The organism is Kitasatospora sp. NPDC001527, assembly GCF_040298605.1.
Classification (GTDB): domain Bacteria; phylum Actinomycetota; class Actinomycetes; order Streptomycetales; family Streptomycetaceae; genus Kitasatospora.
The window spans coordinates 1-55,935 of sequence record NZ_JBEPAM010000008.1 but is presented as its reverse complement, the minus strand read 5'-3'; the positions used below and the strand labels follow the sequence as shown (position 1 = coordinate 55,935).

General features: G+C 75.0%; 52 protein-coding genes and 1 other RNA gene (1 of these 53 only partly in view). 16 read left to right on the top strand and 37 right to left on the bottom strand.

Features of this window, described 5'->3' with window-relative positions:
* Positions 1-579 carry the 3' portion of an alcohol dehydrogenase catalytic domain-containing protein gene (locus tag ABT238_RS10970; RefSeq protein ID WP_350562136.1) on the top strand. The gene continues 498 nt to the left of window position 1, outside the view, so only the last 579 of its 1,077 coding nucleotides appear in the window; the start codon falls outside the window, past its left edge; the stop codon is at positions 577-579.
* A 64-nt stretch (positions 580-643) separates the two neighbouring features.
* Here the strand turns inward: ABT238_RS10970 and ABT238_RS10965 are convergent, their stop codons facing one another.
* The 6 genes from ABT238_RS10965 to ABT238_RS10940 all read right to left on the bottom strand — a co-directional run bounded on the left by ABT238_RS10965 (position 644) and on the right by ABT238_RS10940 (position 10,698).
* A complete protein-coding gene (locus ABT238_RS10965; protein WP_350756614.1) occupies positions 644-814 on the bottom strand; it encodes a hypothetical protein in 171 nt (56 codons plus the stop codon).
* Between the two features lie 143 nt (positions 815-957).
* The gene (locus tag ABT238_RS10960) at positions 958-2,667 is read right to left on the bottom strand and encodes an ATP-binding cassette domain-containing protein (RefSeq protein WP_350756611.1); all 1,710 of its coding nucleotides are present in this window, start codon (positions 2,665-2,667) and stop codon (positions 958-960) included.
* Positions 2,668-3,037: 370 nt separating this feature from the next.
* Positions 3,038-4,729, bottom strand: coding sequence for an ATP-binding cassette domain-containing protein (locus ABT238_RS10955; protein ID WP_350756608.1), 1,692 nt, complete (start codon positions 4,727-4,729; stop codon positions 3,038-3,040).
* 129 nt (positions 4,730-4,858) lie between these two features.
* Positions 4,859-5,002, bottom strand: a complete 144-nt coding sequence (locus tag ABT238_RS10950; protein ID WP_153882823.1) for a VenA family class IV lanthipeptide — start codon at positions 5,000-5,002, stop codon at positions 4,859-4,861.
* Between the two features lie 177 nt (positions 5,003-5,179).
* Positions 5,180-7,189 (bottom strand): S9 family peptidase, encoded by a 2,010-nt coding sequence (locus ABT238_RS10945; RefSeq protein WP_350756606.1) that lies wholly within the window; start codon positions 7,187-7,189, stop codon positions 5,180-5,182.
* Positions 7,186-10,698 (bottom strand): class III lanthionine synthetase LanKC N-terminal domain-containing protein, encoded by a 3,513-nt coding sequence (locus tag ABT238_RS10940; RefSeq protein ID WP_350756603.1) that lies wholly within the window; start codon positions 10,696-10,698, stop codon positions 7,186-7,188. Before ABT238_RS10940 ends, ABT238_RS10945 begins: the two co-directional genes overlap by 4 nt.
* A 709-nt stretch (positions 10,699-11,407) precedes the next feature.
* Between ABT238_RS10940 and ABT238_RS10935 the strand changes: the two genes are divergently transcribed.
* Genes ABT238_RS10935 through ABT238_RS10925 form a run of 3 tightly spaced genes read left to right on the top strand, consistent with a single transcriptional unit; the run spans position 11,408 to position 14,170 of the window.
* Positions 11,408-12,244, top strand: coding sequence for a Nif3-like dinuclear metal center hexameric protein (locus tag ABT238_RS10935; RefSeq protein WP_350562148.1), 837 nt, complete (start codon positions 11,408-11,410; stop codon positions 12,242-12,244).
* Between the two features lie 23 nt (positions 12,245-12,267).
* Positions 12,268-13,011: a zinc ribbon domain-containing protein gene (locus ABT238_RS10930; RefSeq protein ID WP_350562150.1), complete on the top strand. Its 744-nt coding sequence runs from the start codon at positions 12,268-12,270 to the stop codon at positions 13,009-13,011.
* Between the two features lie 4 nt (positions 13,012-13,015).
* Positions 13,016-14,170, top strand: coding sequence for a bifunctional RNase H/acid phosphatase (locus ABT238_RS10925; protein WP_350562152.1), 1,155 nt, complete (start codon positions 13,016-13,018; stop codon positions 14,168-14,170).
* 78 nt (positions 14,171-14,248) lie between these two features.
* Here the strand turns inward: ABT238_RS10925 and yaaA are convergent, their stop codons facing one another.
* Entirely contained in the window at positions 14,249-15,034 is a 786-nt protein-coding gene (gene yaaA, locus ABT238_RS10920) for a peroxide stress protein YaaA (protein ID WP_350562460.1), read from the bottom strand.
* Positions 15,035-15,417: 383 nt separating this feature from the next.
* Between yaaA and ABT238_RS10915 the strand changes: the two genes are divergently transcribed.
* Positions 15,418-16,860, top strand: coding sequence for an MFS transporter (locus tag ABT238_RS10915; protein ID WP_350562462.1), 1,443 nt, complete (start codon positions 15,418-15,420; stop codon positions 16,858-16,860).
* A 13-nt stretch (positions 16,861-16,873) separates the two neighbouring features.
* Positions 16,874-17,273: RNase P RNA component class A (rnpB, locus tag ABT238_RS10910), an RNA gene on the top strand.
* A gap of 85 nt (positions 17,274-17,358) precedes the next feature.
* On the opposite strand, the gene ABT238_RS10905 is transcribed toward rnpB, so the two are convergent.
* Complete coding sequence (locus ABT238_RS10905) at positions 17,359-17,616, bottom strand: metallothionein (protein WP_350562354.1); 258 nt, start codon at positions 17,614-17,616, stop codon at positions 17,359-17,361.
* 102 nt (positions 17,617-17,718) lie between these two features.
* Positions 17,719-18,117, bottom strand: coding sequence for an ACT domain-containing protein (locus ABT238_RS10900; RefSeq protein ID WP_350562356.1), 399 nt, complete (start codon positions 18,115-18,117; stop codon positions 17,719-17,721).
* Positions 18,118-18,297: 180 nt separating this feature from the next.
* On the opposite strand from ABT238_RS10900, the gene ABT238_RS10895 reads away from it, so the two are divergent.
* Positions 18,298-18,957 carry a PadR family transcriptional regulator gene (locus ABT238_RS10895; RefSeq protein WP_502884184.1) on the top strand — a complete coding sequence of 220 codons (660 nt, stop codon included), beginning with the start codon at positions 18,298-18,300 and terminating at the stop codon, positions 18,955-18,957.
* A gap of 46 nt (positions 18,958-19,003) precedes the next feature.
* Here the strand turns inward: ABT238_RS10895 and ABT238_RS10890 are convergent, their stop codons facing one another.
* On the bottom strand, positions 19,004-19,201 hold the full coding sequence (locus ABT238_RS10890; protein ID WP_350562360.1) for a hypothetical protein: 198 nt from the start codon (positions 19,199-19,201) through the stop codon (positions 19,004-19,006).
* A 29-nt stretch (positions 19,202-19,230) separates the two neighbouring features.
* Positions 19,231-19,461 (bottom strand): DUF8847 domain-containing protein, encoded by a 231-nt coding sequence (locus ABT238_RS10885; protein ID WP_350562362.1) that lies wholly within the window; start codon positions 19,459-19,461, stop codon positions 19,231-19,233.
* A 422-nt stretch (positions 19,462-19,883) separates the two neighbouring features.
* Here ABT238_RS10885 and ABT238_RS10880 point away from each other — a divergent pair, with 422 nt between their 5' ends.
* On the top strand, positions 19,884-20,585 hold the full coding sequence (locus ABT238_RS10880) for a bifunctional DNA primase/polymerase (protein ID WP_350562364.1): 702 nt from the start codon (positions 19,884-19,886) through the stop codon (positions 20,583-20,585).
* 22 nt (positions 20,586-20,607) lie between these two features.
* On the opposite strand, the gene map is transcribed toward ABT238_RS10880, so the two are convergent.
* Complete coding sequence (gene map, locus ABT238_RS10875) at positions 20,608-21,453, bottom strand: type I methionyl aminopeptidase (RefSeq protein WP_350756598.1); 846 nt, start codon at positions 21,451-21,453, stop codon at positions 20,608-20,610.
* A gap of 168 nt (positions 21,454-21,621) precedes the next feature.
* On the opposite strand from map, the gene ABT238_RS10870 reads away from it, so the two are divergent.
* Entirely contained in the window at positions 21,622-21,855 is a 234-nt protein-coding gene (locus tag ABT238_RS10870) for a hypothetical protein (protein WP_350562368.1), read from the top strand.
* A 4-nt stretch (positions 21,856-21,859) separates the two neighbouring features.
* On the opposite strand, the gene ABT238_RS10865 is transcribed toward ABT238_RS10870, so the two are convergent.
* Positions 21,860-23,233 carry an MFS transporter gene (locus ABT238_RS10865; RefSeq protein WP_350756595.1) on the bottom strand — a complete coding sequence of 458 codons (1,374 nt, stop codon included), beginning with the start codon at positions 23,231-23,233 and terminating at the stop codon, positions 21,860-21,862.
* Positions 23,234-23,356: 123 nt separating this feature from the next.
* Positions 23,357-24,010: a hypothetical protein gene (locus tag ABT238_RS10860; protein WP_350562372.1), complete on the bottom strand. Its 654-nt coding sequence runs from the start codon at positions 24,008-24,010 to the stop codon at positions 23,357-23,359.
* Between the two features lie 47 nt (positions 24,011-24,057).
* On the opposite strand from ABT238_RS10860, the gene npdG reads away from it, so the two are divergent.
* The gene (gene npdG, locus ABT238_RS10855; protein ID WP_350562374.1) at positions 24,058-24,750 is read left to right on the top strand and encodes an NADPH-dependent F420 reductase; all 693 of its coding nucleotides are present in this window, start codon (positions 24,058-24,060) and stop codon (positions 24,748-24,750) included.
* 135 nt (positions 24,751-24,885) lie between these two features.
* Positions 24,886-25,080 carry a hypothetical protein gene (locus ABT238_RS10850; protein WP_350562376.1) on the top strand — a complete coding sequence of 65 codons (195 nt, stop codon included), beginning with the start codon at positions 24,886-24,888 and terminating at the stop codon, positions 25,078-25,080.
* Positions 25,081-25,149: 69 nt separating this feature from the next.
* Here the strand turns inward: ABT238_RS10850 and ABT238_RS10845 are convergent, their stop codons facing one another.
* The gene (locus ABT238_RS10845; protein ID WP_350562378.1) at positions 25,150-25,965 is read right to left on the bottom strand and encodes a site-2 protease family protein; all 816 of its coding nucleotides are present in this window, start codon (positions 25,963-25,965) and stop codon (positions 25,150-25,152) included.
* A 236-nt stretch (positions 25,966-26,201) separates the two neighbouring features.
* Here ABT238_RS10845 and ABT238_RS10840 point away from each other — a divergent pair, with 236 nt between their 5' ends.
* Positions 26,202-29,579, top strand: coding sequence for an AfsR/SARP family transcriptional regulator (locus ABT238_RS10840; protein ID WP_350562380.1), 3,378 nt, complete (start codon positions 26,202-26,204; stop codon positions 29,577-29,579).
* Between the two features lie 66 nt (positions 29,580-29,645).
* Here ABT238_RS10840 and ABT238_RS10835 read toward each other — a convergent pair whose 3' ends face one another.
* The 3 genes from ABT238_RS10835 to panB form a co-directional block, all read right to left on the bottom strand.
* A complete protein-coding gene (locus ABT238_RS10835; protein ID WP_350562382.1) occupies positions 29,646-30,455 on the bottom strand; it encodes an ABC transporter permease in 810 nt (269 codons plus the stop codon).
* Complete coding sequence (locus ABT238_RS10830) at positions 30,452-31,480, bottom strand: ATP-binding cassette domain-containing protein (RefSeq protein WP_350562384.1); 1,029 nt, start codon at positions 31,478-31,480, stop codon at positions 30,452-30,454. The genes ABT238_RS10835 and ABT238_RS10830 overlap by 4 nt, the downstream gene beginning before the upstream one ends.
* Positions 31,481-31,629: 149 nt before the next feature.
* Positions 31,630-32,499 carry a 3-methyl-2-oxobutanoate hydroxymethyltransferase gene (gene panB / locus ABT238_RS10825; protein ID WP_350562386.1) on the bottom strand — a complete coding sequence of 290 codons (870 nt, stop codon included), beginning with the start codon at positions 32,497-32,499 and terminating at the stop codon, positions 31,630-31,632.
* A 300-nt stretch (positions 32,500-32,799) separates the two neighbouring features.
* Here panB and ABT238_RS10820 point away from each other — a divergent pair, with 300 nt between their 5' ends.
* The 3 genes from ABT238_RS10820 to ABT238_RS10810 all read left to right on the top strand — a co-directional run bounded on the left by ABT238_RS10820 (position 32,800) and on the right by ABT238_RS10810 (position 36,502).
* The gene (locus ABT238_RS10820) at positions 32,800-34,446 is read left to right on the top strand and encodes an MFS transporter (RefSeq protein ID WP_350756592.1); all 1,647 of its coding nucleotides are present in this window, start codon (positions 32,800-32,802) and stop codon (positions 34,444-34,446) included.
* A 123-nt stretch (positions 34,447-34,569) separates the two neighbouring features.
* Positions 34,570-35,208, top strand: coding sequence for a TetR/AcrR family transcriptional regulator (locus ABT238_RS10815; protein ID WP_350756589.1), 639 nt, complete (start codon positions 34,570-34,572; stop codon positions 35,206-35,208).
* 244 nt (positions 35,209-35,452) lie between these two features.
* Entirely contained in the window at positions 35,453-36,502 is a 1,050-nt protein-coding gene (locus ABT238_RS10810; protein ID WP_350756586.1) for an endonuclease/exonuclease/phosphatase family protein, read from the top strand.
* A gap of 10 nt (positions 36,503-36,512) precedes the next feature.
* Here ABT238_RS10810 and ABT238_RS10805 read toward each other — a convergent pair whose 3' ends face one another.
* Positions 36,513-38,267 carry an NAD+ synthase gene (locus ABT238_RS10805; protein ID WP_350756584.1) on the bottom strand — a complete coding sequence of 585 codons (1,755 nt, stop codon included), beginning with the start codon at positions 38,265-38,267 and terminating at the stop codon, positions 36,513-36,515.
* A gap of 150 nt (positions 38,268-38,417) precedes the next feature.
* Between ABT238_RS10805 and glnA2 the strand changes: the two genes are divergently transcribed.
* A complete protein-coding gene (gene glnA2, locus ABT238_RS10800; RefSeq protein WP_350562396.1) occupies positions 38,418-39,779 on the top strand; it encodes a gamma-glutamylpolyamine synthetase GlnA2 in 1,362 nt (453 codons plus the stop codon).
* Between the two features lie 75 nt (positions 39,780-39,854).
* On the opposite strand, the gene ABT238_RS10795 is transcribed toward glnA2, so the two are convergent.
* The 18 genes from ABT238_RS10795 to ABT238_RS10710 form a co-directional block, all read right to left on the bottom strand.
* Positions 39,855-41,132, bottom strand: a complete 1,278-nt coding sequence (locus tag ABT238_RS10795) for a tyrosine-type recombinase/integrase (RefSeq protein WP_350756581.1) — start codon at positions 41,130-41,132, stop codon at positions 39,855-39,857.
* Between the two features lie 3 nt (positions 41,133-41,135).
* Entirely contained in the window at positions 41,136-41,366 is a 231-nt protein-coding gene (locus ABT238_RS10790; RefSeq protein ID WP_350756578.1) for a helix-turn-helix domain-containing protein, read from the bottom strand.
* Between the two features lie 257 nt (positions 41,367-41,623).
* Positions 41,624-43,621, bottom strand: coding sequence for a DUF3987 domain-containing protein (locus ABT238_RS10785; RefSeq protein WP_350756575.1), 1,998 nt, complete (start codon positions 43,619-43,621; stop codon positions 41,624-41,626).
* Between the two features lie 73 nt (positions 43,622-43,694).
* Positions 43,695-44,045, bottom strand: coding sequence for a hypothetical protein (locus ABT238_RS10780; protein WP_350756573.1), 351 nt, complete (start codon positions 44,043-44,045; stop codon positions 43,695-43,697).
* Positions 44,042-45,607, bottom strand: a complete 1,566-nt coding sequence (locus ABT238_RS10775; RefSeq protein ID WP_350756570.1) for a DNA cytosine methyltransferase — start codon at positions 45,605-45,607, stop codon at positions 44,042-44,044. The genes ABT238_RS10780 and ABT238_RS10775 overlap by 4 nt, the downstream gene beginning before the upstream one ends.
* Positions 45,604-46,200 (bottom strand): hypothetical protein, encoded by a 597-nt coding sequence (locus ABT238_RS10770; RefSeq protein WP_350756567.1) that lies wholly within the window; start codon positions 46,198-46,200, stop codon positions 45,604-45,606. Before ABT238_RS10770 ends, ABT238_RS10775 begins: the two co-directional genes overlap by 4 nt.
* Before the next feature lie 112 nt (positions 46,201-46,312).
* Entirely contained in the window at positions 46,313-47,089 is a 777-nt protein-coding gene (locus ABT238_RS10765; protein WP_350756564.1) for a PP2C family protein-serine/threonine phosphatase, read from the bottom strand.
* 121 nt (positions 47,090-47,210) lie between these two features.
* Positions 47,211-47,483, bottom strand: a complete 273-nt coding sequence (locus ABT238_RS10760; RefSeq protein WP_350756562.1) for a hypothetical protein — start codon at positions 47,481-47,483, stop codon at positions 47,211-47,213.
* A gap of 15 nt (positions 47,484-47,498) precedes the next feature.
* Positions 47,499-47,948, bottom strand: coding sequence for a hypothetical protein (locus ABT238_RS10755; protein WP_350756560.1), 450 nt, complete (start codon positions 47,946-47,948; stop codon positions 47,499-47,501).
* Positions 47,949-48,039: 91 nt separating this feature from the next.
* Complete coding sequence (locus ABT238_RS10750) at positions 48,040-48,228, bottom strand: hypothetical protein (RefSeq protein ID WP_350756558.1); 189 nt, start codon at positions 48,226-48,228, stop codon at positions 48,040-48,042.
* A gap of 234 nt (positions 48,229-48,462) precedes the next feature.
* Complete coding sequence (locus ABT238_RS10745) at positions 48,463-50,577, bottom strand: hypothetical protein (RefSeq protein ID WP_350756556.1); 2,115 nt, start codon at positions 50,575-50,577, stop codon at positions 48,463-48,465.
* 90 nt (positions 50,578-50,667) lie between these two features.
* Complete coding sequence (locus ABT238_RS10740; RefSeq protein ID WP_350756554.1) at positions 50,668-52,341, bottom strand: hypothetical protein; 1,674 nt, start codon at positions 52,339-52,341, stop codon at positions 50,668-50,670.
* Positions 52,342-52,490: 149 nt separating this feature from the next.
* On the bottom strand, positions 52,491-52,730 hold the full coding sequence (locus tag ABT238_RS10735; RefSeq protein ID WP_350756552.1) for a hypothetical protein: 240 nt from the start codon (positions 52,728-52,730) through the stop codon (positions 52,491-52,493).
* A gap of 5 nt (positions 52,731-52,735) precedes the next feature.
* Positions 52,736-53,167 (bottom strand): RapZ C-terminal domain-containing protein, encoded by a 432-nt coding sequence (locus ABT238_RS10730; protein WP_350756550.1) that lies wholly within the window; start codon positions 53,165-53,167, stop codon positions 52,736-52,738.
* Between the two features lie 18 nt (positions 53,168-53,185).
* The gene (locus ABT238_RS10725; RefSeq protein WP_350756548.1) at positions 53,186-53,503 is read right to left on the bottom strand and encodes a hypothetical protein; all 318 of its coding nucleotides are present in this window, start codon (positions 53,501-53,503) and stop codon (positions 53,186-53,188) included.
* Positions 53,500-53,856 (bottom strand): hypothetical protein, encoded by a 357-nt coding sequence (locus ABT238_RS10720; RefSeq protein ID WP_350756546.1) that lies wholly within the window; start codon positions 53,854-53,856, stop codon positions 53,500-53,502. Before ABT238_RS10720 ends, ABT238_RS10725 begins: the two co-directional genes overlap by 4 nt.
* Positions 53,857-53,873: 17 nt before the next feature.
* The gene (locus tag ABT238_RS10715; protein ID WP_350756544.1) at positions 53,874-55,370 is read right to left on the bottom strand and encodes a DUF2637 domain-containing protein; all 1,497 of its coding nucleotides are present in this window, start codon (positions 55,368-55,370) and stop codon (positions 53,874-53,876) included.
* 101 nt (positions 55,371-55,471) lie between these two features.
* Positions 55,472-55,759, bottom strand: coding sequence for a hypothetical protein (locus tag ABT238_RS10710; RefSeq protein ID WP_350756542.1), 288 nt, complete (start codon positions 55,757-55,759; stop codon positions 55,472-55,474).
* Positions 55,760-55,935 lie beyond the last annotated feature (176 nt).

The window sequence follows — 55,935 nt, the reverse complement described above, 5'->3', positions numbered from 1 at the left end:
GTCGGCGCGGCCGTCCACACCGCCCGGGTCGAGCCCGGCGCGTCGGTCGCGGTGATCGGCGCCGGCGGTGTGGGCGTCGCGGCCGTGCAGGGCGCGCGGGTCTGCGGCGCGGGCCGGATCGCGGTGGTCGACCCGGTGGTCTCCCGCCGCGAGCGGGCGCTGGCCTTCGGCGCGACCGAGGCGCTCGCCCCCGAGGAGCTCAAGGCGGTGGCGAAGGGGCTGGAGGGCGGCGGGTTCGACTACGTCTTCGAGGCGGTCGGCCGCTCCGCCACCGTCCGGGCCGGGTACGGCGCGACGCGGCGCGGCGGCGCGCTCGTGGTGATCGGTGCCGGGGCGCAGGACGACCTCGCGAGCTTCAGCATGGGCGAGCTGTTCTTCAACGAGAAGCGGCTGCTGCCCTCGCTCTACGGCGGGGCGCCGCTGGCGCGCACCGTCGCGCTGGTGGTGGAGCTGTGGCGGGCCGGGCGGATCGACCTTGCGGGGATGATCACGCACCGGGTCGGGCTGGCGGACGTCAACGACGCGCTCGCGCAGATGCGCAGCGGCGAGGCGCTGCGGACCGTGGTGACGCTGGGCTGAGTGTGCTGCGGGGCTGAGCGCCGGGCCCCGCCGGATGTTCCGGCGGGGCCCCACGGCGGGTCGCTCAGCCCTGGTCGGCCGCGGCGCGGTGGCGGCCGTGCGGGTCGACCTCGGGGCTGTCGTCGGCGGCGGACCGGCCGCGGTGGCGACCGTGCGACGCGGTGTCCTCGGCCGTGGTCCCGTCGGCGTCGGTCCCGTGGACGGGTCCGGTGGTGTCGGTGAGGGTGTCGGACATCAGAATCGTCTTTTCCTTGCGAGGGTGCAGGTGTTTCGGCGCCCGGCCGGCACATCGAGGGCGCGGTCGGGGCGTGGCCGGCGGTCGCGGCCCGCACCCCGGCCGCCACCTTAACCGCCGGAGCGGGCGAGATCCTATCGAGATCATGACGGCCGTCCGGGGACCGGCGCGGCCCCGGACGGTCCCGGGCGTGCCGGTGACGCCGCCCCCAGCCAGTGGCCGACCAGCTCGCGGTAGAGCGGTGCGAGCACCTGGAGGTCGCCGTGCCGGGCGAGCACCCCGCGACCGCCGTCCAGCAGCAGGACGCGGTCGGCCCGCAGCGCCGAACTGATCCGGTGCGCCACGACGACCAGTGTGCCGGGCCGCTCGGCGAACGCCCGCTCGACCCGTTCCTCCGCCGCCGCGTCCAGCCGGCAGGTGGCCTCGTCGAGGACGACGACCGGTGCGGGGGAGAGGTAGGTCCGTACCAGGGCGATCAGTTGACGCTCACCGGCGGACAGTGCGGCCGGGTCGCCGATCCGGGCATCCGGGCCGCCGAGCCGGGTGAGCAGCTCGCCGGCGCCCAAGAGGTCTGCGATGGAGGTGAGTTGGCGGTCCGTGGGCGGTGCCTCGGCGAGCCAGGCGAGGTTCTCGCGGACGGTCCCCGGGAAGACGTACGCCTCCTGCGGCAACAGGGCCACCAGGCGGGCGCGTTCGGGCCCGGGCAGGGTGTGCGGGTGGACGCCTCCCACCGTCACCGCGCCGGACGACGGGGTGAGCGCGCCCGCGAGCAGCGCGGCCAGTGTGGACTTCCCGGTGCCGCTCGGGCCGACCACGGCCAGGTGCTCGCCCGGCTCCGGCGCCAGCTCCAGTTCGGTGAACAGGGGTTCGGCGTGCGGGCCGTGGGTGTAGCCGAGGGCGGTGACGCGCAGCACGGGTGGCCGGCCTGCGGGTGCGGCCGTCGCCGTCGGGGATGGGGGCGCCGGTGCGGGCGGGGGCGCGGTCGCGGTGGTGAGCCGGTCCAGGACGACCGAGAGGTTCAGCAGCCAGCCGCCCACCGTTCCGGCCAGGGTCCGTACGGCCGGGTCGAGTTGTTGCAGCAGGTAGGTGGCGGCGCCCAGCAGTTCCCCGGCGGTGAGACCGCCCCCGTCCACCAGCCAGGGCGCTGCGGCGACCACCGCCAGGACGGGCAGCCGCCCGCCGAGCGTGACCACCAGCGACCGCAGCGCCGCCGCCCTCCCGAGCGCCCGCGAGGCTGCGGCGCTCTCGGCTGCCGCCTCGGCCAGTGCCTCGGCCGTCCGCCGCTGTGCCCCGGTCGCCTGTACGTCGCGCAGCCCGTTCAGCGTGCGGCCGGCCTCGGCCGCCAACCGCTCCTCGGCCAGCACGACCGCCCTCCGCCGCTGCACCAGCGGTCGTAGCAGCCGGGCGAACAGGGCCGCCGCCGCGAGCAACGGCAGCAGGACCAGCGGCAGTGCGGCCGGGGCGAGCACCGCCAGCCCGACCAGCGCGGCGACCAGGGTGACCCCCACCCCACGCAGTGTGCGGAGCAGCGTCGCGGTCAACTGCCGTACCGACTCGACCTGTTCGGTCAGTCGCGCGAGATCGGCCGGATCGGCGTACGGGCGGGCGAGCGCGGCCCGGACGACCCGGGCCACCAGCGCGTCCCGCAGCGGCTCGACCACCGCCGCGAGATGCGGGAACCCGGCCCGTGCCGCATACGCCCGCACCCCGGTCGCCACCCCGAACCCCGCGAGCCATCCCACCCCGACCGCCGTCCGCCCGGCCAGGAACCCCCGGTCCACGGCGGCCGACACCATCAGCCCCGACAGCACCACCGGGACCGCCTCCACGACCGACCATCCGGCCAGCCGCACCAGCGCTCCCCGGGAACCCGCGAGCTGCCGCCCGAGCAACACCCACCCCGGCGAGCGCCACGACCCGAGGGCCCGCCGCCCGTCCCCCGGTCCACCACCGTGCCGCCCCACTACCTGCCCACCTCGTCCCGGACGGCCCGCAGCCGGGGCGGCGCCATGTGGATGGGGAGGTGCGGAGCGGAATGTCGGCGGGCCCGACTTCCCGCGCTGCGGGCGCCGACTGCCCCCTCACGTGCGAGCTGCCACGTGGGCGGCATTGGTGGAGTGGGAAGTCGGCGAGGCCGACTTTCCGTGTGGCGGCGGTTGGCTGCGGGCTCGGGTGTGCGCTGCCAGGTGGGCAGTGTCCGTGGAGGGGGGAGATGGCGGGGCATCAGGCGGCTGCCATGGTGAGGGTGGTCCCGGCGAGGGTGGTGCGGTAGTCGGGGTCGGGGAGCAGGTGGTGGTGGGGGGCCAGGGCGCGCAGGTGGCCGTTGTCGAGCCAGGCGACCAGGTCGGCGCGGGCGGCGGCGGTTTCGCGGTGGGCGACCACCAGACGGGTGCGGCCCCGGGTGGCCCGGTCCAGGGCCTCGCCGACCTGGTACTCGGTGGCGAGGTCGAGCCCCGAGGTGGCGTCGTCCAGCACCACCACCCGGGTGGGGTGGGCCAACAGGCGGGCGAGGCCAAGGCGTTGGAGTTCACCGCCGGAGAGCCGGAGCTCGTCCAGCGGGGTGTCCCAGCCGAGCGGCAGCCGCCGCAGGAAGCCGTCCGCGCGTGCGGCCGCCGCCTCCGCGGGGCCCGCGCCGTTCAGTGCCTCGCGCACCGTCCGGCCGACCAGGGACGGGCGGGCGAACGCGTAGCCGACGGCGTCGCGCAGCGCCCCGGGGGCGAGCGCCGTCACCGGGACGCCGTCGAGGAGGACGGTGCCCTCGTCGGGGTCGCGCAGCCGGCCCGGCAGGGCGGACAGCAGCGACTTCCCGGAGCCCGACCGGCCCACGAGCGCGACCGTCGCCCCGCCGGGGAGGGTGAGGTCGAGGGGGCCGAGCAGCGTCCGACCGTCGTCGTCCCGCACCACGACGCCCTGGAAGACGAGGGTGCCGGGCCCGTCGGCGGGCGGTGCGGCGGTGCCGGCGGGGGCCGGTTCGAGGGCCAGCACCTCGTCCACCCGGGCCCGTCCGGCCCGGGCGTGCGCCACCCCGACCAGTGCCTCCACCTGCTCGAACAATCCGGCCCCGAGCGCCGCCCACCCGGCCGCCGCGGCCAGCCCGCCGGGAGCCAGCCGCCCGCCGGCCACCAGGGCGCCGGCGGTGGCCAGTACCGCCACCTCGACCACGGCGACCAGCACCATCGCCTGCCACGCCGTCCGCCGCTGCGCCGCCCAGAGCGCGTGCCCGGCCGCGGAGAGGTCCGCCAATGCGCCGCGCCCGAGCAGGCGGTCCGCCTCGCGGTGCCCGGCCCCGGCGGCGTGGATGCTGCGCAGACCGGCGAGGGCGGCGGTGAGGCGGGCGGCCAGGGCGGCCTGGGCCTCCTGGTAGCGGAGGAAGACGGGCCCGGCGTCCCGCAGGAAGAGCCGGATCAGTACGGCCCCGGGCAGCACCCCGCCGACGAAGGCGAGCGCCAGCCAGGGGGACAGCACCCCGAGCGCGACGATCGCCCCGAGCGAGCCGAGCAGCGCGGTGGCGGCCCCGAGGACGGCCGGCACCCGGCCACCGGCGTCCCCGGCGGAGCCGGTGAGGCGGGCGGCGAGGTCCCCGGGTGGCGGTCCGCCGCGGCCGAGCCGGCCGCCCGGGCCGAGCGCGAGCAGATGGCGGACGAGCCGGCCGCGCAGGTCGGCGGTGGCCTCGGCGGCGCACGCCGGACCGGCCGCGGCGGCGAGTGCGTCGGCGCCGGCGGCCGCGCCCAGGGCGAGGGCGAGCCGGAGCAGGGCGCCGGACCAGGCGCCGGCGGACGCCGAGCCGGAGCCGGGGTCGAGTGCGGTGTCGACGGCCCCGGCGAGGGCGGCCGGCAGAGCGAGCGCGGCGGCGGACCCGACGGGCAGCGCGACGGCCAGGACGGCGGTCCGGCCGGAGGGACGGCGGCGGGGCATGGGCGGTGGGCTTTCGTCGACGGGACGGAGGGGAAGAGGGGAGGGGCCCGGCGCAGCAAGGTGCCGTCTTCGCCTGTCCGGACAGGCGAAGACGGCACCTCGGCGTGCGCTACCGGCCGATCGCCACCACTAGCTGATGGTGAAGATCAGACAGGTCAGGATGAGACAGGTGTACTGGCAGCCGCCCCCGTGGCCGGTCAGCTCGACGGACTCGGTCTCCGGCAGCTCCTGCAGCGCCGCGAGGTCGGTCTCGAAGTCCACCATGTTCTCCATGATCGGGTTCCTCCCCTTGATGGTCGCGCCCACCGCGAACTGCGGTGCGGGCGCCGGTTGGTGCTGCCCGGGTGGCTCGTTGCGCCACCGCGGGGTGTTCCCCGGCCGCACAGGGCCGGGCGGCCCGGGCCGCGAAGGGCCCGGGAGTCCATGGGTTCGGCGAAGCGGTGGCCGGGGCTAACCCGGCCGCCCGGTGCGCAGGAAGGCGGCGAGCAGTTCGTGCAGCACCGCGCCGCCCTCCTCGGCCAGCACCTCGTGTCCGGCGCCCGCCGCCTCGACGTAGCGGAAGTCGGCCCCCTCGGTGCGTCCGATCCGCAGCAACTCGTGTCTCAGCGAACGCGATTGGCTCACCGGGACGACCTCGTCCCGGTCGCCGTGCACGATCAGCAGCGGTACGCCGATCCGGTGCGCGAGCTGGAGCACGTCGCGCGGCCCCCGGGCGTCCGCGATCGCCTCGCCGCCGCCCAGTCGGGTGGTCAACGCCCGGACGGGGGACGCGGCTTCGGCCAGCAGCCGGGCGCCCGACAGGAACGGCGCGACGACCGCGCAGCGCGTCATGTGCTCGGCCGGCGCGTGCGCCGCCGCCAGCAGGGCGAGGAACGCGCCGTAGCTGACCCCGAACAGGGCCGGCGGCTCCAGGCCGAGCGCGGCGCGCTGGCCGGCGACGTTCTCCAGCAGGTGGAGCACGTCGTCGAGGTCCGGCCCGCCCCAGGCGCTCCGGATGGCCATCGCGTGCGCCAACCCGTATCCGGTGGAGCCGCGCTGGTTCGGCGCGAGCACGGCCAGGCCCTCGGCCGCCATCCGTTGCAGGGCCGGGTCGAACTCCAGCCGCCAGGCGTCCGCCGGGCCGCCGTGCAGCGCCAGCACCAGGTGCGGGCTGCTCAGCCAGGCGTCCCCGCCGTACACCACCGCCTCCAGCGGCCCTGCCGGTCCGGCGAGTTCGAGGCTCTGCGCGGGATGCCAGCGGCCGCCGTCGCCGGGATCGGTCGACCCGTCGAGTTGCCAACCGCGCGGCGGAACAACGGAATTGACGGTACCGGGCCGCCAGGGCAGGACGGTGTCCCGCCACGGACCGGGCAGGCCGGAGCCGAGCGGCGCCAGTTGCAGGGGCAGCGGCACCGGCACCGGGCCGGACGCGGTGGCGGCGGCCGGGCCGTGCGCCAGCAGCGCGTCCACGTCCAGGGTGGCGAGCGCGGCCGGGTGGTCGGGCGCCGAGAACGGCATCCGCAGCCCGCCCGCCGACCAGTGCCCCACCGCGCCGAGCCGCCCCGACGGGACGGGCAGCGGGTCCAGCCGTCCGATCGCCGGCCGCCACAGGGCGAGCGAGCAGCCCGCGCCGTGGTCGGCCTGGATGGCGACACGGGCCCCGTCCGCGCCGGGCCGCAGCGCCACCGGCCGCAGGAACATGCCCGCCACGTGCAGGGCTTCGGGGAACCGCAGGGGTTCGCCGCCGCCCAGCACGCCCCAGCCGATCCGGTCGGTGCCGGGCGCGTCGCTGCGCACCATCGCGAACCGGCTGTCCGGGTCGAACAGCACCAGCCGGTCGTTGCTGCGCTCGCCGATCTCCAGCAGCGGGGTGACCGTGCCGCTGCGCAGGTCGAGCACCACGGTGCGCACCAGGCCGTCGCTCACCCGGTCGAGTGCCAGCAGCGCGCCGGCGTGGTCCAGCCAGACGCCGCCGCCGTGCAGGCCCGGGATCTCGGCGACCTGCTGCGGCACGGAGCCGTCGGCCCGCACCAGCCAGACGGTGGTGGCCGGCCGGGTGTCGCTGCCCAGGGCCAGCGCGACGGGCGCGCGGGGGCCGGACGGCGCGGCCGCCGGGAGCGGCAGCAGACGCAGGCCGGGCATCCGCAGCGTGGCCAACGGCCTTTCGGTGGTGGCTGGTTGGCCGTCGGGGCCGGTGGCGGTACGGAGGCTGACCAGATCGTGTCGCTCGCCGTCGTGCCGGCAGACCAGCACCGAGCCGTCCGGCAGGGCGACCAGCTGGGAGCGGAGGCTCTCGAAGCGGCTGCCCGGCAGGTGCAGCCCGGTCGGGACGGCGGGGCCGTCCACCGGGAGGTGCCAACTCTCCACGTACCAGCCGCCGTCGGCGGCGGAGGCGAGGCAGGCGGCGTGGCCGCCGTCGGCGGCGAAGGTGAAGCTGAGCCGGCGCAGCGCCTGGGTGGTGGCGCGGGTGGCCACGTTCATGACCTCACCGTCCCGGTCGGGCCGGGGGCGGCGGGTGCGGCCGTCGGACCCCCGCTGTACGGGGCGGGGTCCGCGTACGGGGCGGGATCCACGTACGGCGTGGGGTCCACCCAGAGTCGCGGGCCGCCGTGCCGCAGGCGCAGCAGGAAGGCCAGAGCGCCTGCCGTCCCGGTGCCGTACGCGGCGGCGGAGCCGGTCCCGGTCTCGTCCGGCAGGACCAGCAGGCCGTCCCGCAGGGCCGTCCGTGAGGCGACGAGGGCTCCCAACTCGGCGGCGGCATAGCAAAGTTCGGGATCGCCGGTGGCCTCGGCCAGGTCGAGCAGGAACTCGCCGTCGCCGGCCAGGCCGTGGCAGGCGGTGGTGCCGCTGTGCCAGCGTCCGGCGGTCACCGCCCGGCCGGCGGCCAGGGCCAGCCGGTGCGCGTCGGGGTCGCCGGTGGCGCGCCAGAGCCGGAGGAGGAAGGCGCCCGCGCCGGAGGATCCGCTGCACCAGTGCGCCAGGCGGACGTGCGCGGGGTCGTCTGCACTCTGCGGCCACCAGGCGGCCGGGCCCGCGGCGGCGCCCGGCGGGTCGAGGCGCGCGGTGGCGGCGAGCGTGCGGCCCGCCGCGAGGGCGCCGTCGAGCAGCGCGCGGTCGGCGGTGGCCTCGGCGGCGGCCAGCAGGAACGCGCCGACTCCCGCGACGCCGTGCGCGAAGCCGAGGTGGGTGATCCCGGCGAGCGCCGAGTCGAAGTCCCGCGGCACCGGCCACACCGTGCCGTACGGTGCCTGCTGCGCGGCCGCCAGCAGGCCTCGGCCGCAACGGAGCGCCCGGCCGAGGAACCAGGCCGGTTGCGCTGTCGACTCCTTCAATCCTTCCGCTGCGAATCGGAGTTGGAGGAATCCCGCACCGGCTGCGCCGTGGCAGACGTCCGGGTTGGGCCACTCGACGGCTATCCGCGACGCCAGCTCGGCCGCTCGCCCGGCCAGGGCGTGGTCGCCCAGCGCGCGGGCGGCGTCCAGCAGCGCCCAGGCGGCGCCCGCGCGACCGAAGTGCAGGCCGGGGAGCACCACGGGTTCGGCGGCGCACCGGCGCTCGATCCACTCGGCGGCAGTGCGGGCGGTGGTCCGGGCGGTCTCCCGGACGTCCTGCGGCAGCCCGGTGGTCGCGGCGGCCCGGGCGAGTACGGCGAGCACTCCGGCCGCGCCGTGCTGCACGTTGCACGGGTCGGAGCGCTCGCCCGCCGGCACCACGGGCCAGAGCCGGTCCCGGCGGGACGGCGTGGCGGTGGCGGCGAGATGCCGCAACCCGTCGTGCAGCACCCGGTCGAGGACGGCCGCCTCGGTGGCGGGGCCGGTGGCCGGAGCGGCGCTGACGTGCGGCGAGCGGGTGGTCGGCGCCGCACCGGTGGTGCCGGCCACGGTCTGCGTGTCCCAGAAAGCGGCGGCACCGCCCTCGGCCCCTGCCCCGGTGCTCCACGCGTCGCCGTCGTTGGGGACAGGGTGGTGTGAGGTGTCCGGGGCCGACGTGCTCCGGTAGGTGGGGTCGCCGTCGCCGAGCGCGCCCGCCACGGGCGGGTGCGGGTGCGCGGCCTCCGGGGCCGGCGTTTGCCGTACGGCGGGCGAGCCGTGGGCGGCCGCGAGCGTGCCGGGGTCCGCGGCGCAGTGGCGCCCGGCCTCCGGGACGGGTGCCTGCGGCGCGGTGAAGGAGCTGCTGGCGAGTGGTCCCGGGCTCGTGGCGTGCCGGTCAGCGGGGGAGCCGTCGGCGAGCGGGCCCGGGGCCGAGGCCTCCGGGACGGGCGCCCGCCGCACGGCGGGGCAGCCGTCTCCGATCCCACCCGCCGCCCCCGGGGCCTGCGGCCACGGGGCGGGCGCGGTCGTCAGGGACTCCCGTACCCGGGCCGGGATCCAGCGGTCCCGCGGCTCCTCGGCGCGCAGGCCGAGGACGGCCGGGGCGAGGCGTTGGGCGGTGGTGCCGCAGCGGGCGGCCAGGGCGAGCCAGCGGCCCAGCCGGTCGGCGACCGGGCGGGCGTGCGGGAGGTCCTCGGGCAGCAGCGGGTCGTGCCCGGTGGCGAGGAGGAAGTACAGCCCGCCGAGCGCGTACAGGTCGGCCTCCGGTTCGGCCGTGCGGACGCCGTCGCCGCTGCGGCCCGCCGCGAGTCCCGCGAAGGGCCCGCCGGCCCGGCGGTCCGGCGCGGCGGCGCCGTCCCCGCCGACCAGGGCGAGCCGCCCCGGCCCCTGCTCGGGGGCCCGGTAGCCGGGCGTGCCGGCCGAACCGGCACGGCTGCCGGCCTCGGCGGCCAGTTCCAGGTCGACCAGCCGCAGCGAGCCGTCCGGCTGGACGAGGACGTTGCCGGGGGAGAGGTCGCGCAGCACCAGGCCCTGCTCGTGGACCTGCTCGACGAGGTCGAGCAGGGCGTGGGCCATCGGACCGGCCTCGGCCCAGTCGACGTCCGGACTGCCGTCGCGGCGCAGCCGGGCCGCGACCCAGCTGCCCAGCGGTTGCCCGGCGATTCGTTCCTGCACGAGGAAGAGCGAGTCGTCCTGCTCGACGAGTTCGACCGGGCGCGGTGCCAGCCCCTGGCCCTCCAGGCGGGCGAGCAGGGCGGCCTCGTGCCGCAGCGCGGCGCGGGCGTCCGTGCCGGCGCGGTCCACCTCGATGTGCGCCCGGGCCTGCTTGACCACGACCTCGGCGCCGCCGTCGGTGTCCCGGCCGAGGAAGACGCCGCCCTTGGCGCCGTGCCGGATCGCCCCGGTGACCACGTAGCGCCCGGCGAGCAGCACCCCTCCGCTGCCGCGCCGCCGCTTCGGTGCCGGCCGGCCCGCGCCCGGCCGGTACCCGGACGCGGCGCCGTACCCGGCCACGGCCCCGGCGCGCGCACCCGCAGCGCCCGCACCGCCGCCGGACCCCTCATCCCCTCCGCCGGACCCCTCCGGCTCGTCAACGGCCAGCGGATCCCGCGCCCACGGCGGGCACCGGTACGCCGCCCCCCGCACGTCCTCCACCCGCTCGCCGCCCGGCCCGCGCAGCATCGACCGGTACCCGCCGTCGTTGCCCAGTTCGGCGCGGGCCGCGATGGCGCCGTACCGGTAGTGGACGAGGCTGCCCGGCCGGTACGGGCGGTCGGAGAGCACCACCGGGCCGGGCAGGCCGTCGGTGGCCCGGTGCAGCGCGGCCGCCAGCCGCCGGAACTGCGCCTCGCCGCCCGGGTAGACGGTGATGAACTTGCCCGCCGAACCCCGGTCGCTGTTGCGCGAGTTGAGCTGGTGCAGCTGCGCCGGCCCGGCCGCGAACTTGAACGCGCACGGGTCCTCGGCGAGCACTTCGGTGACGGCCGCGAGCACCGCGCCGCCGACCGTCGAGGCGGCGCTGACGTGGAGCTTCCAGCCCTCGTCGGGCAGCTCGCCCGCGGACGGCCTGGCCGTGCACCAGAAGCCCTCGACGGCGACCCGCCAACCGACCTGCCCGTCGGTCCGCGCGTCCCCGCCGCCTCCCCGGCCTCCGGCGGCGGCCAGCGCCGTCCGCGTCATCTCCGGCCACGGACCGGCCGCATCCGGCCCGTGACCGGCCGAGTCCGCGCCTCCGGCCGGACGCAGCGATGTGCCCGCTCCCATTCGCCACCACATCCCTTCGTCTGGTGCCGGCGCGCCCCTCCGGTGCCCACTGCTCCGGCACCGGGCGCGCGGCCACGGCCTGAATCGGTTCCTCGGAAATGCCCGGGTGCGCTGCCCCGGCGGCCGTCGACACCCGTCGACACCGCCCCGGCCGCGTCCGCCGGGGGCCCCGGTCCGTCCTGCCCGACCCGGGCCCGTACCTCCGGCGGAGCGCCTTCCCGACCCCCCTGGTCGGGCAACTCCCGCTGGCAGAAGCGAAGTTACTTTCGGTAGCGAGGGATGCTCAATCCGAAGCCGGTCACTTCACTCGTAAGGGTGATCCGGGCGCCGTTTCGAATTCGTGCGAACGGTTCGGTGTGCGCGGCGCCCGGCCCGCCGTCCCGCGTGAACCGTGCCCGCGCGCCGGTCGAACGGGGCCGCGCCGCGCGCCCGGGGCGGCCGGACCGCGGGATGCCGCAGGTTGACGCGCAGCCGTACGGCCAGGTCCGCCCGCCGCCCGCCCGTCCCCGTCCCTCGCCGTCCGCCGCCCACCCCGCCCCCGTCCGTCCCCGTCCGCCGCGCGGACCCGCCGCGACGGGGGAACCGGGCGGACCGCCGTCGCCCGCGCGCACGGTAGTCTCGACAGGTGCCGAAACTGTCCGACGTCATCACCGCCCTCGAAGAGCTGTACCCGCCGCAGTGGGCGGAGTCCTGGGACGCCGTCGGCCTGGTCTGCGGAGACCCTCAGGCCGAGGTCCGCCGCGTGCTGTTCGCCGTCGACCCCGTGCAGGCGGTCGTCGACGAGGCCGTCGAGTGGGGGGCCGACCTGGTGGTCACCCACCACCCGCTGTACCTGCGCGGCACCACCACCGTCGCCGCGACCACCTTCAAGGGCCGCGTCGTGCACACCCTGATCCGCAACGGGATCGCCCTGCACGTGGCGCACACCAACGCCGACCACGCCGACCCGGGCGTCTCGGACGCGCTCGCCGAGGCGGTCGGCGTGACCGTCACCGGCCCGCTCGTCCCGGACCCGACCGACCCGCTGGGCCGGCGCGGCACCGGGCGGGTCGGCCTGCTGGAGCCCCCGCTGACCCTCGCCGTGTTCGCCGCGAACGTCGCCAGGGGGCTGCCGGCCACCGCCGCCGGCGTGCGGGTCTCCGGTGATCCGAACCGCCTGATCAGCCGGGTCGCGGTGTGCGGCGGCTCCGGCGACAGCCTGTTCGCCGAGGTGCGCGCGGCGGGCGTGGACGCCTACCTGACCGCCGACCTGCGCCACCACCCGGCCTCCGAGGCCGCCGAGGCGGCGCCGGTCGCGCTGGTCGACGCCGCGCACTGGGCCACCGAGTGGCCCTGGCTGCCGCTGGCCGAGCGGGCGCTGCACGGCGCCGCCGAGCAGCACGGCTGGACCGTGGAGACCCGGGTCTCCCGCACGGTGACCGACCCGTGGACCGCGCACGCCCCCATGTCCTTCCCCGCCTGACCCGATTCACAGGAGCTCTCCGCTTGAACGCCGCGCCCGCCGACCAGATCCGCCTGCTCGACCTCCAGGCCATCGACTCCAAGCTCGACCAGCTGGCCCACCGGCGGCGCAGCCTGCCCGAGCACGCCGAGATCGACAAGGTCAACGCCGACCACACCGCGCTCAAGGACCTGGTGGTCGCCGCCCAGGCCCAGCACGGCGACACCACCCGCGAGCTCACCAAGGCCGAGCAGGACGTGGAGCAGGTCCGCACCCGGGCCGCCCGCAACCAGCAGCGCCTGGACTCCGGCGCCATCACCTCGCCCAGGGACCTGGAGAACCTCCAGCACGAGATCGGCTCGCTGGCCAAGCGCCAGGGCGACCTCGAGGACGTCGTCCTGGAGATCATGGAGCGGCTGGAGTCCGCCCAGACCCGGGTCACCGAGCTGACCGCGCGCCTGGAGCACTCCACCGTCGTGCTGACCGAGGCCGAGGGCCGCCGGGACGCCGCCTACGCCGAGATCGACGCCGAGGCGGAGAAGGTCAAGCGCGACCGCGAGGCCGTCGCCGCCGTCATCCCGGCCGACCTGATGAAGCTCTACGGCAAGCTGCGCGAGACGCAGGGCGGCGTCGGCGCGGCCCGGCTGTTCCAGCGCCGCTGCGAGGGCTGCCGCACCGAGTTCTCGATCACCGAGCTGAACTCCATCAAGGCCGAGCCGGCCGACAAGGTGGTCCGCTGCGAGAACTGCTCGCGGATCCTGGTCCGCACCGCCGACTCCGGCGTCTGATCCGGTGACGGCGCGCAGGTTCGTCGTCGAGGCGGACGGCGGCTCCCGGGGCAACCCGGGGCCGGCCGGCTACGGCGCGGTGGTCCGCGACGGCGACACCGGGCAGATCCTCGCCGAGGCGGCCGAGTTCATCGGCCACGCGACCAACAACGTGGCCGAGTACAAGGGGCTGATCGCCGGGCTGCGCGCGGCCCGGGAGATCGACCCGGGCGCCTCGGTGGACGTCCGGATGGACTCCAAGCTGGTCGTCGAGCAGATGTCCGGCCGGTGGAAGATCAAGCACCCGGACATGCAGCCGCTCGCCGCCGAGGCCCGCGAGGTCTTCCCGCGCGGACGGGTCCAGTACAGCTGGATCCCGCGCGAGAAGAACAAGGACGCCGACCGGCTCGCCAACGAGGCGATGGACGCGGGCAAGGCCGGCCGCCAGTGGGAGCCCCGGACCGCCGTCGCCGCCACCGCTTCCGAGCCGGGAAGCGCCGAGGAACCGCTGGAGACCGCCGTGCCCAGGGCGGGCTGGGCGGCCCCCGCGGACCTCGGCACCCCGACCACCCTCGTCCTGCTCCGGCACGGCGAGACCCACCTCACCCCGGAGAAGCGGTTCTCCGGCAGCGGCGGCACCGACCCGGAGCTCTCCGAGAAGGGCCGCTGGCAGGCCGAACGGGCCGCCGAGGCGCTCGCCGCGCGCGGCTCGATCCAGGCCGTGGTCGCCTCGCCGATGCGGCGCACCCGGCAGACCGCCGAGGCCGTCGCCACCCGGCTGGGCCTCGACGTCCGGTTCGAGGAGGGGCTGCGCGAGGTCGACTTCGGCGCCTGGGAGGGGCTGACCTTCGCCGAGGCGCGGGAGCGGTACCCGGAGGACCTCACCGCGTGGCTGGGCTCCACCAAGGTGCGGCCGACCGGCGGCGGCGAGAGCTTCGCCTCGCTCACCCACCGGGTCGGGGTGGCCCGGGACAAGGTCCTGGCCCGCTACCCGGGGAAGACCGTGCTGGTGGTCTCGCACGTCAGCCCGATCAAGACGCTGGTCCGGCTGGCGCTCGGCGCCCCGCCGGACTCGCTGTACCGGATGGAGCTGTCCGCCGCCTCGCTCTGCGCCGTCCAGTACTACGCGGACGGCAACGCCTCGCTGCGGCTGCTCAACGACACCGGGCACCTGCGCTGACGGCGCCGGGGCCGGTCGGACGATCCGACGGGCCCCGGCTGCCGGCGCTCTCCGGCGCCCTGCTGTGCTCTTCCGCGCTCAGTGCACCTCGGTGACCACCACGTCCAGCTGCCACGGCTTGCGCGCGGTGCCCTCGGCGGCCACCTCCACCCGGTGGCCCAGCCCGAGCAGCGCCTCCAGCAGCTCGCCCGGCGTCTTCGGCTCGGCGCCCGCCACCAGCAGGTCGCGGACCAGCCGCCCCTTGGTGGCCTTGTTGAAGTGGCTGACGACCGTGCGCCGGCCGTCCCGCTCCTGGAGCACCCGCACGGTCGCCGTCCGCGGGACCACCTCGCCGGCCGGCTTCCACGCCGCCGCGTAGGCGGAGGAGCGCAGGTCCAGCACCAGGCCGTCGGCGACCTCCGGCAGCACGTCCGCCATCGCGCGCCGCCAGTACGCGCCGAGCGCCCCCGGGCCGGGGAGTTTCACGCCCATCGAGCAGCGGTACGGCGGGATCCGGTCACCGATCCGCACGGCGCCCCAGAGCCCGGAGAACACCAGCAGGCTCCGCCCGGCCCGGTCGTACGCGGCCTCGTCCAGCGTCGCCAGCCCGAGGTTGTCGAACAGCACGCCGGTGTACACCTGCCCGGCCGGGAGCGCCCCCGCCGTCGGCAGCCCCGCGTTGCGCGCCACCTCGCCGCGCAGCCCCGGGCTCAGCCCCAGCACCCCGGCGGCCTCGTCCCCGTCCCCGCGGCACAGCGCGACCAGCGCCTCCAGCACCTCCGCCCGCGCCGCCGTCAGCCCGGGCAGCGACAGGCCGCCGAGCGCCACCGGCACCCCGTCCCCGGACGCGGCCTTCCCCTCCGAGGGCGGCAACAGCACCAGCACGACGGACTCCTCCACACTCCACGGCACCGACCACGCCACCCTACGCAACCCACCCCCACCCCGGAAAACCACTGGTGACCCCCGCCGCGGCGGGAACCACCGCCGACGAGGTGGGCCGACGGGGAGAGCCGGCGGAGTCCAGGCCGTTCCCCGCCGCCCCGCCGCCCCGCCGCCCCGCCGCCCCGCCGCCCCGCCGCCCCGCCGCCCTCGGCGCGCTCGGCGCGCTCGGCGCGCGGGCCGGTGGCGGGCGCGCGGGGGTGGGGTGCGCCACCCGGACGGGCCGCTTCGTGACCGTCCGGGCGGCGCCCGGGTGGGAGGATCGACGCGTGCCCGAAGCGACCCTCGTGAGCGCGCCGCCCGCCGATCCCGGGCGGCGGCGCCGGATGCTGATCCTGGCGATCTGCTGTCTGAGCCTGTTCATCGTCGGGCTCGACAACACCGTGGTGAACATCGCCCTGCCGCAGATCCAGCGGGACCTGGACGCCCCGGCCTCCGGCCTGCAGTGGATCATCGACGCGTACACCCTGGTGCTGGCCTCGCTGCTGATGCTGTTCGGCTCGCTGGCCGACCGCTTCGGCCGCCGCCGGGTGTTCCAGACCGGCCTATTGGTCTTCGTGCTCGGCTCGCTGCTCTGCAGCCTGGCGCCCGGCCTGGGGTGGCTGGTGGCCTTCCGGGCGGTGCAGGCGGTGGGCGGTTCGATGCTCAACCCGGTGGCGATGTCGATCATCACCAACACCTTCACCGAGCCGCGCGAACGGGCCCGGGCGATCGGCATCTGGGGCGGGGTGGTCGGTATCTCGATGGCCCTCGGACCGCTGCTCGGCGGCTTCCTGGTGCACGCCGCCGGCTGGCCGGCGATCTTCCTGATCAACGTTCCGGTCGGGCTGCTGGCCTGCCTGCTGACCGCCCGCTACGTCCCCGAGTCGCGCGCGCCCCGGGCCCGCCGGCTCGACCCGGTGGGACAGCTGCTGATGATGGTGCTGCTCGGCTGCGGCACCGGGGCGATCATCGAGGGCCCGGCGCACGGCTGGACGTCCCCGCTGATCCTCGGCCTGGCCGCGGCGGCGCTCGCCGCGCTGGTGGCCTTCCCGCTGTGGGAGCGCCGGGTCGCCGAGCCGCTGGTCGACCCGAGGTTCTTCCGCAGCGCGCCGTTCACCGGCGCCACCGTGACGGCGGTCTGCGCCTTCGCCTCGCTCGGCGGCTTCCTCTTCCTGAACACCATCTACCTCCAGGACGTCCGCGGCTACAGCCCGGTGGAGGCCGGCCTGTGGACGCTGCCGATGGCCGGGATGATGCTGGTCTGCGCGCCGGTCTCGGGCCGGATCGTCGGCGCCCGGGGCCCGCGGGTGCCGCTGGTGCTGGCGGGCCTCGGCCTGGTCGCCAGCGGCCTGCTGCTCACCCGGCTGGCGGCCGACTCCCCGCCGGGTCTGCTGCTGGCCGCCTACGGGCTGTTCGGCTTCGGCTTCGGCTTCGTGAACGCGCCGATCACCAACGCCGCCGTCTCCGGCATGCCGCGCGCCCAGGCCGGGGTGGCGGCGGCCGTCGCCTCCACCAGCCGGCAGGTCGGCCAGTCGCTCGGCGTCGCCGTGATCGGCACCGTGGTCACCTCGGCGGTGGTCGGCACGGTCGCCTCCGGCTTCGCCCCGGCGAGCCACGCGGGCTGGTACGTCGTCGCCGGCCTGGGGGCCACGATCGGGCTGCTGGGCCTGGTCACCACCTCCGAGTGGGGCACCGCCACCGCCGCCCGGGTGGCCGCCAGGCTCGGCGGCGACCCGCCCCTGACCCGCCCCGGAGTTCGGGAGGCCCCGCCCGAGCGGCTACCATGACCACTACGGCGGAAGAGCCGGCCGGGCGGTCGCGACGGGTCCTCAGGGGCCCGCCGAGGAACGTCCGGGCTCCACAGAGCAGGGTGGTGGGTAACGCCCACCCGGGGTGACCCGCGGGACAGTGCCACAGAAAACAGACCGCCCGCCGCTTCGGCGACGGGTAAGGGTGAAACGGTGGTGTAAGAGACCACCAGCGACCGGGGTGACCCGGCCGGCTCGGTAAACCCCACCTGGAGCAAGGTCAAGATCGGCGCCTCCGGGCGCCGTGCGCGGATGTCCGAGGGCTGCTCGCCCGAGTCCGCGGGTGGACCGCACGAGGCTGTCGGCAACGGCAGCCCTAGATGGATGGCCGTCTCCCCGGGCCGCGCAAGCAGCCCGGGTGACAGAACCCGGCGTACAGGCCGACTCTTCCGTCGCCTGGCTTGAGTGAGGCCCCCCGACCTGCAAAACAGCAGGTCAGGGGGCCTTCGTCGTACCGGCTCCGGCTCCGAGCTCGGATCAGCCCGGGTGGGTGCCGACGGCGTCGCGGACCTGGTCGCCGAGGCCGCCGCTGACGCGGGCGCAGTGGGCGCCGCAGAAGAACATGCCGGCCACCTCGACGCCGTGGCCGACGATCCGGACGTCGCACTGCTCGCAGCGCGGGGCGAGCTTCTCCATCGCGCACTCGAAGCTGTCGAAGGTGTAGACGTCGCCGGTGATCGTCTTGATCTCGAAGGCGAGCCAGTAGTCGTTGCCGCAGGTGACGCAGATGGCCATGGCGGCGCACTTCCTTCCGGGCGGAGGGGAGGAGGGGCCGGGCGTGTGCCCGCCCCTCCAGTCTCCGGGGCCCCGGGTGGGGCGGCCACCCGGCGGGCCCGGTCAGGTGGCGCGGGCGGAGAGCTCCTCCAGGGCGCGCAGGGCCCGGTCGGCGTCGTCGGCGCCGACGAAGAGGTGGTCGTGGTGGTACCCGGCCACCATGTTGCAGCTGATCCCCTCCTCGGCCAGCCGGGTGGCGACGGCGGCGGTCAGGCCGACGGCCTCCAGTGCCGACTCGACCCGCAGGGTGATCCAGGCGGCGACGTACGCGTAGGGCAGGCCGAGCGCGTCGGCCTCCTCCTGGGCGACCACCACCGTCACCCCCTCGGGTTCGGCGACCGTGGCCACCGGCCGCAGTCCGGCGGGCACCTTGGTGGGCAGCGTGCAGTAGACGTACCGCCCCGGGTTGAGCAGGGGGCGCAGGTCGCGCAGCAGTGTCGTGAGGTCTCGTTCTCCGGCCATGCCCCGCACCGTAGCGGCCGGGCGCCGGGCAGCGGTGGAGGGTGTATCGGAAAGCGTTGACGGTCGACAGTCACCGATATATCGTCGAGATATCGGGATAGTGACTCGACTGTTCCGAACGATCGTCTGTCCATCGTCTACGGGGCCGCCCCGGAGCGGCCCGAACGGGAGGTGGGTGCGATGCGCCCAGGACGATTCCGTGGAGAGGGAGGTCCCGGCGGCTGCCGCCCGGGGCCGGAGTTCGTGGGGATGCCCGGCGAGCGCTACGAGGGCCGGGGGGCGTTCGGCCCCTTCGGTCCGCCGCCGTTCGCCGGCGGGCCGGGCGGACGACCGGGCCCGCCGTGGGCCCGGGGCGGCTTCGGCGGGCCTCCGCCGTGGGTCCGCGGCCGGCGCGGCGGGCGGGCCCGGCGCGGGGACGTGCGTGCCTCGCTGCTGGCGCTGCTCAAGGAGCGGCCGATGCACGGCTACGAGATGATCGCCGAGATCGCCGAGCGGTCCGGCGGGGCGTGGCGGCCGAGCCCCGGTTCGGTCTACCCGACCCTCCAGCTGCTGGAGGAGGAGGGCCTGGTCGCGGCCGAGGAGACCGGCGGCAAGCGGCTGGTCTCGCTCACCGAGGCGGGCCGGGCCGAGGCCGAGGCCGGGCCGGACGAGCCGTGGGCGGAGGCCGGCCAGGAGATCGACTGGGCCGCGGTCCAGGAGGTCGGCCAGGCGCTCGGGGCCGTGGACAACGCCGTCCGGCAGGTCATGACGACGGGCACCGAGGCGCAGCGCGCCAAGGGCCTGGAGGTGCTCAACGAGGCCCGCAAGAAGCTGTACCTGATCCTCGCCGAGGACGCCTGACCCGCCCCGGCCGACAGGGGGCGACGGTGACGGGCGGTGCCGCCGCTCAGGGGCGCACGACGAACAGCGCCACGCACGCGAGCAGCAGCACCGCCCAGCCGAACCAGAGCCAGCCGTTGGAGCCGATCACCGCGCTGTAGGCGCTGACCACCACCAGCAGGCCGGCCGTGACCGCGGCCACCTGCCGGTTGTGGTGCGCCACCGCCTCGGCGCGGGTCCTGGGGTGCCGTGCGGATCTCGCCATCGCCGTCCTCCCGCGAGGGGAGGCGGCCGTCACCCGGAAGCGCGGGCGGTGGCCGCCTCGTCGTACTCGTAACGCCAGAACCAGCGGGCGCCCCGCTGCTGCTTGGCCCGGACGTACACCAGTGTGCGCGCCGGGGTGTCCCCGTGCGAGGGGACCGGCACGGTGTACTTCCTGGGCACGCCGTACATCGGCCCCAGCGGGATGGGGAGGATCCGGCCGTCCAGGGGGCCGCCGACGAATTCGGTGTCCGCGCTCTTCACCCCACCAGGGTCTCACCCCGCGCCGGTGCGCGGCGGAGACGGTGCGGGGCGGAGACGGTGTGGGGGCCGGGTGCGGGGAGTGTGACCGGAGAGGCACCGCCCCCGGTCATCCACAGGGCCCGCGCACCCTTATCCTTCCTGTTACGCCCTCGGGGTCCACCCGGGTCAGCGGGCCCGTACGGGCCGGGCGAGGCGCACCTCACCGTGCCCGCCGGGCCGCCGAGCCGCGGCCGTCGTGCCGCAGTGACTCCGTACCGTGACCCCGGCGTCGGCCGCCCGGCAACCCCGGCTCCGGCCGGCAGGGCGCGGGACTGCAGGGCCGAGCTCCACCCGGGGAAGCAGCGGGGGGCGCCGTGCGTTGCGTCGGAGTGGTAGGTCGAACGCTGTGTCGCACCGGGCACGGCATGCGCGGAAGGGGCCCGATGGAATCCGGCGGCAGGTGGACGGCCTGGTGGCAGAAGCGTGATCGTGAGCGGGGCCGGCCGGCGGACGCCGACAGTCCCGCCGCCAGACTGGACCAGCTGCTCGGCGCGGTCCGCGCCGGGTTCCCGCTCGCGCCCGCGGCCCATCCGGCCGGCTACCGCTGTTCCTGCGACCGGGTCGCCTGTCCGGCCCCCGCCCAGCACCCGGTCTCCTTCGCCTGGCAGACCCAGGCCACCACCGATCCCGAGCAGCTCGCCCGCTGGCTCTCCCGCGACCCGCAGGCCAACTTCATCACCGCCACCGGCCGCGTCCACGACGTGCTGGACGTGCCGGTGGAGGCCGGGCGCCTCGCCCTGGAGCGGCTGACCGCGCTCGGTGTCGAGGGGCCGGTGGCCGCCGTCGGCGAGGACCGCTACCTGTTCTTCACCGCCACCAGGGGCACCCCGGTGGACGAGGACGAGTGGTGGCCGAGCGCCCTGGACTCCACGCCGGACACCATGTCCGAGCACCCCGGTCTGCGCTGGCACTGCCGCGGCTCGTACACCCTGCTGCCGCCGGCCGCGCTGCCGGACGGCTCGGAGGTGCGGTGGCTGCGCGGGCCCGAGCAGCCGCTGCCGGACCCGCTGCGCGTCCTGGACGTGCTGACCGACGCCTGCACCGAGGTGGGCGCCGTCGCCGAGGAGCAGTGGCTGATCGGCTGAACGGGCCGACCAGCCACCGGGACTACGGCAGGGTGAGGATCTCCGCGCCGTCCGCCGTGACGACCAGGGTGTGCTCGAACTGGGCGGTGCGCTTGCGGTCCTTGGTGACGACGGTCCAGCCGTCCGGCCAGATCTCGTAGTCGTAGGTGCCCAGGGTCAGCATCGGTTCGATGGTGAACGTCATCCCCGGCTTGATCACCTCGGTGGCCCGCTCACTGTCGTAGTGCGGGATGATCAGGCCGGAGTGGAACGACGTGTTGATGCCGTGTCCGGTGAAGTCCCGCACCACGCCGTAGCCGAAGCGCTTGGCGTAGGACTCGATGACCCGTCCGATGATGTTGATCCGGCGGCCGGGCTTGACCGCCTTGATCGCCCGGTCGAGCGACTCCCGGGTCCGCTCGACCAGCAGCCGGGACTCCTCGTCCACGTCACCGACCAGGTAGGTGGCGTTGAGGTCGCCGTGCACCCCGTGGATGTAGGCGGTGGCGTCGATGTTGACGATGTCACCGTCCTGGAGGACGGTCGAGTCCGGGATGCCGTGGCAGATGACCTCGTTGATCGAGGTGCAGACCGACTTGGGGAAGCCCCGGTAGCCGAGGTCGGACGGGTAGGCGCCGTGGTCGCACATGTACGCGTGGGCGACGGCGTCCAGCTCGTCCGTGGTGACGCCGGGAGCGATCAGCGCGGCCGCCTCGGCCATCGCCCGGGCGGCGATCCCGCCGGCGATCCGCATCTTCTCGATCGTCTCGGCGCTCTGCACCTCGGGCCCGGTGTACGCGGCCGGAGCGGGCTTGCCGACGTACTCGGGGCGTGCGATGTGCGCCGGGACCTTGCGGGTGGGGGACTGGATGCCGGGTACGAGTGCCATGGCCGCGAGTCTAGTTGGCGGGCCCCGCGCGCCATCGCCGGGCGTGGACGCCGGCCCCCGCCGGGCCTCCCGGCGGGGGCCGGGTGTGCGGACGGCGCCGGGGCGGGGAATGATCGGGACGACGCGGGGAACGCGAGCCGCGACCGCCGACACGGAGGAGACCGCACCATGCCCCTGGGATTCCGCCGCAACAAGCCGACCGGCCGGCCCGGCGAGTGGTTCTACTGCATCAAGCACGGCAAGGTCGAGGAGGGGCCGGAGTGCCCGGCGAAGGACCGCCTCGGCCCGTACGCCACCCGGGAGGAGGCGGCGCACGCCCTGGAGACCGCCGAGCTGCGCAACCGGGAGTGGACCAACGACCCGCGCTGGAGCGACCGGCCCGAGGACGCGCCCGGCGAGTAGCGGGTCAGGACGCGTCCGCCGCCTCGCGCTCGGCCGCCTCCCGCCCCGCGGCGGCCTCGCGCTCCGCCGCCGCCCGCTCGTGCTCGGCGCGGACGGCGGCCGCGTTCGGGTCGGTGCGGTCGTCGTAGGAGAGCAGCCGCGGCAGTGCGGTGGCCAGCGCCAGCACGCCCACCACGCAGGCGACGCCGCCGACCCACACCGAGGCCCGGACGCCGACCATCCCCGCCATGCCGCCCGCCCGGACCTGGCCGAGCTGGGGGCCCACCGAGTAGCTGAGCAGTTCGACGCCGGCCATCCGGCCGCGCAGCTCGTCCGGGATCGACTGGTTCCACAGCGTGGAGCGGGCGACGCCGCTGATCTGGTCGGCGCCGCCGGCCAGCGCCAGGCAGAGCAGCACCAGCCAGACCGAGCCGGACAGGCCGGCCAGCGCGATCGCGACGCCCCAGCCGAGCGCGGCGGCCAGCAGCAGCCGGCCGTGCCGGTGGATCCGGGACGTCCAGCCGCTGGTGACCGAGACGAGCAGGGCGCCGACCGCCGAGGCGGAGTACATCGGGCCGAGTGCCCAGTCGGCGTGCAGCTCGGCGGCCAGGAACGGGAAGACCGCCACCGGGAAGGCGAACAGCATCGCGCACAGGTCGATCGCGTAGGTGCCCAGCAGGTCCTTGCGGCTCCACGCGTACCGGATCCCGGTCAGCACCGCCTTCACCGAGGGCTGCTCGGCGCCGGTCGGCGGCGGGACGGCGCGGATCCGGGCGAGCAGCAGCAGCGAGGCGCCGAAGGTGACGACGTCCAGCGCGTACGCGGTCTGCACCCCGGCGAAGGTCACCACGACGCCGGCCAGCGCCGGTCCCGCCACCGAACCGACGTTGCGGTAGAGGGAGTTGAGGGCGAAGGCGGCGGCCAGCTGGTCGTGCCGGACGATCCGCGGGGTGAGCGCGTCCAGGGCCGGGCGCTGCAGGCCGTCGGCGGCGGCGACCAGCGCGGCCACCAGGTAGACCGGCCACAGCACGGGCGTCGGCAGCAGCGCGTTGACCAGCAGCAGCACGCTGAGCAGACCGAGCCCGGCCTCGGCGAACAGCACCAGGCGGCGGCGGTCCAGGGCGTCGGCGAGGGCGCCGCCCCAGAGGCCGAAGACGATCAGCGGGACCAGCTCGAAGGCGCCGACCAGGCCGACCGCGAAGGACGAGTCGGTCAGCTCCTTGATCTGCAGCGGCACGGCGACGTAGGTGAGGAAGCTGCCGAAGCTGGTGACGCAGCCGGAGACCCAGAGCAGGCGGAAGTCCCGGGAGGAGCGCCACGGGGAGAGGTCGGGGACGACCGAGCGCAGCAGGGATCTCGCCCGACCGTTCGTGGGCGGGGCGGCGTCGGCGTCGTTCACGAGTGACCATCCTGCGGGGGCGCCGGGCCCGGCCGCAACGGATTTTCGCGCCCGCCGCGCCCCGCCCGCCCGTCGCGCCCCGCCCGCCCCGTCAGGCCCGTCGTTCCCTCGGTGCGCCCCGTCCTACCAGCGGCTGACCGTGGGCCCCGCCGTCAGCCGCGCGGCCAGCGCCGCCAGCCGTTCCAGCGCCGCCGCCGAGCGCCGCGCGGGCCGCTGCCCGGCGGCGGCGCTGACCAGGTGCTGGGCCAGGTCGAACGGCTCCTCCTCGCCCGTGCCGACGGCGAGCCTGCGGTGCGCCAGCCCGGTGAGGTCGGCGAGCCCGGTGAGGTCGGCGGGCCCGGCGGCGGACGGCCCGTCGGGCGCGTCCGGCCCGGCGCCGTCCAGCGCCAGCACCGTCGCGCCGTGCCGCCGGGCGTCGTGCACCCGCTCCAGCAGCGTCTCCCCGGCCGCCGCCGGGGCGACCACCAGGACGGTCGCCCCGCGCCCGGCCTCGGTCAGCCGTCCCAGGCCGTGCGCCAGATGGCCGGGCGCCTGCGCCGGGACCCGGTGCCGCAGCAGGGTCGGGGCCAGCCGGGGCACGTCCGACCAGGCGGCCTCGTCCTTCAGATGGGCGGCCAGGTGCCAGGGCTCGTACGCCTCGGTGCCGACCAGCAGCAACTCACCCGCGCCGCGCCGGGAGACCGCCCGCCGCAGCTCACCGGCGAAGCCGCCGACGGCCTCCAGCCAGCCGGTCCCGGTCAGCCGCTCCCGTAGTGCCGAAACTCTCACCGCGTCCATGGCCGACAGGATGACGCGAGGGGCCGGCGGTTTGGCAGGATCGGCCCATGACTTCCCTCGATTCAGCGACAAACCCGGCCCACGACCTGCCGGACGTCTCGCAGCTCGTGGTCGGCGTCCTCGGCGGCACCGGCGACCAGGGGCGGGGGCTGGCCCTGCGGCTGGCCAAGGCCGGCCAGCAGGTGATCATCGGCTCGCGCGACGCGGCCCGCGCGCAGGCCTCGGCGGAGGCGATCGGCCACGGCGTGCGCGGCGCCGACAACGCCGCCACCGCCCGGGAGAGCGACATCGTGATCGTCGCGGTGCCCTGGGACGGCCACGCCGCCACCCTCACCGCGCTCCGCGAGGAGCTGGCCGGCAAGATCGTGGTGGACTGCGTCAACCCGCTCGGCTTCGACAAGCAGGGCGCCTACGCGCTCGTCCCGGAGGAGGGCAGCGCCGCCCAGCAGGCCGCCGCCCTGCTGCCGGACTCCCGGGTGACCGCCGCCTTCCACCACCTGTCGGCGGTACTGCTCCAGGACGAGTCGGTCGAGCGGATCGACACCGACGTGATGGTGCTCGGCGAGGAGCGGGCCGCCACCGACATCGTGCAGGCGCTGGCCGGGCGGATCCCCGGCATGCGCGGCATCTTCGCGGGCCGGCTGCGCAACGCGCACCAGGTGGAGTCGCTGGTGGCGAACCTCATCTCGGTCAACCGCCGCTACAAGGCCCACGCGGGCCTGCGGATCACCGACGTCTGAACCACCGGCTGAACCACCGGCGTCCGATCACCGACGTGATCACCGGCTCGCCGGCCTCACCCCTGGACCCGGTCCGGAGGTGAGGTCGGCGACAATGGGAGCCGTCCGTCCTACCGGCCCCAGGAGTCTGCCGCCATGCCCCGCACGTCCGTCCTCGCCTCGATCGTCGCCGTTCTCGCGCTGGCCGCCGCCGTGGTCTCGCTGGTCCAGGGCTGGTGGCTCGGCCTCGTCTGGCTCCCGATGGCGGGCATCGCCAGCAACGTGCTCTGGATGAACGTGCGCCGCGAGAAGCTGGCGAGGGCGGCCGCGGAGCAGACCGCCCAGGCCTGAGACGCCCGGGCGGCGAGCCGGCCCCGAGCCGCGCCCAGTCCGGCTCAGTCCTGCCCGAACCAGTCCGGCTCAGTCCTTCCAGAACGTGAACAGCTCGTGGCCCACCTGCGGGTAGGCCCGGTCGACGCCCAGCAGGTCCATCACGCCGTACACGGCCTCGAAGAACCAGTGGTTCACCTCCGGCTGCCAGAGCAGCGCGAAGACGGCCAGCATGCCGTACGGCGCGAACGGCTCGATCGCCCGCCGGGTCTTGAGCGACAGCCACGGCTCGACGATCCCGTAGCCGTCCAGGCCGGGCACCGGCAGCAGGTTGAGCAGGGTCGCGCTCAGCTGCAGCATGCCCAGGAAGCCCAGCGCCAGGGCGAACGGCGAGACGTTCAGCTCGAAGCCGTTCCAGACCGCGTGCACCGCGGGGTCGTCGAGCCAGCCCGCGCCGACCGGGATCAGCAGCAGCACGGCGGCGAGCAGGTTCACCAGCGGTCCGGCGGCCGAGATCAGGCTGTGCTTGAGCCGCCCCTGCACCCGGTGCCGCTCGATCCAGACCGCGCCGCCGGGCAGGCCGATGCCGCCGAGCAGCACGAACACGATCGGCAGCACGAAGCTGAGCAGGACGTTGGCGTACTTGAACGGGTTGAGGGTCAGGTAGCCCTTGGCGCCGACCGAGATGTCGCCGCCGTGCAGCGCGGTCCGGGCGTGCGCGTACTCGTGCAGGCAGAGCGAGACCATCCAGCCGGCCACCACGAACAGGAAGACCCCGAACCGGGCGTTGCCGTAGCCCTGGAAGACGGCCACGCCGGAGGTGACGAGGATCGCGAGCAGCGCCCAGAACACCGGACTGATCCGGCGGTCCTCGCTGCGGGAACGCTGCGTTGCGGCGAAGGTCATGGTGTGGGTGCTCCGGAGACTGTCGGGATCGGCGGGGGCGAACGGCCAGTGGTCGATCATGCCGGGCGGTCGCGGCCCCGGACAAGCCGTCCCGGATGAACGTACGGCGCCCGGCACCGGGTTCCGCACCCCGGCGACCCGCCCCGGCGGCGAGCGGGCGAAGAGCAGGGGACGGTCAGGGTCGTGGACCGGACAAATGTGCGTGGCGGGCGGCGCCGATCCACCAGAATGGTTCGGTGCACTACGGCATCCTCGGCACCACCACGGCCCACCACGACGACGGAACCCCGGTCCCGCTCGGCGGCGCCCGGCTGCGCGCCCTGCTCGCCGCGCTGGCCCTGCGGCAGGGACGGCCGGTGCCGCCCGACCTGCTGGCCGACGAGGTGTGGGACGCCGAGCCGCCGCAGGACTCCTCGGCCGCGCTGCAGACCCTGGTCGGCCGGCTGCGCCGCACCATCGGCCGCGACCGGGTGGGCTCCGGCCCGGCCGGGTACTGGCTGACCGACCCGCTGACCGACCTCGCCGAGTTCCAGCGGCTGGCCGCGGAGGGCCGCCGGGAGCTGGATCGGGGCGACCACGCGGCGGCCGCCGAACGGCTGCGGGCCGCGCTCGCGCTGTGGCGCGGCCCGGCGCTCGCCGACCTGCCGGACCGCACCGGCCCGGCCACCCGGCTGGAGGCCCAGCGCGAGGAGGTCCGCCGGCACCGGATCACCGCCGACCTGGGCCTGGGCCGGGCCGCCGACCTGGTGGCCGAGCTCGCCGAACTGTGCGAGGGACAGCCGCTGGACGAGCCGCTGCAGTACCTGATGGTGCGGGCGCTGCACGAGAGCGGCCGGACGGCGGAGGCGCTGCGCCACTACGAGCGCACCCGGCGCGCGCTGGCCGACGAGCTCGGCGTGGACCCGGGGCGCAGGCTCCAGGCCCTCCACGCCGAACTGCTGGCCCCCGTGGAGGCTCCCGCCCCGGTGGCCCCCGCGCCGCAGGCGACCGCAGCCCCCGCCCCCGCCCCCGCCGCACCCGTGCCCGCCGCCCCGGCGCCGTCCCGGACCGCGGGCAACCTGCGCGGCCGGCTCACCAGCTTCGTCGGCCGCGAGAGCGACCTCGCCGCCCTGCGCTCGGTGCTGGCCACCAGCCGGCTGGTCACCCTGACCGGCCCCGGCGGCTCCGGCAAGACCCGGCTGTCGGTGGAGGCCGGCCGTCTGGAGCAGGGCGCCGGGCACTGGCCGGACGGCGTCTGGCTGGCCGAGCTGGCCCCGGTGGAGCGCCCGGACGCGGTGCCCGGCGCGGTGGTCTCGGCGCTCGGCCTGCGCGAGACCGTCCTGCACACCGGCACCAGCATGGTCGCCGAGGTGATCGAGGCCCGCTCCGGCGACCCGGTGCGCCGGCTGATCGAGCACTGCGGGCGCCGCCGGATGCTGCTCGTCCTGGACAACTGCGAGCACCTGATCCAGTCCGCCGCCGACCTCGCCGACAGCCTGCTCACCGAGTGCCCCGGCCTGACCGTGCTGGCCACCAGCCGCGAGCCGCTGGGCGTGCCGGGGGAGACCGTGCTGCCGGTGGAGCCGCTGCCCGACCCGGTGGCGCTGCGGCTGCTGGCCGAGCGGGCCGCCGCCGCCCGCCCGGGCTTCGACCCGCGGAGCGACCCGGAGGCCTGCGCCGAGATCTGCCGCCGGCTGGACGGCCTGCCGCTGGCCATCGAGCTGGCCGCCGCCCGGCTGCGGGTGATGACGGCCCGGCAGATCGCCGACCGGCTGGACGGCCGGTTCGCCCTGCTCACCGCGGGCAGCCGCACCCTGCTGCCGCGCCAGCAGACGCTGCGCGCGGTGGTCGACTGGAGCTGGGACCTGCTCGGCAAGCAGGAGCGCGCGGTGCTGCGCCGGCTGGCGGTGTTCGCCGGCGGCTGGACGCTGGAGACGGCCGAGGCGGTCTGCGCGGACGGCGCCGAGGTGCCCCGGGAGGAGGTCGCCGACCTGCTGCTCTCGCTGGTCGACAAGTCCCTGCTGGTCGCCGACCTGGACGGGGACGGTCCGCCGCGCTACCGGATGCTGGAGACCATCCACGAGTACGCGGTCGAGCGGCTGGCCGAGGCGGGGGAGAGCGCCGGGACCGAGGGCCGGCACGTCGAGCACTTCCGCGAGCTGGTCCGCACCGCCCACCTGAACGTCCACGGCCCCGCGCAGCTGCACTGGCTGGCGGTGCTGGAGCGGGAGCACGACAACATCCGGACCGCGCTGCGCCGCGCCGTCGACCGCCGGGACGAGGACGAGGCGCTGGTGCTGGCGCTGGGCATGAGCTGGTACTGGTCGCTGCGCGGCTTCAGCCAGGAGGCCCGCCGCTGGTACGAGCAGGTCCTGGCGCTCGGCCCGGACCCGTTCGGCCCGGACGCCCGGCCGGTGCCGCTGGAGCGGCACGTGCTGGAGTACCCGCTGCCGATGCCGCCGGAGGCCACCGCGGAGGCCCGCCGGGCGGTCGTCATCTACCGGCTGATCAGCTTGTTCGAGGGCAACCTGGACGTGCTGGCCGACCCGGACGCGGTCGCGATGGCCCGCAAGATCACCGAGGCCTACACCCCGGACCTGCCGCAGGCCTACCGCTTCCCCGGGCTGATGCGGGTCTTCGGCGCCTTCCTGGTCGGGCAGTTGGACGCCATGAAGGACCTGCTGGACGACGCGGTGGAGGGCTGCCGGCGCTACGGCGACTCCAGCGACCTGGCCTTCATCCTGCAGATCCGGGCCAAGATGATGAACGACTGGCCGAACGGGGCGGAGCAGAGCACCCGGGACGGCGAGGAGTCGCTGGAGCTGTACCGCCGGTCCGGCGACCTCTGGGGGATGTCCCAGGCGCTGTCCGCGCGCGGCGAGTCGCTGGCCAACCAGGGGCGCTCGGCGGAGGCCGTCGAGGCCTATCAGCGGGCGATCGAGCTGGCCGAGGAGCTGGGCGCCCCGCAGGAGGTGCCGATGCTGGGGGTCCACCTGGGCGCGGCGATGCTGGACGAGGACCTGGACGAGGGGGAGCGCCGGATCCGCGAGGCGATGGAGGGGATCCGGCCGGGCGACAACCAGGCGACCAACGGGGCGCTGCTCTTCGGGCACCTGATGCTCTGCGGCATCCACGGCGTGCGCGGCGACCACGGGGCGGCGCTGGCCGAGCTGGACGCGCTGAGCTGGACGCGGGTCGGCGCGTTCGCCCCGGACGTGGTCGGCGGGATGCTGACCGTCACCCGGGGCTGGATCACCGCCCGCGGCGGCGATCCGGACCGCGGGCTCGAACTGGTCCACGAGGGGCGCGCGATGCTGCACGCGGTGCCGTCGAGCGCGGGCGGGTTCGTCGAGCAGATGTCGGTGATGCTGCTGCCGCCGGTGGTCGGGGTGATGGAGGTCTTCGCCCGGCGCGACGGGGACCTCGACACGGCCCGGCGGGCCGCCGTGCTGTTCGGCGCGCACACCGCGATGAACGGGCCCCACAACAACTTCCTCGACCGGGCGGAGCGCGAGCGCGCCGAGCAGAGCCTGCGCGACCTGCTCGGTGACGCGGTGTTCGAGGCCGCCGTCACCGAGGGCCGGGGGCTGTCCGTGATGGAGGCCGGCGCGCTGCTCGACCGGCTGGTCGGCTGACCGGCACGCGGCGGGCCCCGGGGCGCTCCCCTCGCGCACCCCGGGGCGCCGCCGTGCGGTCACCGCTCAGGTCCGCTTGCGGAACCGGGCGACGGCGAGCGGCGCGAAGACCGCGGTGATGCCGACCGACCAGGCCAGCACGATCAGCGTCGGGTGCGCGACCGCGCCCTGGCCGTTCATCAGGGCCCGGCAGGCGTCGGCCAGCGCGGACAGCGGGTTCACCTTGGTGAAGGACTGGAGCCAGCCCGGCATGGTGTCGGTCGGGGCGAAGATCGAGCTGCCGAACTGCATCGGCATCAGCACCAGCATGGAGACTCCCTGGACGGCCTGGGCGCTGCGCAGGGCCATGCCCAGCAGCATCGAGATCCACACGATCGACATGCCGAACACCAGCGACAGGCCGACCGCCGCCAGCGTCTGCAGCACGCCGCCCTTCAGCTCGAAGCCGATGACCAGCGAGAAAACGATCATGATGCTGAAGGAGAGCAGGGCCCGGCAGGTCTCGGCCGCGATCTTGGACAGCAGCACCGAGGAGCGGCCGATCGGCAGGGTGCGGAAGCGGTCCATCACGCCGGTCTGGAAGTCGCTGTTGAGGCCGGTGCCGACGGCCATCGCCAGGGTGAGTCCGGTCTGCCCGAGCAGGCCGGGGATCATGTACTGCTTGTAGGCGTCCTGGCCGCCGGAGATGGCGCCGCCGAAGACGTAGACGAACAGCACGGTGAAGATGATCGGCATCAGGATGGCGTCGAACATCGACTCCGGGTCGGCCTTGATCCGCATCAGGTTGCGGCGGGTCAGCGCGCCGACGTGACGCAGGTGGCCGGCCAGGCCGATCCGGGTGTCCGCCCGGACGGGGGAGAGCGTGGCGGTGGTCATGCGACGGGCTCCTTGGCGAGGCTGGGGGCGGCGTCCGCGGGCGCCGGACGGTCCGCGGGCTTGCCGGTGATGGCGAGGAAGACCTCGTCGAGGCTGGGCAGCTTGGTGTCGATGCCGGCGACCGCGAAGCCGCGGGTGCCGAGCACGCCGATCACGGTGGTCAGCTGCTCGTCGGCGGTGATCGGCACCGAGAGCAGGCCGGTGTCGGTGGAGAAGGTGGCGGTGACGCCGGAGTCGTGCAGGCAGCGGGCCATCTCGGGCAGCTCGGCGGGGTGGGCCGCGCGGATCTGCAGGGTCCGGCCGCCGACCTGGGCCTTGAGCTCGGCTATGCCGCCGGCCGCGATCACCCGGCCGCGGTCGATGACGGTCAGCTCGCCCGCGAGCTGCTCGGCCTCCTCCATGTACTGGGTGGTGAGTAGCACGGTGGAGCCCTCGGCGACCATCCGCTGCACCTCGTCCCAGACCTCGTTGCGGGTGCGCGGGTCGAGGCCGGTGGTGGGCTCGTCCAGGTAGAGCACCCGGGGGCGGCCGATCATCGAGGCGGCCAGGTCCAGGCGGCGGCGCATGCCGCCGGAGTAGGTCTTGGCGGGGCGCTTGGCGGCCTCGGTGAGCGAGAAGCGCTCCAGCAGTTCGGTGGCGCGGGCCTTGGCGTCGCGGCGGGAGAGGTCGAGCAGCCGGCCGATGAGGTAGAGGTTCTCGTAGCCGGAGAGCAGTTCGTCGACGGAGGCGTACTGGCCGGTGAGGCCGATGGTGCGGCGCAGCTGCTTGGGCTGGCGCAGCACGTCGTAGCCGCCGACGAAGGCGGTGCCGGCGTCGGGCCTGATCAGCGTGGACAGGACGCGGACCAGGGTGGTCTTGCCCGCGCCGTTGGGGCCGAGCACACCGAGGACGGTGCCCTCGCGCACGGTGAGGTCGACGCCGTCGAGCGCCTTGGTGGTGCCGAAGTGCTTGACGATGCCGTGGACCTCGACGGCATTCCCCGCGGCGGGCCCCTGGTCGTTCGGGGCGGTGGAGATTCGTGTCATGCCCCACAGACTGTCCGACCCGGCTGTCAGCCCGCTGTCAGCGGGCGGTCCGGGGCGGGCGGGCCGGCGGCGCGCTGTCGGCCCGCTGTCACACGGCTGTCATCCGGGGCCCGGCCCGGCCGTGGCCGGGCCCCGGACGACGGTGCGCGTCAGTGGAAGGTGTGCTCCGGCGCCGGGAAGGCGCCGCCGCGCACGTCCTCGGCGAACGCGCGGGCGGCGTCGCCGAGCACGGCCCGCAGGTTGGCGTACTGCTTGACGAACTTGGGCACCCGGCCCGCCGTCATCCCGGCGAAGTCGGTCCAGACCAGCACCTGGGCGTCGCAGTCCGCCCCGGCGCCGATGCCGACGGTGGGGACGGCGAGCTGCTCGGTGACCTGCCGGGCCAGCTCGGCGGGCACCGCCTCCAGGACGACCGCGAAGGCGCCGGCCTGCTGCACCGCCTTGGCGTCGCGCAGCAGCTGGTGCGCGGCCTCGTCGCCGCGGCCCTGGACGGGGTAGCCGCCGAGCGCGTGCACGGACTGCGGGGTCAGCCCGATGTGGGCCATCACCGGGACGCCGGCCTCGACCAGCAGCTCGATCGAGCGGGCGCTGCGCTCGCCGCCCTCCAGCTTGACCGCGCCGACCCCGGCCTCCTTCATCAGCCGGGCCGCGTTGTGCATCGCCTGGGCCGGGGACTCCTGGTAGGAGCCGAACGGCAGGTCGGCGACGATCATGGACCGCTTGGTGCCGCGGACGACGGCGGCGGCGAGCATCACCATCTGATCCATGGTCACCGGGACGGTGGTCTCGTAGCCGAGGTGGCAGTTGCCGGCGGAGTCGCCGACCAGCAGGACGGGGGTGCCGGCCTCGTCGAAGACGCCGGCGGTGAGGGCGTCGTAGGCGGTCAGCATCGACCACTTCTCGCCGCGCTGCTTGGCGGCGGCGAGGTCGCGGACGGTGACGCGGCGGTTGGTGACCCCACCGTAGAGGGTGGCGGTCGTCGCCTGGTTCTGGGCAGGCGAAGGCGAAGAAGCGTTCATCGAACAGGCTCCTGAAGGGTTGTCGTCTCGTGGCGCCGTGCGGCGTCCCCGGATCACCTCCATGCTTGCACGGCCCGGCGCGGGCGCAAAAGGGGCGGGGGTCACTCCGCTTGTGACCGGCGGCCGGACGGCCCGGCGGCCCGGCGGCCGGGTGGGTGCGCGCGGGTCTTTGCCGCAGCTTTACGATACGGATTCGTCTCGTATCGAAATTGTCGCTACCCTGACCGAGGGGGGTTTACGAGACGATCGCGGCTCGAAATGCCCGCCAGTGCCACGCCGTACCACGGACGGGAAGAACCCATGACCACCGCAGCCGCGCCACCCCGCGTGCCGGAAGCCATCCACCGCCGCCGCTGGGCGATCCTGTGCACCCTCGTGCTCGCCCTGCTCGTCGTCGTGCTCGACAACTCGATCCTCAACGTCGCGATGAAGACCATCGCGTCCCCGGCGCCCACCGGCATCGGCGCCAGCCAGAGCGACCTGGAATGGTCGATCAACTCCTACACGCTGGTCTTCGCCGGGCTGCTGTTCACCTCCGGCCTGCTCGGCGACCGGTTCGGCCGCAAGCGGGCCCTGCTGGCCGGCATGGCCGTCTTCGGCGTCGCCTCGCTGCTCTCCGCGCTCGCCAGTACGCCGGGCGAGCTGATCGGCTACCGCGCGCTGATGGGCGTCGGCGGGGCGCTGGCCATGCCGGCCACGCTCGCCATCATCATGAACGTCTTCGAGCGCTCCGAGCAGCCCAAGGCGATCGGCATCTGGGCCGGTGCCGTCGGCCTCGCCATCGCGATCGGCCCGATCACCGGCGGCCTGCTGATCGAGCACTTCTGGTGGGGCTCGGTCTTCCTGGTCAACGTGCCGATCGTGGTCGTCGCGCTGATCGCGATGGTGCTGCTGGTCCCCGAGTCCAAGGACCCGAACCCGGGACGGATGGACCCGGTCGGCGTGCTGCTGTCCATCATCGGCCTGGTGGCGCTGATCTACGGCATCATCAAGGGCGGCGAGCTGGCCGACTTCACCGCCGTCGCGGCCTGGGGTCCGGTACTGCTCGGCCTGGTGGCGCTGACCGCCTTCGTGCTCTTCGAGCGCCGCACCGCGCACCCCGCGCTGGACGTCAACTGGTTCCGCAACAAGGTGTTCAGCGCCTCGGTGGTGGTGGTCGGCGTGGTCTTCTTCGCGTTGATGGGCGTCTCGTTCTTCGGCGTCTTCTACACCCAGAGCGTGCGCGGCTACAGCGCGCTGGAGGCCGGCGTGCTGATGCTGCCGCTGGCCGCCGCCCAGCTGGTGTTCGCCCCGCGCGCCCGGCTGGTGGTCGACCGCTTCGGCATCCGCGCCACCTGCGCCGTCGGCATGCTGTTCATCGCGGTCGGCTTCCTCGGCTACCTGCTGCTGGGCGCGACCACCCCGATCTGGGTGCTGGTCGTGCTCGGCCTGCTGATGGGCACCGGCATGGCGCACGTCATGCCGCCGATCACGGTCGCGATCATGGGCTCGCTGCCCCGGGAGAAGGCCGGCGCCGGCTCGGCGGTCAACAACACCTTCCGCCAGGTCGGCGGCTCGCTCGGGGTCGCGGTGCTCGGCGCGGTGCTCTCCACCGTCTACCGCGACGGGATGTCCGACGGGCTCGCCCGGCTGCCGAGCCCGGAGCTGCGGGAGAAGGCCGGCGAGTCGCTGGAGGCCACCCTCGCCGTCGCCGCCCGGCTCGGCGACCGGGGCAAGGAGCTGATCGGCCCGGCCAACGACTCCTTCATCCACGCCATGCACGTGGTGGCCGCGCTCTCCGCCGGGATCACCCTGGTCGGCGCGGCGCTCGCCTGGTTCCTGCTGCCGGGCAGGGTCCCGGCCGGCGGGCCCAACGGGCCCGGTGGGCCCGCCGCCGGGCCGTCCGCCGCGGCGGGGGCCGACCGCGCGGACGAGGAGCCCCGCGCGGCGGCGGTCGCGGACGCCTGACCCGCGACCGCGCTGAGCGAGAATGGGGCCCTGTCACCGGGAACCCGCCGGTGACGGGGCCCACGAGCGCGTGCGACCCCCGTCCGTCCCGCGGGCGGGGGCCCCACAACCGGGAGATGTGAGATGAACACCGAGCCGACGGCCGCGCCGACCTGCACCGGCCCGCGCCGGGGCAGGCCCCGCAGCGAGGCCGCCGAGCAGGCGATCTTCGCCGCCGTCGAGGAGCAGATGGCGGCCGGCACCAGCCTGTCCGAGCTGACCATCGAGGGCATCGCCACCGCCGCCGGCGTGGGCAAGGCCACCATCTACCGGCGCTGGCCCAACAAGGAGGCGCTGCTGGTCGACATGGTCAGCCGGCTGGAGGAGCCGCTGCCCGCGGCCACCGGCTCGATCCGCGGCGACCTGGTCGCGATGATCGAGTACATGCGGCTGCGCGGGCTCGCCAAGCGCTCCCGCTGGGTCCTCAAGGCCGCGCTCGGCCAGATGCAGGGCTGGCCCGAGCTGCACGCGGCCTACCGCGAACGGGTGATCGTGCCGCGCCGGGAGGCCGCCCGGAACGTCATCCGCCGGGGCGTCGCCGAGGGCGAGCTGCGGGCCGACCTCGACGAGGAACTGCTCGGCGACCTGCTGATCGGCCCGATCCTCGCCCGCAGCATCCTGTGGGACGACTCCGACCTGGACGACCCGGAGCTGGCCGAGCGGATGGTCGACGCGCTGCTCGGCGGCCTGGCCGGCCCGGCCCTGCGGCCGGTACCCGCCTGACCGGCCCCCGCCCTCACCCCGTCCTCGCCCCGGCGGGCCGCCCCGGTGTCCGGCGTAGTGGCCTGGCTCACCAACCGGGCCACGCCGGAACCCCGGTCCGCCGGCCGGACGTCTGTCCCGGCATAGGCTGAGCCGGGAATCCGACCAAACCCGCACCAGTCCGGCACGCCCTCCGCCACCCGGCGGCGGCCCGCACCGGACCGGCGGCGGACGGGCGGGCGGCGCGAACGACGGGAGCCACGGCATGGCGCAGGCGGACAGGGCGGACCGGGTGTCCACGGCGGAGGCCGGCGACCCGGGAACCGGCCGGCGCCCCGCGGCCGGATTCCTCGGCGTCCGGGGCTGGGGCCGCGACGCCCGCGGCGCCACCACCTGGCGGCGCGGCCTGCTGATCGCCCTGCTGGCCCTGCTCGCCGGCGCCCTGCTGGCCTTCCACGCCGAGGTGCCCAACAGCACCGGCAACCTGGGCAGCCTGCTGGAGACCTTCCTGCCCTGGGTGGGCCTGGCCGTGCCGGTGCTGCTGCTCCCCGCGCTGCTGCGCCGCTCCGCCACCGCGCTGCTCGCCCTGCTGGTGCCCACGGTGCTCTGGGCCAACATGTTCGGCGGCCTGCTCACCGACAAGAGCGGCGGCACCGGCGACTTCACGGTGGTCAGCCACAACGTGGCCGCCGCCAACACCGACCCGCAGGGCACCGTGCGGATGCTGGAGAAGTCCGGCGCGCAGATCGTCGCGCTCCAGGAGCTGGCCGGCAGGCCGCTGCGCGCCTACGAGTCCGGGCTGGCCGACGCCTACCCGTACCACGCCGTCGAGGGCACCGTCGGGCTCTGGTCCAAGTACCCGATCGGCGACGTCCGGGTGGTGGACATCAAGATGGGCTGGACCAGGGCGTTCCGCGCCGAGGTCACCACCCCGCAGGGCCCGGTCGCGGTGTACGTCGCCCACCTGCCGTCCGTGCGGCTGCGGGCCGAGGGCGGCTTCACCGTCAACCAGCGGGACGTCAGCGCCCAGGCGCTCGGCGACGCGATCGAGGCCGAGCCGCTGAAGAAGGTGCTGCTGCTCGGCGACCTCAACGGCACCATGAACGACCGCAGCCTGGCGCCGGTCACCTCGCAGATGCGCTCGGCCCAGGGCGCGGCCGGCGACGGCTTCGGCTTCAGCTGGCCGGCGTCCTTGCCGATGGCCCGGATCGACCAGATCATGAGCAAGGGCGGGCTGGAGCCCACCGACTCGCGGACCCTGGAGCGGGACGGCAGCGACCACCTCGCGGTGGCCGCCACCTACCGCTACCGGTGAGCCCTCCCCCTCAGCCGCGGCGCCACCGGTTGGTGATCGGCAGCCGGCGGTCCCGGCCGAAGCCCTTGACCGAGATCTTCGGGCCCGGCGGGTACTGCCGCCGCTTGTACTCGGCGGTGTCCACCAGCCGCACCACCCGGTCCACCACGGCTGCGTCGAAGCCCGCCGCCACGATCGCGTCCCGGCCCTGGTCACCCTCGACGTACAGGTCGAGGACGGTGTCCAGCAGGTCGTAGTCGGGCAGCGAGTCGGTGTCCTTCTGGTCCGGCCGCAGCTCGGCGGACGGCGGCTTGGAGATGGTGTTCTCCGGGATCGGCGGCACCTCGCCGAGCCGCTCGGCCTCCTCGTTGCGCCAGCGGGCCAGCCGGAAGATCAGCGACTTGTAGACGTCCTTGATCGGGCCGAACGCGCCGACCGAGTCGCCGTACAGGGTCGAGTAGCCGACCGCCAGCTCGCTCTTGTTGCCGGGCGCGAGCACGATGTGCCCCTCCTGGTTGGAGATCGCCATCAGCAGGGTGCCGCGCAGCCGGGACTGCAGGTTCTCCTCGGCCAGGCCGGTCAGCTCGGTGGCCGCCATGTAGGCGTCGAACATCGGGGCGATCGGCACGGTGCGGAAGTTCAGCCCGGTCCGGCGGGCCAGCTCGGCCGCGTCGTCCATGGAGTGCTGCGAGGAGTAGCGGCTCGGCATCGAGACGCAGTACACGTTCCCGGCGCCGAGCGCGTCCACCGCCAGGGCGGCCACCACGGCGGAGTCGATGCCGCCGGACAGGCCGATCAGCACCGAGCGGAAGCCGTTCTTGCGGACGTAGGCGCGGGTGCCGGAGACCAGCGCGGACCAGATCTCCGCCTCGTCGCTGAGCCGCGGGGCCACCTCGGCGGACAGCGGCGCGGCGGGCGCCGGGGCCGGCTCGCCGCCCAGCCCGGCGCGGACCAGGTGCAGGCCGTCGGCGAGCAGCAGGCCGTCGGTGTGGTCGCTGCTGGCGGCCGGCAGGTCGAGGTCCAGCACCATCAGGTGCTCCTCGAACTGCGGCGAACGGGCCAGCACCTCGCCGTCCGGGGCGACCACGATCGAGTCGCCGTCGAAGACCAGCTCGTCCTGGCCGCCGACCATGTTCACGTAGGCGAGCGCGCAGCCCGCCTCGGCGGCCCGGCGGCGGACCAGCTCCAGCCGGGCGTCGTCCTTGTTCCGCTCGTACGGCGAGCCGTTGATCACCAGCAGCAGGCCGGCCTCGGCCTCGCGGGCGGCGGTCACCCGTCCGCCGTCCTGCCAGATGTCCTCGCAGATCGCCAGCGCGACGTCCACCCCGTTCAGCCGCAGCACCGGCAGCTGGTTGCCGGGGACGAACCAGCGGTACTCGTCGAACACGCCGTAGTTCGGCAGGTGGTGCTTGGCGAACCGGGTGGCCACCTCGCCCCGGAACAGCACGGCGGCGCAGTTCTGCGGGGAACCGGCCGGCCGCCCGAACCGCGGCGAGGCCTGCTCGGAGCGCCCGAGGTAGCCCACCACGACGGGCACCTCCCCGAGCCCCTCCGCCGCGAGCCGCGCGGCCAGCTCGACCAGTCCGCCCCGCGACGCCTCGACGAAGGAGCGGCGCAGCGCGAGGTCCTCGACCGGGTAGCCGGTCAGGGCCATCTCGGGGAACGCGACCAGCTGGGCACCGGCCTCGACGGCCTGCTTGGTCCAGTGCACCACCTCATCGCTGTTGCGTGCGATGTCACCGACCCACGGGTCGGTCTGGCAGAGGGCGAGACGGAGATTGGGCATGCCACCGAGTCTAATCGTCGATCTGACGCAATGTCTCGGCCGGGGTCGCCACTGCGTGCGGCGGCGGTGATCCGCCATGATGGGGACAGTCGCCCGCGGGCGGCTCTCGGGCGTAACACGGGCGTAAAGAGCAGAGGTGAGACTGTCCCCATGGGCAAGCAGCAGGAGTTCGTGCTTCGGACGCTCGAAGAGCGTGACATCCGGTTCGTCCGGCTGTGGTTCACCGATGTCCTGGGGTTCCTGAAGTCGGTGGCGGTGGCGCCGGCCGAGCTGGAGCAGGCGTTCGAGGAGGGCATCGGCTTCGACGGTTCGGCGATCGAGGGCTTCGCCCGGGTCTACGAGTCCGACATGATCGCCAAGCCGGACCCGACCACCTTCCAGATCCTGCCGTGGCGCTCGGAGACCCCGGGCACCGCCCGGATGTTCTGCGACATCCTGATGCCGGACGGCTCGCCCTCGTACGCCGACCCGCGGTTCGTGCTGAAGCGCACCCTGGAGAAGGCCTCCGCCCAGGGCTTCACCTTCTACACCCACCCCGAGATCGAGTTCTTCCTGCTGAAGAACCTCCCCGGCGACGGCACCCCGCCGATCCCCGCCGACCACTCCGGCTACTTCGACCACACCCCGCGCGGGGTGGGCCACGACTTCCGCCGCCAGGCGATCACCATGCTGGAGTCGATGGGCATCTCGGTGGAGTTCTCCCACCACGAGGGCGCCCCCGGCCAGCAGGAGATCGACCTGCGGTACGCCGACGCGCTGTCCACCGCCGACAACATCATGACCTTCCGGCTGGTGATGAAGGAGGTCGCCCTGGAGCAGGGCGTCCACGCCAGCTTCATGCCCAAGCCGTTCTCCGACCACCCCGGCTCCGGCATGCACACCCACCTCTCGCTGTTCGAGGGCGACCGCAACGCCTTCCACGAGTCCGGCGCCGAGTACCAGCTCTCCAAGGTCGGCCGCTCCTTCATCGCCGGCCTGCTGCGCCACGCCGCCGAGACCGCCGCCGTCACCAACCAGTGGGTGAACTCCTACAAGCGGATCTGGGGCGGCTCCCAGCGCACCGCCGGCGCCGGCGGCGAGGCCCCGTCGTACATCTGCTGGGGCCACAACAACCGCTCCGCGCTGATCCGCGTGCCGATGTACAAGCCCGGCAAGCAGGGCTCCACCCGCGTCGAGGTCCGCTCCCTCGACACCGGCTGCAACCCCTACCTCGCCTACGCCGTCACCCTGGCCGCCGGCCTCAAGGGCATCGAGGAGGGCTACGAGCTCCCGCCCGGCGCCGACGACGACGTCTGGGCCCTCACCGACGCCGAGCGCCGCGCCCTCGGCATCCAGCCGATGCCGCAGAACCTCGGCGAGGCCATCGACCTCATGCAGCGCAGCGAACTCGTCGCCGAGACCCTCGGCGAGCACGTGTACGACTTCTTCCTGCGCAACAAGAAGCAGGAGTGGGAGGAGTACCGCTCCGAGGTCACCCCCTTCGAGCTGCGCAAGAACCTGCAGGTGCTGTAACCGCAGGTCAGGACGGGTGCCAGCCTGAGCGAGGGCCCCGGGCCGGCGGCGTGCAGCCGCCGACCCGGGGCCGATTCACTCCTCCTGGGCCGTCTGTGGGCCGTCAGGCATCGGACCGGTGGCCCATCCGAGCGTTTCGTAGAGCCTGTCGACGGCCCGGCGGGTGCGGCCGTCGCTGCTCGGCATCAGGTGCGTGTAGACCCGGAGCGTGAACCCGGGGTCGCTGTGACCCAGGTACTGGCTCAGCGCCTTCACGTTCTCGCCGGCGTCCAGCAGGACGGTGGCGTAGAAGTGCCGGAGAGCGTGCATGCCGTCCTCCCGGGACGCCTGGTGCCGCTTGCCCTTCTCGGGCTCCGGGATGACCCCGGCCGCGGCGAGAGCGGGCTTCCACGCGTACGTGTTGAAGTCGGGCCGCCGCACCGGCCCACCGTCCTCCCGGGAGAACAGCAGCCGTTTCGTCACCGGGGGACCGTCCGGGGTGAGCCACGGCAGCGTCACCTCGTCCGGCGGGAACGCCTTCATGTGGGCCTTGAAGAGGCGACCCACCTGCGCGGGGAGCGGTACGTCCCGGACCTTCCCGCGCTTCGGTGGGGCGAACACCAGACGCCCGCCGATGACCTTGACCTGGTAGCCGACGTGCAGCCAGCCGGTGTCGAACCCGATCTCGTCGATCGGCAGGCCGAAGATCTCCCCCTGGCGGAGCCCGCATCCGCCGCCGGCGTCCGCCATCGCCCGGTACCGTTCCGGCAGCCCCGCACGCACGGCGTCCACTCGGTCCGCCGACCACGGGCGGAGCCGCCCCGGCGCCCGGCCGGGAGCGGTGACCGACCGGGAGCGGCACGGGTTCGTCGTTCGCAGCTGGTCCTCGACGGCCGCGGTGAAGATGCCGGAGACGCTGCCGAAGATGACCCGGCGGTACGACGACGCCGGCACGGCCTTCTCCAACTCGGCCAGCCACTCCCGGATGTGGGACGGCAGGAACGAGTCCATCGGGCGCGGGCCCAGGTACGGGATCGCGTGCCGACGGATCTGGGCGTGCACCGAGGCCCGGGTGTTGAGGTCGGTGTGCTGGGAGTCCAGCCACCTTTCCGCGTACTGCTTGAAGGTGACCCGGGCAGCCTTCGGGTCGACGTACTGGCCGCGCGACATGTCGGCCTCGATCCGGGTCAGCCAGTCCTCGGCCAGTCGCTTCTGACGGTCCGGGAAGGACTTGGACTTCTCCGTGCCGTCGGGGCCGACGTAGCGGGCGCGGTAGCGCATGCCCGTGCCGTAGCGCTCGGTGCGGACCCGGCGCGGCTTGCCGTTGGGGCCGGGCTCGGTCTTGTACCAGCGGTCCTGGATGTGTCCTGCCATGGATCAAGCCGCCTGTTCGTTCTGCTCGGCCGCCCATTCGGCGACGGCCTGGGGGTGGTAGCGGACGTGCCGGCCGACCCGGAAGCCGGGCGGCCCCGTGCGCTTGCGGCGCCACTGGTAGACGGTCTCCAGCGGCACACCGAAGATCCGGGCGATGTCCTCGGGTTCGAGGTAGCGGTCGGGGAGGGGGCGGACGACCGTTGTGGTACCGCCGCGTTGGCCCTTCGCGGGCATGCGGATACCTCCGGCGAGGGGTTCGGATGGTGGGTTGCGGAGTGTTGCGGGCCCTCGCACGCACGGGGATGGAGGGCGGAAGGCGTCAGGGATGTCAGAGGAAACCGCCGACCTGCGACTTTGGCTCCTGGCAGGGCGTCAGGGGTTGTCAGGGCTGCCAGGGAAAGGCGCTGATTCCCTGACAGCCCTGACAACCCCTGACGCCGTGTCCGGAGCCGTTCTCGCTGGTCAGGGGATTGCCCTGACATCCCTGACGGTCACCGGGCTTCGGCCCCGTCCGTGGGCGCGCTCACGGACGGGTGGACACGGTAGGTGACGGCTTGCGGGCGGCCGCGCTGGCCGGTGGGCGCGTGCTGGTCGGTGCGGAGCCAGCCGTGCTGTTCGAGCAGGGCCAAGGCCGGTTCGACGTCGGCGACCTTCTTGAAGCGGCGGCTGCTGGCGACGGCGTCGTGGGCCTTGATGTGGGTGCGGTGGGTGCCGTCCTTCTTCGGACGGCGGAGCCATTGGAGGAGGGCGTCGGCATCCTCGGTGGCGGGGTCGGCGGCGATGAGGTCGAAGACCGCGAGGGTGTGCGCGGTGTAGTAGTCGGCGATCTCGGCGGCGCGGTCGACGACGCCGGCCTGCAGGTCGGTGCGCCAGGTGCCGGGGTCGTGGTCGGGGGTGATGTGGTCGGCGAGGTGGAGCAGGACGGCGATGCGGGCGATGTGGCCCACCAGCTTGCCCGCCCAGTCCTTGATGTGGGCGAGCGGCTGGTCAGGACGGAGCTGCACTTCGACGCGCTCCTGCAGCTTCTCGACGGCGAGGTCGGCGGCCTGGTCCATGACCACGATCACGGGCTCGGAGAGGTCGGTCATGGTGCGGAGCAAGCGGGTCAGGTTGCCGTCGTAGGCGTTCGCGACCTTGTCGGGGATCGGGTCGGTGCGGACCTTGCGCCAGCCGAGGTTGGAGGGCGGGAGGGAGTAGAGGAAGCGGGCGAGCAGGCCGCGGTCGCGGGCGCCGGGGGCGGCGCCGAGTTCCTGCAGGACGGCCGGCTGCGGGGTGACACCGATGGTCAGCGCGGGCTTGTCGACGGTGGGCTGCTCGCGGGTGATCCGGTCGGCCTGGAGGCGCTCGCCCTTGTGGGCCTGCAGGAACACGCCCAGGTTCGGCTTGCTGCTGTAGCGGCCGACCATGCTGTCGAACAGGTCGCCCTCGGGCGAGAGCGCGGCCAGGCAGCGGTGGACGGCGAGCTGGCTGGTGACGGTCTCCGGGGTGATGTCCCCCGACAGCGTCAGGCGCGGGTTCGGCGGGACGACGATCTGCTCCGCGAGCAGTTTCGCGGCGGAGATCTCGGCGACCAGGTGCGCGCGGTCGAGGTCGGGGTTCTTGCGGGCCTTGGCCATCAGCGCTTCGACCTCGGCCAGAGCGGTGTCCTTGGCGGTCTCGGCCTCGATGATCGCCGCCCGGGAGTCGGCCTGCAGCTCGGCCTCGACCTTGTAGACCGGGCCCATGGTGAACGCGAAGACGTCGGACTTCCGGCTGGCCGGCGGCATCGCGCAGGTCAGGTAGAGGTTCGACTGCTCGCGCCAGCCGGGCCGGATCTCCACGCCCACCCGTCCGCCGGCTGCCGTGGACAGCGCGGCGAGGGCCATGGTGGCAGCGGCGTCGGGTGGGGTCTGGGTGAACTCGGCGACCGCGTCGACGTAGGCGCCGACCCATCCGGGCAGGGCCTTGACGGGGAAGGTGGGCAGGCCGGTGTGGGAGCCGAGCGGGACGGGGTCGAGCCAGGTGTCCCCGGTGGCGAGGTCAGCGAGCACGGACAGCGCGGCGGTGCGGACCGCGTCCAGGTCGGTCTCGGTGTCGCCGGCCATGTGGGCGAGGCGGCTGGTGGTGGTGCCGATGCGGCGGCGCTCGGCGGCGACGCGTACGACCTCGGCGTAGTAGTCGCCGTTCGCCGCGGTCGGGGTGGCCTCGATGCAGGTGTGCAGGTAGCCGGGCCCGCCGATCCGGCCGAGGTCGCCCTGAGCGCGCAGGACGCCGGTCAGCAGCAGCGGGTCCACCGGCCGCTCACCGCCGGCCATGCGGGTGATGGCGCGCCAGATCGTCTCGTGCGCGGGGTGGTGGAAGACGCCGGGGTCGCCGAGCTGGGCGGCGAGCGCGGGAATCTGGGCGGGGTCGAGGAGGGCGGCGCCGATGACGGCCTGTTCAGCGGCCTTGATCTCGGCGGGTTCGGGCCGGAACGGGATCACGTTGGGGTGCGCGTACTCGGTGCTCATCGCGGCTCCTTTCGTACGGAGCGGGCGGCCCGCGCCTGGACGGTGCCGGGCGCGGGCCGCGAGAGGGGAGGGTTCAGAACAGGGCGTCCGGCCCGGCGGCCGGGGCGGAGGACTGCCGGGCGGCGCGGGCGCGATGCCGGGTGGCGTCGTGGCAGGCCGGGCACCACGCGGCCAGCTCCCGCTTTGGCAGGGCGGCGGCGCGGTGGGCGGGCATCAGCAGGCCGTCCGGGTTGGCGGGTGCGGCGAGCAGGTGGACGGGGCCGGTGCCGTGGCGCGCATAGGCGCCGTGGGTAGCGGGGCAGCGTCCGCCGTTCTTGTCATGGGTCTTGCCGCAGGTGCCGCGGCACTGGCAGCGTCCGGCGGCCCCGGCGAGGACGGCCGCCCACAGGCCGTTGTCGCCGAGGGGCGGGGTGCGGCCGTTCACGCGGCCCACCCCGTGGCCAGGGCGTGGCCGGTGACGGCCTCGACCAGGGCGGAGACGAGGAGTTCGGCGACATTGGAGGTGACGGCGTTGCCGAACTGGCGGACCCTCTCCCGCTTGTTGCCGATCACGACGTAGTCGCGGGCGAACGTCATCGCGGCGCCGATCTCGTGCGGCTCCAGCATCCGGAACAACACCTCGTCCACGTCCGCACCGTCCTGTCCGCCGGCGGCGAGGCCGTAGCGGTCGCGGGTGGTCAGGGTGCCGACCGGCTCACCAACGGGGCGGGCGCCGCTGTTGCCGTAGTACGGGGTCAGCAGCGCCGACCAGTCGACCGAGGCAGGGGTGGGCGGAAGGGTCAGGCCGTGGTGGTTGCCGGAGGCGGTGACCGTGGCCAGCGCGTCCAGAACCGGCCGGGCGTCGGAGCCGCCGCCCCGGAGTTCGGCGATGAACGGCAGCCAAGCCAGCCCGGTCTCGTTGCGGGCGGTCTGGGTGCGCATCGGATCCTCGACCCGGCCAGTGGCCTTGCCGTCGCGACCCTCGGTGGGTACCAGCAGCGGCGGGACCGCCAGGCCGTCGTTCTCGCGGGTGGTGCGTGTCGGCGCCGGGACGGTGACGGGCGTCGCCCCGGTGCGCCAGGTGCCGCCGGCCGGGGCGAGCAGCGGCGCTCCGTACTTGCGGATCCCGGCGCGGATCCGCTCCCGCGTGGCGGCCGCGTAGGGCGTGTACGTCTTGCCGGGCTTGCCGTCGCCGATCCGGCGGCCGGTCAGCGACCAGTCGATGATGCTCGCGGCCGGGACGACGGGCGGCTCGACGACGGCGTTGCGGCAGGTGACGTTGGGGCAGCGGTAGACGTACTGCTGGCGGTAGCGGCCCATGTCGGCGCCGGGCCGCTTGAACGCCTGGACCGCCCGCACCGGCCTGTCGCACCGCTCGCACCACGCGGTGGGCCGCAGCCACTTGTCCCAGTCGGGGTCCCGGCCGAGGTCGGTGCGCCAGTAGGCGAGGTAGAGGCGGTCGCGGGACTGCGGGGCGACGGGGATGACGTTCGGGCGGGCGTGCATGGAGTTCAGCGCGATGAGGCGGGTGCGGTAGCCGAGGGTGCGGATGCTGTCGACCCAGGTGTTCCACAGGTCCCAGGCGCGGACGTCGACGACGTTCTCGACGACGCCGGCCAGGACGGGCTTGCCGCGGGCGGCCATGGCCTCCAGGTAGCGGGGGACGTCCCACATCAGGGCGCGGGAGCGGTCGGCGGCGGCGTCGGTGAGGGTGTCGCCGAACAGGTCGGGCTGCTTGTCGAAGTCGCGGCGCTTGCCGCGGGCGTTGGACCACTGCGGGCACTCGGGGGAGGCCCAGAACAGGTCCGCGGCGGGGAAGCGGGCGACGTCGGTGTCGTGGAGGTCGCCGAGGAAGTGGTCGGCGGCGGGGAAGTTCGCGGCGTGCGAGGCGATGGCTTTGTCCCAGTGGTTCGCTGCCAGCACGGGGACCACGCCGGGGACGGCGGCGGCGCCGGTGCTGGAGCCGCCGGCGCCGCAGAAGAAGTCGATGTAGGTCAGCCCGCTCACCGGCCACCGCCGAGCAGGTCGTCGACCAGCGGGACCAGGTGCTCGTTGGCGTGGGCAGCGAGGGCGGTGACGACCTGCTTGGCCTCGTGGGTGAGGGTGCGGCCGGGCCGGGCGGCGGTGGGCCGCAGCAGGATGTCGTCGGGGATGGGGACGAGGAGGGTGGCGGCGAGCAGGACGGCCGGGCGGTCGGTGCGCTCGGGGCCGACGAGCACGGGCCACGGGTCGTCGGGGCGGGACCACGCGTCACGCTCCCAGTCCCGGACGCGCAGCCGGCTGTCGGGGCGGCGCGCGAGATCACCATGCCGCAGGCCGACCTTGGCGCAGAACCCGGCGCGGCCGTTGTGGTCGCGGTGCACGGTGAGCGGGTAGACGTCGGGGCGCACGTCCACGTAGCCGGGGGACATCACCGGGTAGGTGGCCACCGACCACGCGACGGCGGCGAAGTCCACCGGGGTGAGCGGCTGGCCGTCCTGGTGGAAGTCGTCGGCGTGCTTCGCGATGTAGGCGCTGTAGCGGGAGTGGCCGTCGGAGGCCTGCTCGCGGTCGCGGATGTCGTCCACGATCGCGAGCGTGAAGCGGTCGAACTCGGGCATGCTTGGTCCCGTCTCTGTTGAGGGGATGCACGGCCCCGCACCAGCCGATCTCTGCCAGGAGTTGGCGGCTGGTGTGGGGCTTCGTGCTGTCCGGGGCTGTTCGGTGGGCGGGTCAGCGGGTGGGGTGCAGGTCGATGACCAGGGCGGTGGCGTTGTCGGCCCCGGCGGGGTCGGCGCTCACGGCGAGGTCGGTGAGGCGCTGGGCGACGGCGTCGGGGGCGCCGTCGAGGACCGGGGTGGGGACGGCGCGTCCGTCGCGGTGTCGGGGGGTGCCGTCCGGGCTGGGCGGCGGGAGGGTGCCGGCGTTCTCGTGCGGCAGGTAGGCGCCGTCGGAGGCGAGCAGGAGCCGCCGCGGGCCCGGCCCAGGGCCGAGGTCCACGGTCACCGTGTCGATGCGGCCGGTGGGGAAGCACAGCGACGACGTCAGGTAGTCGTGGGCGTCGGCCTCGGGGGCGCGGCCCTCGCGACGCTGGGTGGTGGCCTCGTTGTGGTCGATGGTGAGCAGGTGGGCCCGGCCCTGTTCGGCGAGGTAGGCGCGGCAGTCTCCGGCCCACGCGGCGTGCAGGCGGCCGGCGGGGGTGAGGACGGCGACGATCGCGGCGGCGTCCGCCGGCCAGTCCCCGGGGTGGCCGATGGTGGCGCGGGTGGCGCGCAGGGCGGGTCGGATCTGCCGGATCGCGGCGCCGGGGTCTCCGAGATGGGCCGCCGTCTGGGCGAGCCCAAGCGCGGCGGCACGCACCCAGATGGCGGTGTGGAGGCGGTCTCCGATGCCGTCGAGCAGGACCCACGCCCGGTGACCGGTGACCGAGTTCTCGTCGTAGGCGGTGGTGTCGGCCTGGTGGGTGCGGCTCCCGATGTGCTGGGAGGCCGTCTGGTGGGTGGTGAACACTGGTGGCGCCTCTCCTCGTGCCGTGGGGCTGGACGGTCCAGCTCCCCTCACCACCCACTGCGGGGGTGGGTGGATCGGGCAACTGCCGTACGGGCAGACGACGAAGCGCTACCTCGGGTGGCTAGAACGGCGGCTCGGTCGAGTAGGCGGGCGGGGTCCAGCCGAAGAGCAGGTGGGCGATCCAGCGGGGGACCGGGAGCAGGTGCCGGACGCGGTCGGGGTTCCAGCAGGGGCAGTGCCAATACTCGGTTCCGCCGTACTCGCCGTGTTCGTCGGCGTAGTCCTCGGGCCACCCGCCGTGGCCCTCGCAGTCGCGGCACTTCGGGTCGGGGGCGTCGGCCAGTTCGATCGCGGGGGCGGGCCAGGGGTTAAGGCGCAGTCGCAGGCGGGCCATGAAGAGTTCCTCCGGTCAGCGGTTGCGGTTGGTCACGTTGACGTTGACGTTCACGGCGCCCTGCCCGCCGCCCCGGCCCCGCCCGCCGCCGGTGGTCTTGGCGAGGGCGTAGGCGCCGACGCCGAGTGCGGCGAGGCCGCCGACGCTCCCGGCCGCCGCGGCAACGGCCTGCACCGCGTATCCGACGCCGAGGCCGCCGGCGCCGAGGGCGACGCCGCCGGCGAGCAGACGGGCGGGCCACGGGTCCCGCGCCGCGGTCGGCTCAGCGGCGGTGGCCGGGGCGGGCGCGGGGATGTAGACGGCGGTCGGCGCGAGCGCCGGGTACTGGGCGACCGGGGCCGGGGCGGTGGGGTGGTAGAGGGCGGGCGGGGTGGCGAGCGGGGTGGGGGTGAGGTAGTAGGGGGTGCCGTCCGGGCCGTGGAGCACCGGGGCGGCGGTGGGCTGCGGGGTTGTGGTGCGGTCCATCGGGGTCTCCCGTCGGCGTGGCCGAAGGATTTCCCGTCGCGGGGCCGGAGCTCCAGCTGCGTGGCAGGAAATCCTTCGCTTTGAAGTGGGGTCAGTTGCCGGAGACGAGCCGGACCAGGGAAGCGAGGAAGTCGTTCACGGGGTCGGCGAGGCCGGTTCCGGCGGCGGTGAAGCCGGACAGCCAGAGCACGGCGGCGGTGGGCAGGGAGACGCGCCGGCCTCGGAGGAGGACGGCGGAGATGATCGCGAACAGGACGGTGGTGCTGAGCGCAACGATCACGGCGGGCTCTCTTCCGAGGGACGGAGTGGGTGTGGAGCGGCCCGCCCGGGGGTGTGTGCGGGCGGGCCGTGGTGCCTGTCATCGGGGGTGTCATCCGCCCTGTCTGTCACCTGTCGCCTGTCACCTGTCTGTCACCTGTAATCCGCAGGTCATACGGGGGGTGACAGGGTTTCGGGGCGTCCGGATGGGCCCCTCGCGGTGTGGGGTGACAGGTGACAGACAGGGGGGTCGGGGTCAGGTGCCGGGGGCGTGGTCGCGGTGGACGTAGCGGGTCTTGCTGCCCTCGCCGATGCGGACCGCGTCGCCGCTCTCGACCCATGCCTTGAGCCAGTTCTGGAGTACGGGGCGGCGGGTGCCGTAGGTGTCTTTCAGGGCCCGTTCCATGGCGGAGGCTCCGGTGCCCTCGGGCCCGGCGTCGCGCAGCAGCCGCAGCGCGGCGTCCTTCGCGTCGGGCGTCTCGGGGACGGCCGGTTCACGGCCGGTGGTCCAGGTGGACGGGTCGGTCCAGTCGGTGCCCGGCGGGGTGGGGTCGTCCTTGGCGGCGGCCGGCAGGAGCCAGATCGACTCCAGGTCGTCCGGGTCGGCGGCCGGGACGGTGTCCCATCCGGCGGTGGCCTTCCATCCGCCGGCCGGGGCGGCACCACCTCTGGCCGGGGCGGTGGGTGCCGGGCCGGACGCGGCGCTCGTTCCGGCCGGGGCGGCTGCGGCGACGGTCTCGGCGCCGCCGGCCCACAGGTGGCCGCAGCGTTCGAGCAGCCACCGGTCGGTGTAGTCGGCGCCTGCGGCTTCGAGGGAGGGGGTGTCGAGGGCGGGGCGGCGGTGGGCGGTGAGCGCGCTGATCTCCTCGATCATGTCGGGGGTGATGCGCGGCTGACGGGCCTTGGCGGGCTGCTTGCCCTCGGTGCCGACCAGGACCGAGCCCGGGCCGGAGAAGCTGTCTTCGGCGCGCAGGGCCCGCCAGCCGAAGAGGTGTCCGAGTTCGGAGTCCTCCAGGGCGCCGGTGGCGAGGCGGTTGGAGGCCATCTTGCGTACGAGCGGGTCGGGCAGGACGTCCTGGGTGACGCGCAGGACGGACAGCACGGCGCGGATCGCCATGGCGCGGGCGATGCGCACGACCTCGGAGACGCCGGCGAGGATCTGGCGGGCCTCGCGGGTGGCGGCGACCTCGGCGCCCTCGTCCATGATGATGACGATCTCGGGGATCTTCGGGCCGACGGGCAGCTTGTCGTCGTTGGCGTCGCGCATGGCGTCCTGGTAGGCGACCTTGCGGGACTTGGCGATGCGCACGGCGGCGGCGAGCATGCGCTTGGCCTCCTCGATGGTGGAGGCGACCCAGTCCACGCCCGGGACGGGGATGTCGGCGTCGGCCCAGCGCGAGCCGGGCCGCTGGATCTGGGCGTCGCGCCAGGCGTTGAGCCACGGCAGGCCGATGGAGCCGCCGTTGAGGTCGATCACCCACACCAGCACGTCGTTCGTCTGGTCCAGTCGCGCGATGAGGCTGTGGAGCCAGTTGGTCTTGCCGGTACCGGTGGGCCCGGTGACGATGGTGGAGGCCTGGCGCAGGTCCATCTCGGCGCGGGCGCCGTCGGACAGCAGCGCGACCGGGATCGGGTTGTTGACGGTGGTGGTCTCCTCGATCTCCTCGACAGGGAAGAGGAGTTGGTCGGTGAGGACTTTGGTGGTGACCTGGATGAGGACGCGGCGCCGGGAGACGCCGGGCATGACCTGCAGGCCGCAGCCGTCGGGCAGGTCGAGGTCGGAGCCGAGGCCTTCGGCGCGGTCGGCGATGGCCCGTCGGGTGGTGCCGCCCTCGGGCAGTTCGAGTTCGAGGGTGTAGCCGGCGCCGGAGGGCCAGTGCTCGATGCCCAGGACGGTCACCTCGACCGCGCAGACGCGCTTGATGCGCTCGGTCCACTCGGCGGCGAGCTGGCGGCGGGCGCCGATCAGCAGCAGGTGGTGGCGCTTGGCCTGCTCGACCTCCTCGTGCGCGGCGAAGCCGACCGCGAGAGTGCCGGCGGCGATCCCGGCGGCGGCGAGCGAGCCGATCTCGGGCCACTGCCACGGCCCGCCGTGGGCGAGCGCCCAGGACGACCAACCGCCGGCCGCCATCCAGCACGTGCCCCGGAACGCGAGGGTGGCGCCGGTCAGGCGCTTGCGCAGGCCGGCGCCGATGGTGCCGAGGGCCCCGGCGGCGCCGGCGGCGAGCGCCCATCCGGCGGGCATGCCGGTGGCGTGGCCGAGCGCGGTGGTCGACAGGGCGCCGAGGGTGCCGTTCAGGGTGCCGGACAGCAGGCCGTGCCCGGCGCTCCAGTCCAGACGCGGGCCGGTGTTCTTGGTGTTCTTGGTCATGGGGCGGCCTCCAGCCGGGAAGGGGCCGGGCCGTCCACAGGGTGTGGACGGCCCGGCGAGGGGTGTGGGTGCTGGGGATGCGGGGGTGGGTCAGACGTTCCACTTCCGCTCGGCGTCCAGGCCGTTGCGGGGGTTGTCGTAGCGGGCCAGCTCGGCCTCGTGGGCCTGGCGGAAGGTCGGGGCGACCTCGTCCAGGGCGTCGATGACACGGCGCATGGCCTGGTAGCCCTGGCTGATCTCCTCGACCACCGCCGCGTCCAGCGGCAGCTCCTCGGCGCCCTTCTCCGCCAGGACCCGCAGCACCTCCTGGAAGGTGAGGTAGGCCAGCGGCAGCTGCTCGGAGAGCTGCAGGAAGTCCAGCATGGTCTCCGGGTCGAAGGCGCTGACGGCGGTGAGCAGGTCGTCGGCGACGGCGGTCAGGCTGAACGGGCCGGCGGCCGTGCCGCCGGTGGTGGCGCCGTTGGAGGGCGTGGTCACGGTGACGTTCTCCTTCACGGTGGGCTTGCCGAGGGTGATCGGGGCGACGGCGGGGGTGGTGTCGGGGCGGCAAGGGCGGCCGAAGACCTCGAACGCGACGATGCCGCCGGTGCCGGACGCGGCCGGGGTGGGGGCGGGGCGGCCGGGGATGTTGACGGTCTCCGCCGGGACCGGCACACCCACCACCCCGGTGACGGGGTCGGCGGTGCCGAGGATCGCGGCGGTGCGGGCGTCACGGACGGCACGGGCCCGCTCGGCCATGCGCCGCCAGGTACGCCGCATGTGGCCGCTGACCTTGCCCTTGTACCGCCAGTTGCCGGCCAGCGCGGAGCCGAGGCCAACCAGGCCGGTCGCCAGCACGGCCCCGCCCATGCGGGCCCGGTGGCGCGTGGCCGAGCGCTTCAACGCCTTGGCCTGCACCGGGGTGAGGTGCCCCCGCGCGGCGCCCGGACCCTGAGGGCGGGCCCCGGCGCCGGTGGCCGGGTCGATCCCGGCCGCCCGCAACGCCTTGGCCTGTCCCTTGGCGACCCGGCGGGCGGTGCGCTCGGCGATGCGGGCCAGCCGCTTGTCCCGGCGCTCGGCACCCCGCCGGGCCCGCCCGGCCAGGGCCGGGTCCTGCAGGCCCGGCAGGCGGGAGGCCGCCCGCGCCAGGGTGTGCACGATCGCGGGCGGCCGGTACCCGCCGCCGGCGCTCCGCCCGGCCTTGGTGGGCCGCCCGGCCTGCCGGGGCGCGCCGACCGCCCCGGCGCGGTGGGTGGTGTGGGGCGTGGTTCCGGCCGTTCGCTGCATGCCGGGTCCCTTCGGGTCAGCGGTGTGGTGGGCGGGAACACCTGCCCCGGCCCGGCTCCCGGCCGAACCGGGGCCGGACCGGCGGGCAGCAGCGGCGGAGTTCGCCGAACGCCCCTGCGGCGAAGGGGTGTTGGAGGAGGTGGTGGCGCGGGCGGGCGGGGTGAAGAGGCCACCCGGCCCGGCCCGGCGGTGGGCGGGGACCGCGCGGGAGGAGGGGCGCGGGCTGGTGCGGCGGTTGCGGGCCTTGCGGGCCAGGCCGCCGATCGCGGCGGCGCCGGCGGCCGCACCGACCACGGCGACGGCGCCGCCGCCCAGCGACGCGGCACCGGCACCGACGGCCCCGAGGGCGTTGGCGATGGCCACCGCCAGCGGGACACCCGGCACCGCGCCCGTCGAGGCCGCGGGCTTCGGTTCGGGCTTGGGCTTCGGGTCGGCGGGTGGCTGGTTCTGGGGCGCGGGGACGACCTCGACCAGCGTCGAGGCCGGCGGTTCGGACATGATGCGGGTATCCGGTTCTCTGAGGAGGGCGGAGCCCGGGACGGCCGCGCAGCTTGCAGGCGAGGGCGGCCGTCCCGGATCAGGCGGAGGCGATGAACGCGGCACCGCCCGGTGGCGGGCGCGGTGCGGGGCGCACGGCTCCCTGCTGGTCAGAGCCGGTCGGGCTCCAGCGAGAAGAACAGGACGTTGCCGGTGGCGGTCGCGGGGTAGGTCCGCGTCATCAGAACGCGGATCTCCTGGTAGGCGGCCATGCGGCTGATGGGCTTGTCCGGGTGGACCGGGTAGTGGCCGGTCTCGGTGATCGCTCCGAAGCCCCCGCCGATCGGGAACTGCAGGGTGATCAGCCACGTGTAGAGGACCGGCTCGGCGGCCGTGCTGGTGGTCTCCACGGCGGTCAGCCCTCCCGACCGGCGGCGAGCGCGATGGCGTCGCCAGCGGCGGTCCGCTCGACGACCGGCTTGCCGAGGTCGCGGTGGACGAGCCGGACGGCGGTACCGGTTTTGCCGAGCCGCCGGGCCAGGGCCATGGCGACGGTGGCGGCGCGGTGGCGGCCGCCCGCGCAGCCGACCGCGATGGTCAGCGGCGCCTCGCTCGGCCCGGCGTCGAACGCGTCGACCAGCAGCGCGGCGGCGGTGATGGCCTCCCGGACGCCCGGCGTGCCGAGCACGGCCTGACGGACCGGGAGGTCGTGGGCGCTCTGGTGGCGCAGGGCGGGGTCGACGTGCGGGTCGCGGAAGTGGCGGCGCAGGTCGAGGGTGAGGTGGGCCTCGGGCGGGGCGCCGTGCAGGTAGCCGAAGCTGACGACCTCGATGGCGGTCACGGACATGGCGGGGTCCTCCCTCAGCTACTTCGTGGGGATGTCGGCGACGGCGAACAGCTCCACCGGCACGCCGCTGTGCTCACCGGTGGCGACCAGGCACGCACCGTGGTGGCATGCGCTGTAGGTGATGTCGCAGGGGTGGAGATCGAGGGCGGCGCGCCACTGCTCGAAGCGGGTGAGCGAGTCGTGGACGACCAGGGTCACGCCCCAGTCCGGGGCCCCGGTGTCGGTCTCGAAGTCGCACACCTCGAACTCGTCGGGCTGCGGCAGGTCGCCGTGCTCGACGAGCAGCATCATCAGCGCGTGCGCGGCGTCGGCCTGGCTGGCGGCGATCGTGGTCACGATGACGTCCCCTCGGTGGTGGGCTGGGCGAGGGTGTAGTAGCCGGTCAGGGTGAGCGGGACGCCGGCGTAGGTGGTGTCGGCGCTCAGCCAGGCGTGGGGGCCGGTGCTGGCGTGGTCGATGGCGGCGGGGTTGATCCCGAGGGCCTGGCGCCACTGCTCGAAGTCGCTCAGCGCGGTGTCGCGGTGGAAGCCGAAGCCCAGGCCCCAGACGAGGACCAGGTCGCCGGAGGTGTCGCGCTCGGGGGCCACGACGTGCTCGCTGGTGACCCTGGGGGCGGGCAGGTCGGCGTGGGCGTGCAGGGCGGCCATCAGCGCCCCGGCGGCGTTGAAGAGGTCGGATGCGGTCTGCATGGTGACTCCTGTGCTGGTCAGCGGGTCGGGGCGGCGGGGCGGTAGCCGTCGGCGAGGAGGTCGGCGGCCTCGGAGCGGCGCTGGGAGGCGGTGGCGAGGGAGACGTCCAGGGCGTCGGCGATGGTCTGGAGGGTGACGGCCTCCGGCGAGCCGGCCGCGAGGATCATGCGGGCGACGCGGCGGGTGGCGCGGGCGGCGGGGGTCAGCTTCGCCGCGTCCTCCGCTTCGACCGCGCGCAGGTCCGCTTCAGCGGCACGCTCGCGCGCTTCAGCGGCACCCCGGCGGGCGGTCTCGGCGGCGAACTGCAGGTCGGCCTCGGCGCGGTCGGCGGCGGCGGCGTCGCGGTCGGCTTCAGCCGCGCGGCGGCGCGCTTCAGCGGCGGCCTCCTCGGCTTCAGCCGCGCGCTTGGCCGTTTCGGCCTCGCGCAGCCGGGCCTGCTCGGCGGCCTCGTCGTCCTCGGCGCGGGCCCGCTCGAGGGCCGCCGCCTCACGCTCGGTTTCAGCGGTACGGCGGCGGGTTTCAGCGGCGGCCTGCTCCGTTTCAGCGGCAGCCCGGTCCGTTTCAGCGGCGCGCTGGCGGGCCTCGGCGGCCTCCTGCTCGGCGGTGGCGGCGGCCATCACGGCCTCGGCCTGATCGAGGCGTTCGGCGGCCTCCGCCTCCCGGCCCGCGGCCACGGTGCGGGCGTGGGCGTGGGCCTTGGCGGTCGCGGTCTCGGCGCCGACCTCGTACCCGGCGGCCTGAACGCGGCCCTCGGTCCGCAGCCTGGCGATGCGGGCCTCGGCGGCGCGGGCTTCGGCCCGGGCGGTCACTTCGGCCTCGAACGCGGCCTTGCGCTCGGCCCGTAGCTGCGCGGCCTCCTCGGCCTCCATGGGCAGAGCCAGGGCCTCGTCCACGGACAGGCCGAAGCGCTCCATGGTGAGGGGAAGGCGCTGGTCGGAGGGGGCCTTGTGCCAGTCGCCGCCGTGCTCGCGCTCCAGCATCACCCGGTAGACCAGGCGCTCGCGCTCCAGCGTGACGGCCCGGTCGTAGGAGGCGATGCCGTTCAGGCGCATCCGCCGGTACATCCGGAACGAGGGCCAGGGGGCGAGGATCCAGCGGTGCAGCGGCACGCCGTCGCGGCCGTGGCCGGCCTCGATCCGGGTGATCCGGATGACCAGGCGCCGCCCGGCCTCCACCACCGCCACGAACATGACGGGGATGACGGCGTGCATGCCGGTGCCGGTCGGGTTCGCCAGTAGCGGCCCCGCCGAAGCGGCGTTGAAGTAGATCGTGGCGGCGGTGAAACCGTGGGCCAGCAGTCGCAGCCACGGCGCCGGGGCACCCTTGCGGATCAGGTGCAGATCCATCGCCAGCAGCGCCACGATCCCGGCGTCCACACCGATGGGGAACGCGTAGCTGAAGTCGCCGAAGCCGTGCCTGAAGCCGAGGTCCTTCAGCGCGGTGTAGGAGCCGGAGAAGCCGATCGCGGCGAGCGCCGCGCCACCGAGCGCGGCGAGGATCGCCACCCCCAGCATCAGCTTGTCCGACCCAACCGGCCGCGCGCTCGCAGCGGCCGGGCGTCCGGTTGAAGCGGTGGCGGGCGGCGCTGAAGCGGGCGCCGGCGCGGTCATGGTGGTCACGCGGCCACCCGCTCGACGCTCGCCGTGCGGCGGATGACCGCCGGGCGCCGCAGCGGCACCGGCGCCGTGCTCAGCAGGCGCTCGGCGTAGGCGGCCAGCACCGGGTCGTCCCGGCGCAGGTCCGCCACGATGTCGGCCGCGGCGTCCATCCGGGCCTCGCGCTCGACGTCGTTCTCACCGGGCACGCCGGTGAACAGGCGGGTGAAGTCGGAGTCCACGCCGAGCGCCAGCTCGGCGAACTCCTCCTCCGTCAGGGCCGTCTGGCCTGCAACAATCGACCTCACGGGTCTACCTCTTCTCAGTTGGGGTGTGGGCCCGGGGCCGCCGCGCGATCCTTGGCCGGGAGCGCGGCGGCCCGCTTCATTCGGGCCCGGGCAACTCGAACGTCACGAGCAGCCACGACCCCCGGCACCCGCCCCGCAGTCATGGATGCGAGGGGGTGTCGAGGGCCGTGGTCACT

Excerpts from the sequence above, each read along its gene's own strand:
- ABT238_RS10965 (WP_350756614.1), bottom strand. The coding sequence starts at position 814 with ATGTCCGACACCCTCACCGACACCACCGGACCCGTCCACGGGACCGAC.
- ABT238_RS10955 (WP_350756608.1), bottom strand. The coding sequence starts at position 4,729 with ATGCCCCGCCGCCGTCCCTCCGGCCGGACCGCCGTCCTGGCCGTCGCG.
- ABT238_RS10950 (WP_153882823.1), bottom strand. The coding sequence starts at position 5,002 with ATGGAGAACATGGTGGACTTCGAGACCGACCTCGCGGCGCTGCAGGAG.
- ABT238_RS10945 (WP_350756606.1), bottom strand. The coding sequence starts at position 7,189 with ATGAACGTGGCCACCCGCGCCACCACCCAGGCGCTGCGCCGGCTCAGC.
- ABT238_RS10940 (WP_350756603.1), bottom strand. The coding sequence starts at position 10,698 with ATGACGCGGACGGCGCTGGCCGCCGCCGGAGGCCGGGGAGGCGGCGGG.
- ABT238_RS10915 (WP_350562462.1), top strand. The coding sequence starts at position 15,418 with ATGCTGATCCTGGCGATCTGCTGTCTGAGCCTGTTCATCGTCGGGCTC.
- ABT238_RS10905 (WP_350562354.1), bottom strand. The coding sequence starts at position 17,616 with ATGGCCATCTGCGTCACCTGCGGCAACGACTACTGGCTCGCCTTCGAG.
- ABT238_RS10900 (WP_350562356.1), bottom strand. The coding sequence starts at position 18,117 with ATGGCCGGAGAACGAGACCTCACGACACTGCTGCGCGACCTGCGCCCC.
- ABT238_RS10895 (WP_502884184.1), top strand. The coding sequence starts at position 18,298 with ATGCGCCCAGGACGATTCCGTGGAGAGGGAGGTCCCGGCGGCTGCCGC.
- ABT238_RS10890 (WP_350562360.1), bottom strand. The coding sequence starts at position 19,201 with ATGGCGAGATCCGCACGGCACCCCAGGACCCGCGCCGAGGCGGTGGCG.
- ABT238_RS10880 (WP_350562364.1), top strand. The coding sequence starts at position 19,884 with ATGGAATCCGGCGGCAGGTGGACGGCCTGGTGGCAGAAGCGTGATCGT.
- map (WP_350756598.1), bottom strand. The coding sequence starts at position 21,453 with ATGGCACTCGTACCCGGCATCCAGTCCCCCACCCGCAAGGTCCCGGCG.
- ABT238_RS10870 (WP_350562368.1), top strand. The coding sequence starts at position 21,622 with ATGCCCCTGGGATTCCGCCGCAACAAGCCGACCGGCCGGCCCGGCGAG.
- ABT238_RS10860 (WP_350562372.1), bottom strand. The coding sequence starts at position 24,010 with ATGGACGCGGTGAGAGTTTCGGCACTACGGGAGCGGCTGACCGGGACC.
- npdG (WP_350562374.1), top strand. The coding sequence starts at position 24,058 with ATGACTTCCCTCGATTCAGCGACAAACCCGGCCCACGACCTGCCGGAC.
- ABT238_RS10850 (WP_350562376.1), top strand. The coding sequence starts at position 24,886 with ATGCCCCGCACGTCCGTCCTCGCCTCGATCGTCGCCGTTCTCGCGCTG.
- ABT238_RS10845 (WP_350562378.1), bottom strand. The coding sequence starts at position 25,965 with ATGACCTTCGCCGCAACGCAGCGTTCCCGCAGCGAGGACCGCCGGATC.
- ABT238_RS10835 (WP_350562382.1), bottom strand. The coding sequence starts at position 30,455 with ATGACCACCGCCACGCTCTCCCCCGTCCGGGCGGACACCCGGATCGGC.
- ABT238_RS10830 (WP_350562384.1), bottom strand. The coding sequence starts at position 31,480 with ATGACACGAATCTCCACCGCCCCGAACGACCAGGGGCCCGCCGCGGGG.
- panB (WP_350562386.1), bottom strand. The coding sequence starts at position 32,499 with ATGAACGCTTCTTCGCCTTCGCCTGCCCAGAACCAGGCGACGACCGCC.
- ABT238_RS10820 (WP_350756592.1), top strand. The coding sequence starts at position 32,800 with ATGACCACCGCAGCCGCGCCACCCCGCGTGCCGGAAGCCATCCACCGC.
- ABT238_RS10815 (WP_350756589.1), top strand. The coding sequence starts at position 34,570 with ATGAACACCGAGCCGACGGCCGCGCCGACCTGCACCGGCCCGCGCCGG.
- ABT238_RS10810 (WP_350756586.1), top strand. The coding sequence starts at position 35,453 with ATGGCGCAGGCGGACAGGGCGGACCGGGTGTCCACGGCGGAGGCCGGC.
- ABT238_RS10805 (WP_350756584.1), bottom strand. The coding sequence starts at position 38,267 with ATGCCCAATCTCCGTCTCGCCCTCTGCCAGACCGACCCGTGGGTCGGT.
- glnA2 (WP_350562396.1), top strand. The coding sequence starts at position 38,418 with ATGGGCAAGCAGCAGGAGTTCGTGCTTCGGACGCTCGAAGAGCGTGAC.
- ABT238_RS10795 (WP_350756581.1), bottom strand. The coding sequence starts at position 41,132 with ATGGCAGGACACATCCAGGACCGCTGGTACAAGACCGAGCCCGGCCCC.
- ABT238_RS10790 (WP_350756578.1), bottom strand. The coding sequence starts at position 41,366 with ATGCCCGCGAAGGGCCAACGCGGCGGTACCACAACGGTCGTCCGCCCC.
- ABT238_RS10785 (WP_350756575.1), bottom strand. The coding sequence starts at position 43,621 with ATGAGCACCGAGTACGCGCACCCCAACGTGATCCCGTTCCGGCCCGAA.
- ABT238_RS10770 (WP_350756567.1), bottom strand. The coding sequence starts at position 46,200 with ATGCCCGAGTTCGACCGCTTCACGCTCGCGATCGTGGACGACATCCGC.
- ABT238_RS10760 (WP_350756562.1), bottom strand. The coding sequence starts at position 47,483 with ATGGCCCGCCTGCGACTGCGCCTTAACCCCTGGCCCGCCCCCGCGATC.
- ABT238_RS10755 (WP_350756560.1), bottom strand. The coding sequence starts at position 47,948 with ATGGACCGCACCACAACCCCGCAGCCCACCGCCGCCCCGGTGCTCCAC.
- ABT238_RS10745 (WP_350756556.1), bottom strand. The coding sequence starts at position 50,577 with ATGACCAAGAACACCAAGAACACCGGCCCGCGTCTGGACTGGAGCGCC.
- ABT238_RS10740 (WP_350756554.1), bottom strand. The coding sequence starts at position 52,341 with ATGTCCGAACCGCCGGCCTCGACGCTGGTCGAGGTCGTCCCCGCGCCC.
- ABT238_RS10730 (WP_350756550.1), bottom strand. The coding sequence starts at position 53,167 with ATGTCCGTGACCGCCATCGAGGTCGTCAGCTTCGGCTACCTGCACGGC.
- ABT238_RS10720 (WP_350756546.1), bottom strand. The coding sequence starts at position 53,856 with ATGCAGACCGCATCCGACCTCTTCAACGCCGCCGGGGCGCTGATGGCC.
- ABT238_RS10715 (WP_350756544.1), bottom strand. The coding sequence starts at position 55,370 with ATGCTGGGGGTGGCGATCCTCGCCGCGCTCGGTGGCGCGGCGCTCGCC.